The sequence below is a fragment of the Citrobacter sp. On2M genome (genome assembly GCF_018035235.1).
Lineage (GTDB): Bacteria > Pseudomonadota > Gammaproteobacteria > Enterobacterales > Enterobacteriaceae > Citrobacter > Citrobacter meridianamericanus.
This window is the reverse complement of the sequence record NZ_WPCV01000005.1, coordinates 576,717-634,387: the sequence shown is the minus strand read 5'-3', so window position 1 is coordinate 634,387 and position 57,671 is coordinate 576,717. Positions and strand designations below refer to the sequence as shown.

At 48.0% G+C, this 57,671-nt stretch carries 45 protein-coding genes and 5 pseudogenes (2 of these 50 cut by a window edge); 33 read left to right on the top strand and 17 right to left on the bottom strand.

The annotated features are described in order from the left end of the window. Positions 1 to 696 carry the 5' portion of a glycerone kinase gene (locus On2M_RS20955; RefSeq protein WP_210905414.1) on the bottom strand. Its footprint begins 963 nt before the window's first position, so 696 of the gene's 1,659 nt are visible here — the first part of the coding sequence; it begins with the start codon at positions 694 to 696; its stop codon lies beyond the left edge, outside the window. A 561-nt stretch (positions 697 to 1,257) separates the two neighbouring features. On the opposite strand from On2M_RS20955, the gene On2M_RS20950 reads away from it, so the two are divergent. Both On2M_RS20950 and dhaR read left to right on the top strand, forming a co-directional pair. After that, on the top strand, positions 1,258 to 2,355 hold the full coding sequence (locus tag On2M_RS20950) for a glycerol dehydrogenase (RefSeq protein ID WP_210905413.1): 1,098 nt from the start codon (positions 1,258 to 1,260) through the stop codon (positions 2,353 to 2,355). Between the two features lie 91 nt (positions 2,356 to 2,446). Then, a complete protein-coding gene (dhaR, locus tag On2M_RS20945) occupies positions 2,447 to 4,372 on the top strand; it encodes a dihydroxyacetone kinase operon transcriptional regulator DhaR (RefSeq protein ID WP_210905412.1) in 1,926 nt (641 codons plus the stop codon). Here dhaR and On2M_RS20940 read toward each other — a convergent pair. The 4 genes from On2M_RS20940 to On2M_RS20925 are packed head-to-tail and all read right to left on the bottom strand — an operon-like array spanning position 4,350 to position 6,865. Beyond that, positions 4,350 to 4,880, bottom strand: coding sequence for a cob(I)yrinic acid a,c-diamide adenosyltransferase (locus tag On2M_RS20940; protein WP_151217796.1), 531 nt, complete (start codon positions 4,878 to 4,880; stop codon positions 4,350 to 4,352). The two genes, dhaR and On2M_RS20940, sit on opposite strands and share 23 nt — an antisense overlap. Continuing rightward, complete coding sequence (locus On2M_RS20935; RefSeq protein WP_151217795.1) at positions 4,881 to 5,234, bottom strand: glycerol dehydratase reactivase beta/small subunit family protein; 354 nt, start codon at positions 5,232 to 5,234, stop codon at positions 4,881 to 4,883. Between the two features lie 16 nt (positions 5,235 to 5,250). Then, positions 5,251 to 6,414 carry a 1,3-propanediol dehydrogenase gene (gene dhaT, locus On2M_RS20930; protein WP_151217794.1) on the bottom strand — a complete coding sequence of 388 codons (1,164 nt, stop codon included), beginning with the start codon at positions 6,412 to 6,414 and terminating at the stop codon, positions 5,251 to 5,253. Between the two features lie 22 nt (positions 6,415 to 6,436). Then, positions 6,437 to 6,865: a heme-binding protein gene (locus On2M_RS20925; protein ID WP_151217793.1), complete on the bottom strand. Its 429-nt coding sequence runs from the start codon at positions 6,863 to 6,865 to the stop codon at positions 6,437 to 6,439. A gap of 392 nt (positions 6,866 to 7,257) precedes the next feature. Between On2M_RS20925 and On2M_RS20920 the strand changes: the two genes are divergently transcribed. The 6 genes and pseudogenes from On2M_RS20920 to On2M_RS20895 form a co-directional block, all read left to right on the top strand. Next, entirely contained in the window at positions 7,258 to 8,925 is a 1,668-nt protein-coding gene (locus On2M_RS20920; protein WP_151217792.1) for a propanediol/glycerol family dehydratase large subunit, read from the top strand. Between the two features lie 11 nt (positions 8,926 to 8,936). Next, on the top strand, positions 8,937 to 9,521 hold the full coding sequence (locus On2M_RS20915) for a propanediol/glycerol family dehydratase medium subunit (RefSeq protein WP_151217791.1): 585 nt from the start codon (positions 8,937 to 8,939) through the stop codon (positions 9,519 to 9,521). A gap of 2 nt (positions 9,522 to 9,523) precedes the next feature. Further along, positions 9,524 to 9,952 (top strand): diol dehydratase small subunit, encoded by a 429-nt coding sequence (locus On2M_RS20910; protein WP_151217790.1) that lies wholly within the window; start codon positions 9,524 to 9,526, stop codon positions 9,950 to 9,952. A gap of 10 nt (positions 9,953 to 9,962) precedes the next feature. Next, on the top strand, positions 9,963 to 11,774 hold the full coding sequence (locus On2M_RS20905; protein ID WP_151217789.1) for a diol dehydratase reactivase subunit alpha: 1,812 nt from the start codon (positions 9,963 to 9,965) through the stop codon (positions 11,772 to 11,774). Positions 11,775 to 11,886: 112 nt separating this feature from the next. Continuing rightward, complete coding sequence (locus tag On2M_RS20900; RefSeq protein ID WP_001573898.1) at positions 11,887 to 12,210, top strand: DUF1889 family protein; 324 nt, start codon at positions 11,887 to 11,889, stop codon at positions 12,208 to 12,210. A 109-nt stretch (positions 12,211 to 12,319) separates the two neighbouring features. Beyond that, positions 12,320 to 12,650, top strand: a pseudogene (locus On2M_RS20895) (phage tail sheath subtilisin-like domain-containing protein); the annotation flags it as partial. A gap of 2 nt (positions 12,651 to 12,652) precedes the next feature. Here the strand turns inward: On2M_RS20895 and On2M_RS24325 are convergent. Continuing rightward, positions 12,653 to 12,797: pseudogene (locus tag On2M_RS24325) on the bottom strand (IS3 family transposase); the annotation flags it as partial. Positions 12,798 to 13,186: 389 nt separating this feature from the next. On the opposite strand from On2M_RS24325, the gene evgA reads away from it, so the two are divergent. From evgA to On2M_RS20855, 8 genes are all read left to right on the top strand, one after another. Beyond that, positions 13,187 to 13,816 (top strand): acid-sensing system DNA-binding response regulator EvgA, encoded by a 630-nt coding sequence (gene evgA / locus On2M_RS20890; protein ID WP_151217788.1) that lies wholly within the window; start codon positions 13,187 to 13,189, stop codon positions 13,814 to 13,816. A gap of 2 nt (positions 13,817 to 13,818) precedes the next feature. Continuing rightward, positions 13,819 to 17,001 (top strand): transporter substrate-binding domain-containing protein, encoded by a 3,183-nt coding sequence (locus On2M_RS20885; RefSeq protein WP_210905411.1) that lies wholly within the window; start codon positions 13,819 to 13,821, stop codon positions 16,999 to 17,001. 457 nt (positions 17,002 to 17,458) lie between these two features. Next, positions 17,459 to 17,977, top strand: coding sequence for a helix-turn-helix transcriptional regulator (locus tag On2M_RS20880; RefSeq protein WP_151217787.1), 519 nt, complete (start codon positions 17,459 to 17,461; stop codon positions 17,975 to 17,977). A gap of 104 nt (positions 17,978 to 18,081) precedes the next feature. Then, the gene (locus On2M_RS20875) at positions 18,082 to 18,600 is read left to right on the top strand and encodes a fimbrial protein (protein WP_151217786.1); all 519 of its coding nucleotides are present in this window, start codon (positions 18,082 to 18,084) and stop codon (positions 18,598 to 18,600) included. Between the two features lie 45 nt (positions 18,601 to 18,645). Continuing rightward, complete coding sequence (locus On2M_RS20870; protein WP_210905410.1) at positions 18,646 to 19,323, top strand: molecular chaperone; 678 nt, start codon at positions 18,646 to 18,648, stop codon at positions 19,321 to 19,323. Positions 19,324 to 19,334: 11 nt separating this feature from the next. After that, positions 19,335 to 21,836, top strand: a complete 2,502-nt coding sequence (locus tag On2M_RS20865) for a fimbria/pilus outer membrane usher protein (protein WP_210905409.1) — start codon at positions 19,335 to 19,337, stop codon at positions 21,834 to 21,836. Positions 21,837 to 21,853: 17 nt separating this feature from the next. Then, positions 21,854 to 22,867: a fimbrial protein gene (locus On2M_RS20860; protein ID WP_210905408.1), complete on the top strand. Its 1,014-nt coding sequence runs from the start codon at positions 21,854 to 21,856 to the stop codon at positions 22,865 to 22,867. Between the two features lie 204 nt (positions 22,868 to 23,071). Next, positions 23,072 to 24,592 (top strand): EAL domain-containing protein, encoded by a 1,521-nt coding sequence (locus On2M_RS20855; protein WP_210905407.1) that lies wholly within the window; start codon positions 23,072 to 23,074, stop codon positions 24,590 to 24,592. Between the two features lie 334 nt (positions 24,593 to 24,926). Here On2M_RS20855 and On2M_RS20850 read toward each other — a convergent pair whose 3' ends face one another. Then, positions 24,927 to 26,378, bottom strand: a complete 1,452-nt coding sequence (locus tag On2M_RS20850) for an amidohydrolase family protein (RefSeq protein ID WP_210905406.1) — start codon at positions 26,376 to 26,378, stop codon at positions 24,927 to 24,929. Positions 26,379 to 27,145: 767 nt separating this feature from the next. Between On2M_RS20850 and On2M_RS20845 the strand changes: the two are divergent. Both On2M_RS20845 and On2M_RS20840 read left to right on the top strand, forming a co-directional pair. Then, positions 27,146 to 27,343: pseudogene (locus On2M_RS20845) on the top strand (TA system toxin CbtA family protein); the annotation flags it as partial. A 359-nt stretch (positions 27,344 to 27,702) separates the two neighbouring features. Then, positions 27,703 to 29,019, top strand: a complete 1,317-nt coding sequence (locus tag On2M_RS20840; protein WP_181553981.1) for a site-specific integrase — start codon at positions 27,703 to 27,705, stop codon at positions 29,017 to 29,019. A gap of 303 nt (positions 29,020 to 29,322) precedes the next feature. Here On2M_RS20840 and ptuB read toward each other — a convergent pair whose 3' ends face one another. The 3 genes from ptuB to On2M_RS20825 are packed head-to-tail and all read right to left on the bottom strand — an operon-like array spanning position 29,323 to position 32,557. After that, complete coding sequence (gene ptuB, locus On2M_RS20835; protein ID WP_181553982.1) at positions 29,323 to 29,970, bottom strand: retron Ec78 anti-phage system effector HNH endonuclease PtuB; 648 nt, start codon at positions 29,968 to 29,970, stop codon at positions 29,323 to 29,325. 2 nt (positions 29,971 to 29,972) lie between these two features. Beyond that, positions 29,973 to 31,628 carry a retron Ec78 anti-phage system effector ATPase PtuA gene (gene ptuA, locus On2M_RS20830; RefSeq protein ID WP_210905405.1) on the bottom strand — a complete coding sequence of 552 codons (1,656 nt, stop codon included), beginning with the start codon at positions 31,626 to 31,628 and terminating at the stop codon, positions 29,973 to 29,975. Beyond that, positions 31,625 to 32,557 carry a retron St85 family RNA-directed DNA polymerase gene (locus On2M_RS20825; protein ID WP_210905404.1) on the bottom strand — a complete coding sequence of 311 codons (933 nt, stop codon included), beginning with the start codon at positions 32,555 to 32,557 and terminating at the stop codon, positions 31,625 to 31,627. The genes ptuA and On2M_RS20825 overlap by 4 nt, the downstream gene beginning before the upstream one ends. A gap of 411 nt (positions 32,558 to 32,968) precedes the next feature. Here On2M_RS20825 and On2M_RS20820 point away from each other — a divergent pair. Then, a pseudogene (locus On2M_RS20820) lies at positions 32,969 to 33,396 on the top strand (Fic family protein); the annotation flags it as partial. On the opposite strand, the gene On2M_RS20815 reads toward On2M_RS20820, so the two are convergent. After that, on the bottom strand, positions 33,333 to 33,518 hold the full coding sequence (locus On2M_RS20815) for a hypothetical protein (RefSeq protein ID WP_210905403.1): 186 nt from the start codon (positions 33,516 to 33,518) through the stop codon (positions 33,333 to 33,335). The pseudogene On2M_RS20820 and the gene On2M_RS20815 sit on opposite strands and share 64 nt — an antisense overlap. A gap of 230 nt (positions 33,519 to 33,748) precedes the next feature. On the opposite strand from On2M_RS20815, the gene On2M_RS24320 reads away from it, so the two are divergent. The 11 genes from On2M_RS24320 to On2M_RS20760 all read left to right on the top strand — a co-directional run bounded on the left by On2M_RS24320 (position 33,749) and on the right by On2M_RS20760 (position 45,938). Next, on the top strand, positions 33,749 to 34,816 hold the full coding sequence (locus On2M_RS24320) for a hypothetical protein (protein ID WP_247605048.1): 1,068 nt from the start codon (positions 33,749 to 33,751) through the stop codon (positions 34,814 to 34,816). 106 nt (positions 34,817 to 34,922) lie between these two features. After that, positions 34,923 to 35,159 carry an AlpA family phage regulatory protein gene (locus On2M_RS20805; RefSeq protein ID WP_210905402.1) on the top strand — a complete coding sequence of 79 codons (237 nt, stop codon included), beginning with the start codon at positions 34,923 to 34,925 and terminating at the stop codon, positions 35,157 to 35,159. 136 nt (positions 35,160 to 35,295) lie between these two features. Beyond that, positions 35,296 to 36,705: a YfjI family protein gene (locus On2M_RS20800; RefSeq protein ID WP_048225624.1), complete on the top strand. Its 1,410-nt coding sequence runs from the start codon at positions 35,296 to 35,298 to the stop codon at positions 36,703 to 36,705. A 212-nt stretch (positions 36,706 to 36,917) separates the two neighbouring features. After that, positions 36,918 to 37,538, top strand: a complete 621-nt coding sequence (locus On2M_RS20795) for an inovirus Gp2 family protein (protein ID WP_048225622.1) — start codon at positions 36,918 to 36,920, stop codon at positions 37,536 to 37,538. Positions 37,539 to 38,225: 687 nt separating this feature from the next. Continuing rightward, the gene (locus On2M_RS20790) at positions 38,226 to 39,224 is read left to right on the top strand and encodes a WYL domain-containing protein (protein ID WP_048225620.1); all 999 of its coding nucleotides are present in this window, start codon (positions 38,226 to 38,228) and stop codon (positions 39,222 to 39,224) included. Beyond that, positions 39,208 to 40,422 carry a ubiquinol-cytochrome C chaperone family protein gene (locus On2M_RS20785; protein WP_210905401.1) on the top strand — a complete coding sequence of 405 codons (1,215 nt, stop codon included), beginning with the start codon at positions 39,208 to 39,210 and terminating at the stop codon, positions 40,420 to 40,422. Before On2M_RS20790 ends, On2M_RS20785 begins: the two co-directional genes overlap by 17 nt. 9 nt (positions 40,423 to 40,431) lie before the next feature. Beyond that, positions 40,432 to 42,018 (top strand): hypothetical protein, encoded by a 1,587-nt coding sequence (locus On2M_RS20780; protein WP_057992138.1) that lies wholly within the window; start codon positions 40,432 to 40,434, stop codon positions 42,016 to 42,018. A 119-nt stretch (positions 42,019 to 42,137) separates the two neighbouring features. Then, positions 42,138 to 43,166, top strand: a complete 1,029-nt coding sequence (locus On2M_RS20775) for a radical SAM protein (protein WP_210905400.1) — start codon at positions 42,138 to 42,140, stop codon at positions 43,164 to 43,166. Then, positions 43,163 to 44,008, top strand: a complete 846-nt coding sequence (locus On2M_RS20770; protein ID WP_210905399.1) for a histidinol-phosphatase — start codon at positions 43,163 to 43,165, stop codon at positions 44,006 to 44,008. Before On2M_RS20775 ends, On2M_RS20770 begins: the two co-directional genes overlap by 4 nt. An 11-nt stretch (positions 44,009 to 44,019) precedes the next feature. After that, positions 44,020 to 45,150, top strand: coding sequence for a hypothetical protein (locus On2M_RS20765; RefSeq protein WP_048225612.1), 1,131 nt, complete (start codon positions 44,020 to 44,022; stop codon positions 45,148 to 45,150). Beyond that, positions 45,147 to 45,938 (top strand): hypothetical protein, encoded by a 792-nt coding sequence (locus tag On2M_RS20760; protein WP_210905398.1) that lies wholly within the window; start codon positions 45,147 to 45,149, stop codon positions 45,936 to 45,938. The genes On2M_RS20765 and On2M_RS20760 overlap by 4 nt, the downstream gene beginning before the upstream one ends. Here On2M_RS20760 and On2M_RS20755 read toward each other — a convergent pair. The 6 genes and pseudogenes from On2M_RS20755 to On2M_RS20730 form a co-directional block, all read right to left on the bottom strand. Continuing rightward, entirely contained in the window at positions 45,893 to 47,434 is a 1,542-nt protein-coding gene (locus On2M_RS20755; protein ID WP_348772789.1) for a glycosyltransferase family 9 protein, read from the bottom strand. The genes On2M_RS20760 and On2M_RS20755 overlap by 46 nt on opposite strands. Before the next feature lie 218 nt (positions 47,435 to 47,652). After that, positions 47,653 to 49,842: a DEAD/DEAH box helicase gene (locus On2M_RS20750; protein WP_210905397.1), complete on the bottom strand. Its 2,190-nt coding sequence runs from the start codon at positions 49,840 to 49,842 to the stop codon at positions 47,653 to 47,655. Further along, the gene (gene abpA, locus On2M_RS20745) at positions 49,839 to 51,455 is read right to left on the bottom strand and encodes a dsDNA nuclease domain-containing protein (protein ID WP_210905396.1); all 1,617 of its coding nucleotides are present in this window, start codon (positions 51,453 to 51,455) and stop codon (positions 49,839 to 49,841) included. Before abpA ends, On2M_RS20750 begins: the two co-directional genes overlap by 4 nt. Before the next feature lie 209 nt (positions 51,456 to 51,664). Next, positions 51,665 to 51,787, bottom strand: a pseudogene (locus On2M_RS20740) (IS3 family transposase); the annotation flags it as partial. Continuing rightward, entirely contained in the window at positions 51,775 to 53,700 is a 1,926-nt protein-coding gene (locus tag On2M_RS20735) for a DUF262 domain-containing protein (protein ID WP_210905395.1), read from the bottom strand. The pseudogene On2M_RS20740 and the gene On2M_RS20735, both read right to left, overlap by 13 nt. Next, positions 53,687 to 55,027: a DUF262 domain-containing protein gene (locus On2M_RS20730; RefSeq protein ID WP_210905394.1), complete on the bottom strand. Its 1,341-nt coding sequence runs from the start codon at positions 55,025 to 55,027 to the stop codon at positions 53,687 to 53,689. Before On2M_RS20730 ends, On2M_RS20735 begins: the two co-directional genes overlap by 14 nt. Before the next feature lie 532 nt (positions 55,028 to 55,559). Between On2M_RS20730 and On2M_RS20725 the strand changes: the two genes are divergently transcribed. The 3 genes from On2M_RS20725 to On2M_RS20715 all read left to right on the top strand — a co-directional run. Continuing rightward, positions 55,560 to 56,423 carry a GTPase family protein gene (locus On2M_RS20725; protein WP_181553985.1) on the top strand — a complete coding sequence of 288 codons (864 nt, stop codon included), beginning with the start codon at positions 55,560 to 55,562 and terminating at the stop codon, positions 56,421 to 56,423. 95 nt (positions 56,424 to 56,518) lie between these two features. Continuing rightward, positions 56,519 to 57,343 (top strand): DUF932 domain-containing protein, encoded by an 825-nt coding sequence (locus tag On2M_RS20720; protein WP_210905393.1) that lies wholly within the window; start codon positions 56,519 to 56,521, stop codon positions 57,341 to 57,343. 208 nt (positions 57,344 to 57,551) lie between these two features. Continuing rightward, positions 57,552 to 57,671, top strand: partial view of a DeoR family transcriptional regulator gene (locus tag On2M_RS20715; RefSeq protein ID WP_210905392.1) — the 5' portion only. Its footprint extends 591 nt past the window's final position; only the first 120 of its 711 coding nucleotides appear in the window; it begins with the start codon at positions 57,552 to 57,554; its stop codon lies beyond the right edge, outside the window.

The following is a 57,671-nucleotide window of genomic DNA, read 5'->3' as shown; positions in this document are numbered from 1 at the left end:
GTTCTGGGTGTCGATAACCGATGCGCCTGGTTCGCCGTGAATGCCCATGCCCAGTTCCGCGTGGCCCAGATGATGACGCGGGGCGGCGTCGGCTTCTTGCGGCAGATGGCAGCTGGAAAGGGCGACGCCCAGGCTGAAAGTGTTGTTGGCTGCGTACTGCGCTTCACGCAGGACGGTGGCGAGGTTGTAGCCGCGTTCGGCGAAATAGCCTGCGATTTTATGCACCAGGATGGTTCCCGCAATGCCACGCGGGTGTTTGTTATCCGGCAGAGAGATGTCGTCGCCGACAATCAGCATTTCAACGTTATAGCCAAGGCGACGTGCTTTCTCGGCGGCGAGACCGAAATTAAGGCGGTCACCGGTGTAGTTTTTCACGATCAACAGACAGCCAGCCTCACCGGTCACCGCCTGAATAGCGGTCAGTACCGCATCTACGCTCGGAGAGGCGAACACATCTCCGCAGACCGCAGCGGTGAGCATCCCTTTACCGATAAAACCAACGTGCGCGGGTTCGTGTCCTGAACCGCCGCCAGAAATGACCGCCACATTATTTTTGTTGAGGTCACGACGGATCACGATGCGGATGGCTGGATCGCTTTCCAGACGCGCAAGGTTATTCCACGGGCTGGCGATAATCGTGCCGTCGATGACGTCGCTTACGAGATGGGTACGGTGGTTAAAAAAGAATTGAGACATAACGACTCCTCGAGGTTGAGTGAAAGACAAACCCCCGAATGTGTAACCATGGTGCGGAGGCGATGGAGAGATTCTGGCGAACTCAGCGTGGAAAAAAACAACGCTAAAATGAGTTTCATTACGGAACGTCATCGTTATTTTTTGTTTCGAAATGAAACTTAAAAAGTTAGGGAATCATCGCAATGCGAGCTTGCTCGACTTTTTTTCCTGCCAAAAGTACAGGTCATACGGTGTAGTCGGCCTTTTTTTGTCGGTTTTAAATGCAGCGAAGTGAGTAAAAGGGAAAGTGGGATTGGTGATTGCCGGAGATTTGGCGGGAAATGAACGGATCGGGATCGCAAACCTTATCATTTTTGTGGATAAGCGTTCCAATCTGGAACGTTCGTGGTTTTTATCTGTTTCATATCAGAACAAAAAGACGAAAGATTTTTTTGTGTACGCCTCGCCATACAGTTATTGCATCGCTCCGGTACCTCCCGTTTTCGCCGTCAGCATTCGGCCTAACAGGTTAACGCCAGGGCTCACCATGTAAAAACATGTACTTATTTGAGGATGAAAGGAATGCTAAAAGTTATTCAATCTCCAGCCAAATATCTCCAGGGTCCTGACGCTTCCACCTTATTTGGTCAATATGCTAAAAATCTGGCGGACTGCTTTTTCGTGATTGCGGATGACTTCGTGATGAAGCTGGCGGGAGAGAAAGTACTCAACGGTCTGCACAGCCACGATATTAGCTGTCATGCGGAACGCTTCAACGGGGAATGCAGCCATGTCGAAATTAATCGCCTGATTGCCATTCTGAAACAGCACGGTTGCCGTGGCGTGGTTGGGATTGGCGGTGGAAAAACGCTGGATACCGCTAAAGCGATTGGTTACTACCAGAAGCTGCCGGTGGTGGTGATCCCGACTATTGCGTCTACCGATGCGCCAACCAGCGCGCTGTCCGTTATCTACACCGAAGCTGGTGAGTTTGAAGAGTATCTGATCTACCCGAAAAATCCGGATATGGTGGTGATGGATACCGCAATCATTGCCAAAGCGCCGGTCCGTCTGCTGGTGGCCGGGATGGGTGATGCGCTGTCGACCTGGTTTGAAGCGAAAGCCTGTTATGACGCCAGAGCGACCAGCATGGCGGGCGGACAGTCCACTGTGGCGGCGCTGAGCCTGGCGCGCCTGTGCTATGATACCCTGCTGGCGGAAGGCGAAAAGGCACGCTTTGCCGCGCAGGCTGGCGTGGTGACCGACGCGCTGGAACGTATTGTCGAAGCGAACACTTACCTCAGCGGCATCGGCTTTGAAAGCAGCGGTCTTGCGGGAGCGCATGCTATTCATAACGGATTTACAATTCTGGAAGAGTGCCACCATTTGTATCACGGTGAGAAAGTCGCCTTTGGTACGCTGGCGCAGTTGGTGCTGCAAAACAGCCCGATGGAAGAGATCGAAACCGTACTGAATTTCTGTCAGAAAGTCGGTCTGCCGGTAACGTTAGCGGAAATGGGCGTGAAAGATGACATCGACGGCAAGATTATGGCCGTGGCCAAAGCGACCTGCGCAGAAGGTGAAACCATACACAATATGCCGTTCCCGGTGACGCCTGAAAGCGTTCATGCCGCTATTCTGACGGCAGACCTGCTGGGACAGCAGTGGCTGGCGCGTTAATCAGTCGTCGGTAAGTTTTTATCCGACATCTTCTCCCCCTCTGACAGTCTCTGCCGGAGGGGTTGTCTATGGTAAAACAGCGGAAAGGGATATGACGGCGCACACGCATAGCATCGGGAAGGAAGTCTCTTCGGTTCTTGCCCAGTCATGGCATCGTTGCAGCAAGTTTATGCAGCGGGAAACCTGGCAGGCACCGCATCAGGCGCAGGGGCTGACCTTTGAGTCGATTTGTCGTCGCAAGACGGCGCTGCTGACGATTGCCCAGGCCGCGCTGGAAGATGCCTGGGAATTTATGGACGGCCGTCCGTGCGCGCTGCTGATTCTGGATGAGTCGGCCTGTATTCTCAGCCGTTGCGGCGATCCGCAGACGGTGGAACAACTGGCGGAGCTCGGGTTTCGCGACGGCAGTTACTGTGCGGAAAGCATTATTGGCAGCTGTGCGCTGTCGCTGGCGACGATGCCGGGGCAGCCGACAAAAACCTCTGGCGATCAGCACTTTAAGCAGGCGTTGCATCCGTGGTCGTTCTGCTCGACGCCGGTATTCGATAACCATGGTCGACTGTTTGGCTCCATCTCGCTGTGCTGTCTGGTAGAGCATGAGTGCGTTTCTGATTTATCCCTGACGCTGGCGATTGCCAGAGAAGTCGGTAACTCTTTACTGACCGACAGTCTGCTGGCTGAATCCAATCGTCATCTGAACCAAATGTACGGACTGCTGGAAAGCATGGATGATGGCGTGATGGCCTGGAACGAACAGGGCGTATTGCAGTTCCTCAATGCGCGAGCGGCGCTGCTTTTGCATCTCGACGCGCAGGCCAGTCAGGGGAAAAATATTAACGACCTGCTCAATCTGCCCATGCTGCTGCGTCGGGCGATCAAACATGCCCGCGGCCTGAATCACGTCGAAGTCACCTTTGAAAGTCAGCATCAGTTTGTTGATGCCGTCATTACCCTGAAGCCGATTGTTGAAGAGCAGGGCAACAGCTTTATTCTGTTGCTGCATCCGGTTGAACAAATGCGTCAACTGATGACCAGCCAGCTCGGCAAGGTGAGCCATACCTTTGAGCAGATGTCGACAGACGATCCGGAAACCCGGCGCTTGATCCATTTCGGTCGTCAGGCAGCGCGGGGGAGCTTCCCGATTCTGCTGTGTGGGGAAGAGGGGGTCGGTAAAGAGTTGTTGAGCCAGGCTATTCACAATGAAAGCGAACGCGCCAGCGGGCCGTATATCGCCGTGAACTGCCAGCTGTATGCCAACAGCGTGCTGGGTCAGGATTTTATGGGCAGCGCGCCTACCGATGATGAGAACGGTCGGTTGAGTCGTCTTGAACTGGCCAATGGCGGCACCCTGTTTCTGGAAAAAATTGAGTATTTAGCGCCGGAGCTGCAATCCGCGCTGCTACAGGTGATTAAGCAGGGGGTTTTAACCCGCCTGGATGCCCGGCGGCTGATTCCGGTGGATGTGAAAGTGATTGCCACCACCACGGTCGATCTCGCTAATCTGGTGGAACAAAACCGTTTTAGCCGTCAGCTGTATTATGCGCTGCACTCTTTTGAGATAGTCATCCCACCGCTGCGGGCGCGGCGCAGTAGTATTCCCTCGCTGATTTTTACGCGGCTGAATAGCCTGAAAAAACGCTTTTCAACCAGCCTGAAGATTGACGACGACGCGCTGGCGCAACTGGTGGCCTATTCGTGGCCGGGCAATGACTTTGAGCTGAACAGTATTATCGAAAATATCGCCATCAGCAGTGAAAACGGTCATATTCGGCTGAGCAATCTACCGGATTATCTGTTTGCCGAACGCCCTGGTCTGGAGACGGCATCTTCACTGCTGCCAGCCAGCCTGACATTTACCGCCATCGAAAAAGAGGCGATTATCCACGCCGCCCGCGTCACTAGCGGGCGCGTGCAGGAGATGTCGCAGCTGCTGAATATTGGTCGCACCACCCTGTGGCGCAAGATGAAGCAGTACGACATCGATGCCAGTCAGTTTAAGCGCAAACATCTGGAGTAGTTTCTTCGATTCTGGCCATCGAAAACAACACATCCGACAGTCGGTTGATGTAACGTTTGGCCTCATCGCGTAACGTCAGGGTTCTGTCCATCGCGATCAGGATCCGCTCCAGCCGACGCACCAGGGTTCGCGCAACGTGTAGCTGTGCCGAGGCCAGATTTTTCCCCGGAATAACAAACGCTTTGAGCGGGCCGCTTTGCGCCATATTACGGTCAATAAGCTGCTCCAGCGCCTGAGTATCCTCTTCACCAATACGCTGCTTTAAGCGGGTAAGTCCTTGCTCATCACTGGCGAGCTCTGCTCCAAGTACAAACAGCATCTTCTGTATGGCGTGCAGTTCCTGGCGTAGCTCGGCCTGACGCGTGCTGGCATAGCAGACGCCAAGCTGGGAAATCAGTTCATCCACGGTGCCGTAGGCGTCAACGCGGATGTCGTCTTTGTCGATGCGGCTGCCGCCATATAGCGCAGTGGTGCCTTTATCGCCGGTTCGGGTGTAGATGCGGTACATTTATGTTATCTCGCTGAAAGGAAGCACTTTAACCAGTTGACCGGCATTGGCGCCGAGCACGCGGATCCGGACAGCCCCGGCGCAGATATGCCCGCAGACCAGCGCCCGATCCTCGGGCAACTGGGCATGGGTTAAGGCAATATCACCCGCGTTATTGAGGCCGAGCCCCACGCGTAGCGTCGAACTTTTGGCCGCCAGTTGGCCCAGCGCCAGCGCGCAGTCATGATCGTCGCAACAGATTGCCCGGTAAGGAACGCCTTGCTCTTCCAGTCCCCAACACAGCTCATCAAGCACGTGAGTATCCTGCCAGCGTGAGTGATAAAACAGATGTACGGCCGGTGATGAAAGTGACATGGCGTCCCCTGCGTTATCAGAATGCCTGACGGAAGATCCCGGCAATTTCTTTCTCGTTCCCTTTGCGTGGGTTGGAGAAGGCATTGCCGTCCTTCAGCGCCATTTCCGCCATATAGGGGAAATCGGCTTCTTTGACGCCCAGATCGCGCAGATGCTGCGGAATGCCGATGTCAGCAGAGAGGCGAGCGATGGCGTGAATCGCCAGTTCGGCCGCATCCATGGTTGAGAGTCCGTTAGTGTTTTCGCCCATAAACTCTGCGATGTCGGCAAATTTTTCCGGGTTAGCGATCAGGTTATAGCGTGCCACGTGCGGCAGCAGTACGGCATTCGCTACGCCGTGCGGCATGTCGTACAGACCGCCAAGTTGATGCGCCATCGCATGAACGTAGCCGAGGTTGGCGTTGTTGAAGGCCATGCCCGCCAGCAGCGAAGCGTAGGCCATATTCTCACGTGCTTTCAGATTGCTGCCCAGCGCCACGGCCTGCCGTAAATTACGGGCGATCAGGCGGATCGCCTGGATAGCGGCGGCGTCGGTGACCGGGTTGGCATCTTTGGAAATATAGGCTTCCACGGCGTGGGTCAGGGCGTCCATCCCGGTCGCCGCGGTCAGTGGTGCGGGTTTGCCGAGCATCAGCAACGGATCGTTAATGGAGACTGACGGCAGGTTGCGCCAGCTGACAATCACAAACTTCACTTTGGTTTTGGTATTGGTCAGCACGCAGTGGCGGGTAACTTCGCTGGCGGTACCGGCAGTGGTATTCACCGCGACAATCGGCGGCAGTGGATTGGTCAGGGTTTCAATCCCGGCATAGCTGTAGAGATCGCCTTCGTGGGTCGCCGCGATACCGATACCTTTACCGCAGTCATGTGGGCTACCGCCGCCGACGGTAACGATGATATCGCAATGCTCTTTGCGAAAGACTTCCAGACCGTCGCGCACGTTGGTATCTTTGGGGTTAGGTTCAACGCCGTCAAAAACCACCACCTCAATACCGGCTTCACGCAGATGGGCGAGAGTTTTATCTACCGCGCCGTCTTTAATCGCTCGCAGACCTTTATCAGTCACCAGCAGCGCTTTTTTACCACCCAACAATTTGCAGCGCTCGCCGACAACGGAAATAGCATTCGGGCCAAAGAAGTTCACATTTGGCACCAGGTAATCAAACATACGATAGCTCATAATATACCTTCTTAGATTTAAATTATAATTCAGAGAAACAATTCAGTGCGGTTTCTGCTAATAATCTGTCTTGTTCGACGGTACCACCGCTTACGCCTACGGCACCGATTAATTTACCGTTTAATATGACGGGTAAGCCGCCGCCGAAAATAACAATGCGCTGTTGATTAGTAAGCTGCAAACCATACAGAGAAGCCCCCGGTTGTACTGCGTCGGTAATTTCATGGGTACCCTGTCGCAGGCAGCAGGCGGTATACGCTTTATTAAGAGAGATATCACAGCTGGTGACAAACGCATCGTCCATGCGTTGCATCAGCAGTGTGTTTCCGCCACGATCAACCACGGAAAAAACCACCGGAACGTTAATTTCAAGCGCTTTAGCCTCGACGGCCTGCGCCATTTTTTTTGCCGCCGCCAGCGTAATGGTGGCGATTTGTTGGCTCTTATTCACAGTCTCTCCTGAAAATGTTGTAGGGCTGAGGTCACGAAAAATATCGCGTAGCAGCTATTTTTATCATTGGCTTTACCTTATTTTCTCGCCGCACGTTATTAAGTCAATAGGGCGAAAATTCCAAAAATATTAAATTAAACTTCCCGGATTTGCGTTTATTGATAATGATCATTTAACCTCGTCACAATTTGATGTGGATATTCCTGAATTGCGTTTCAATATGAAACGATGCGTTTTTATCAGGTGCCAAATTGGAACGAAATTAATTTTATTTTTTTATTGTTCTGCTCATTTAGAGTTCGACCATTGCTGATGAAAGGCGAATGCCGGGTGTTGTGTCCCCGGCAATGCGGCCCGGCGTCCCTATTTTTTATCTTTTGAGTCAATAAATCATGAGAAGATCAAAACGATTCGAAGTGCTTGCGAAACGGCCTGTAAATCAGGATGGGCTGATTGGCGAATGGCCTGAAGAGGGGCTGATCGCCATGGAAAGCCCCTACGATCCTGCTTCATCGGTGAAGGTAGAATGTGGTCGTATTGTTGAGCTGGACGGTAAGAGCCGCGCCGAGTTCGACATGATCGACCGTTTCATTGCCGACTACGCCATTAACGTGGCTGAGGCCGAGCGCGCCATGCAGCTCGACGCGCTGGAGATCGCCAGAATGCTGGTGGATATCCACGTCAGTCGGGAAGAGATTATTGCCATTACCACCGCCATCACCCCGGCGAAAGCGGTGGAAGTGATGGCGCAAATGAACGTGGTGGAGATGATGATGGCGCTGCAAAAAATGCGCGCCAGACGCACCCCCTCCAATCAGTGTCACGTGACCAACCTGAAAGATAACCCGGTACAGATTGCCGCCGACGCCGCCGAAGCGGGGATCCGTGGTTTTTCCGAGCAGGAAACGACGGTCGGGATCGCCCGTTATGCGCCGTTTAACGCCCTGGCGCTGCTGGTGGGGTCTCAGTGCGGTCGCCCCGGCGTGCTGACGCAATGTTCCGTTGAAGAAGCCACGGAGCTGGAGCTGGGAATGCGCGGGCTGACCAGCTACGCCGAAACGGTGTCGGTCTATGGTACGGAGTCGGTATTTACCGATGGTGATGACACGCCGTGGTCAAAAGCGTTTCTCGCCTCAGCGTATGCATCGCGTGGCCTGAAGATGCGCTACACCTCCGGCACCGGTTCGGAAGCGCTGATGGGCTATTCCGAAAGTAAATCGATGCTGTACCTGGAGTCGCGCTGCATTTTTATCACCAAAGGCGCAGGCGTACAGGGGCTGCAAAACGGCGCGGTCAGCTGTATCGGCATGACTGGTGCAGTACCGTCAGGGATCCGCGCGGTGCTGGCGGAAAACCTGATAGCCTCAATGCTCGACCTTGAAGTGGCCTCCGCCAATGACCAGACCTTTTCCCATTCCGATATTCGCCGTACTGCCCGTACCCTGATGCAGATGCTGCCGGGCACCGACTTTATCTTCTCCGGTTATAGCGCGGTACCCAACTACGACAACATGTTTGCCGGATCGAACTTCGACGCTGAAGACTTCGATGATTACAACATTCTGCAACGCGATCTGATGGTTGACGGGGGCCTGCGACCGGTCACGGAAGAGGAAACCATCGCTATTCGCAATAAGGCCGCCCGTGCCATTCAGGCGGTGTTCCGCGAACTGGGCCTGCCGCTAATTAGTGATGAAGAGGTGGAGGCAGCCACTTACGCTCACGGCAGCAAAGATATGCCCGCACGCAATGTGGTGGAGGATCTGGCTGCTGTGGAACAGATGATGAAGCGCAATATCACCGGACTGGATATCGTCAGCGCGTTAAGTTGTAGCGGTTTCGAAGACATCGCCAGCAATATCCTCAACATGCTGAGGCAGCGCGTCACCGGTGATTACCTGCAAACGTCGGCCATTCTGGATCGCCAGTTCGACGTCGTCAGTGCCGTCAATGACATCAATGATTATCAGGGACCCGGCACCGGCTATCGTATTTCTGCCGAACGCTGGGCGGAAATTAAAAATATAGCGGGTGTGGTTCAGCCCAGCGCGATCGAATAAGGCGGTAGACAGTGGAATGCACAACTGAGCGTAAGCCGGTTTTTACCTTGCAGGTGAGCGAAGGCGAGGCGGCTAAAGCGGACGAACGCGTGGATGAAGTAGTGATTGGCGTCGGCCCGGCCTTTGATAAGTATCAGCATAAAACCCTTATTGAGATGCCGCACAAAGCGATTTTGAAAGAGCTGGTTGCTGGCATCGAAGAAGAGGGGTTACATGCGCGAGTAGTGAGGATCCTGCGCACCTCGGATGTTTCTTTTATGGCGTGGGATGCGGCAAATCTTAGTGGTTCTGGTATCGGGATTGGTATCCAGTCGAAAGGAACCACGGTGATTCATCAGCGCGATCTGCTGCCGTTGAGCAACCTGGAGCTGTTCTCTCAGGCTCCGCTACTGACGCTGGAAACGTATCGCCAGATTGGTAAAAACGCCGCGCGCTATGCACGTAAAGAGTCGCCCTCGCCGGTGCCGGTGGTGAATGACCAGATGGTGCGCCCTAAATTTATGGCTAAGGCCGCACTGTTTCATATCAAAGAAACCAAACACGTGGTGCAGGATGCTGCGCCCGTCACGCTGCATATTGCACTGGTAAGGGAATGACCATGAACGACAACATCATGACCGCGCAGGATTACCCATTAGCGACCCGCTGCCCGGAGAAAATTCAGACCCCCACCGGGAAACCGCTAACCGAGATTACCCTTGAGAATGTGCTGGCGGGCCGCGTAGGACCGCAGGATGTGCGTATTTCTCAGCAAACGCTGGAGTACCAGGCACAGATTGCCGAACAGATGCAGCGTCACGCCGTGGCGCGTAATTTCCGTCGTGCGGCAGAGCTGATTACCATCCCAGATGCCCGCATTCTGGAGATCTACAACGCGCTGCGCCCGTTTCGTTCTTCGTTTGCTGAGCTGCAGGCCATTGCCGATGAACTGGAATATACCTGGCATGCCACGGTGAACGCCGGGTTTGTTCGCGAGTCGGCAGAGGTGTATCAGCAGAGAAATAAGCTGCGTAAAGGCAGCCAATGACGGAGGGTGTATGCCGCTAATTGCAGGGATTGATATCGGCAACGCCACCACTGAAGTGGCGCTGGCGCAGCATGGCCGGTTTATCGCCAGCGGGATTGTCGCGACTACCGGCATGAAAGGGACGCGGGATAATATTGCAGGGGTGGTGGCCTCCCTGCAGCAGGCGCTGAATAACACGCCGTGGTCGCTTCAGGACGTGGCGAAAATCTGTATCAACGAGGCGGCACCGGTAATCGGCGATGTGGCGATGGAAACCATCACTGAAACCATTATTACCGAATCAACGATGATTGGGCATAACCCGCAAACGCCCGGCGGTATTGGTGTGGGAATAGGAACCACCATCACAGTGGAGAAGCTGGCGGCGGTGAGTGAAGATCATTTTGCTCAAGGCTGGATCCCGCTGGTAGGCGAGGAGATGGATTTTCTCGAGGCGGTTTGGCTTATCAATGAGGCACTGGATCGCGGTGTCAATGTGGTGGCGGCAATCCTGAAAAAAGATGATGGTGTACTGGTGAACAATCGTCTGCGCCGGACCATGCCAGTGGTAGATGAAGTTACCCTGATTGAGAAGGTGCCGGAAGGCGTGTTGGCGGCGGTGGAAGTGGCGGCCCCGGGGCAGGTGGTGCGGGTGCTGTCGAACCCTTACGGCATTGCGACCTTCTTTGCCCTAACGCCCGAGGAAACGCAAGCTATCGTCCCCATCGCCAGAGCGCTGATTGGCAACCGTTCTGCCGTGGTGCTGAAAACGCCGCAGGGCGATGTGTGTTCAAGAGTGATCCCGGCGGGCAAGATCGTTATCCGTGGCGAAAAGCGCGGCGGTGAAGCCGACGTTGCGCATGGCGCGCGGGCCATTATGCAGGTGGTAAGCGCCTGTGCGCCCGTGTGTGATATTCGCGGTGAAGCTGGTACGCACGCAGGTGGCATGCTGGAGCGGGTGCGTAAGGTGATGGCCTCACTGACCGGTCATGACATGAACACGGTGCACATTCAGGATCTGTTGGCGGTAGATACATTCATTCCGCGCAAGGTTCAGGGCGGTATTGCCGGGGAGTGTTCAATGGAGAACGCCGTTGGCATTGCGGCGATGGTGAAATCCGATCGCTTACAGATGCAGGCCATCGCCAGTGAGCTGAGCGCCCGGCTAAATACCCCGGTTGAAGTCGGTGGCGTAGAGGCCAACATGGCCATAGCCGGAGCGTTAACCACGCCCGGTTGTGCTGCACCGCTGGCGATCCTCGATCTGGGCGCAGGATCTACCGATGCCGCCATTATCAATAGCGACGGTGCAGTGAAAGCGGTTCATCTGGCCGGTGCGGGAAATATGGTTAGCCTGTTGATTCAAACAGAGCTGGGCTTAAGCGATCCGTTTTTGGCAGAGGAAATTAAAAAATACCCGTTGGCAAAAGTGGAGAGTCTGTTCAGCATTCGCCATGAGAACGGCGTGGTGGAGTTTTTTCGCGAGCCGCTCAGCCCGTCGGTGTTTGCCAAAGTGGTGTATCTGAAAGACGGGGAGCTGATCCCGGTAGATAACCAAATCTCGCTGGAAAAAATTCGGCTGGTGCGCCGACAGGCTAAAGAGAAGGTTTTTGTGACCAACTGCCTGCGTGCGTTACGCCAGGTATCTCCCGGTGGAACCATTCGCGATATCTCTTTCGTGGTGCTGGTAGGCGGTTCCTCGTTGGATTTCGAAATCCCACAGATGATAACCGACGCGCTGGCGCATTACGGGGTTGTCGCCGGACAGGGCAACATCCGTGGTACTGAAGGGCCGCGTAATGCGGTGGCGACCGGGCTGGTTTTGGCTGGAATGGCGAATTAATCGCGCAGAAAACAGTCGCGCAAGCGTTTAGCTGCGGGGTAAATCAAATAAAGGTGATGTTCTCTTTGATATCCCGGCGGAGTTGGGTACATAGTATGAATGTGTCTCTCACGTGGTTAATTTTAAGGATAAGAGCATGCCAACAGCAATTGAGAAAGCATTGGATTTTATTGGTGGTATGAACACTTCGGCGTCAGTACCCCATTCAATGGATGAAAGTACCGCTAAGGGAATCTTAAAGTATTTGCATGACTTAGGTGTGCCAGCGAGTCCGGAAGTAGTGATGGCACGGGGTGAGCAGGAGGGATGGAATCCCGAGTTCACGAAAAAAGTAGCCGGATGGGCAGAAAAAGTCGCCTCCGGTAACCGCATCCTTATCAAGAACCCAGAGTATTTTTCAACCTATATGCAGGAGCAGCTCAAAGAACTGGTGTGAGCTGACTATAGGATCAAACTCTAACGGACGTTTCCATCTCTGATGGCAGCGTCCTAATGGCGTGCCAGCGATATAGGCTGGCGCAGCGTATGATATAACCTTATTCCCCGCATGGGGCTGTAAGATCATTTCCGAAGCGATGGCTTATCGCGAGAATTTCAGTCAGCGTGAGCTGATGGTCATCTGGCCTGATTTACTTTCATTGGATACCACTGTGAACGCTATTTCGACGGCCACGCTACCGCGTTTGCACCAGGGCTGCGTGCTTACATCGACCAGACTGCCAGTTGGCACAAAACCAATCTAACGTCGGTGTACAGGGCGTCACCGGCATCAATGTCTCAGTCTTTCGGGACTTGCAGGCATCCGGCACTGATGCCGACCTGATCTACCTGGTCGGGGTCACGACACTGGTGAGCAAGGATGGCTTCAACTTCTTCTAGAGTCGGCGGATCTCGGCCTGAGCATCTGACAGTTCTTTATTGGTGGATGAGTCCGGCCGTACTCCTTTATCCTCGCGTACAGACTGTGTGGCAATATTGAGACGTTTTGCTCACGCTAAAAACGGAATCGCCACGCTAAACAATCTGTTTGGCTGTTTCAACTTTACACTCTTCGGGATACCCCTTACCGCTGGGTAACCCTCTTTAAGTCCTCAGAAATGACGCTAAGATCTTTGTTAAATCCGAAGCTATTCATACCTCTAAACTGGTACAGAAACCTGATTAAAGGTTGCCATAAAGAACTATCTTCTGGCAAATCGTAAAACTCAGGTCGCACGATGATAATGGTCGGATACAACTAAATAAATCAGAAATCAAAACGGGAAAAATGCTCGAACAATAACGTGTTTTAGTTGATCGCTATAATGTGAGCTGGTACAAAAAAACTTTTAATTTTTAAATCAGTCTGAAGTATTGTTAGGTTATCATCCTGAGTATGTTTCCTTCCACGAATTACAGCTTTCAGGTAGCCTATGAATGAGTCTCGGTCCCCTACCGCCGTTATTGTGGATGACCATCCCTTGGCTCGCATGGCCATACGCGGCATGTTGGAAAAACAGCACATTACCATTATCAAAGAATTTGAGAACGGAGCGGAAGCCCTAAAGGAGTTGACGAAAACAGCTGTCGATATCGTCGTTGTGGATGTCGAAATTCCTGGCATAAATGGCGTTGAGCTGGTGGAGAAACTCAGGGCACAATGTTTTACTGGTGTGTTAATCGTAGTATCAGCAAAAAATGATCGCTATTACAGTAAACGCTGCGCGCAGGCTGGCGCGAATGCTTTTATTAGTAAAAAGCAAGATATGGAAAATATTCTCGCAGCGATTAATGCGGCGAAAAATGGTTATATCTACTTTCCCTTTTTCATGGAGGAACCGTCGGTAGAACTAACGGATAATCAGCGTCTTGAATCTCTCTCCGCGCAGGAGATGAAAGTAATGAGCTATATGCTAAGCGGCCTTGATAATACGCAGATTGGCGAAGCGATGTATATAAGCAGCAAAACGGTAAGTACCTATAAAACTAGATTAATGGAAAAATTAGGCTGTAAATCACTAGTCGAACTACTCTCTTTTGCTCATCAGAATAAGCTGACCTGAAGATGGAACTGCGTCTTGTACTTCTCCTGCTCCTCTGGGTTTTCAGCGGATGTGCTGCTTATGCTCAGGATGGCTCCCCCACTGAGCTAGAGCTGTCGGGATATAGTTACATTACTCCGGTGCCTGTGTACTTGAGTGAGGATAACAAGCGCTGGCTGTTGCAAAAAAGAGCGCTACGCATTGGAGTTTATCAACCTGAGCAGGCTCCGTTGGTGCAAACCACGCTCAGTGGGCGCTACAGGGGAATGAACGCTGACTATCTGACGCTAATCCATAATTCGCTAAATGTCCGTATCGCTGTACTGAGCTATAAAAATCGCGCTGATGCAATTCGCGCGCTACGTGCGGGCGAGATTGATACGGTATTGACTGGTCTTGATACGTTTCCTTTCGCTGAGGAGGGCATTCAGCTCTCGGAGACACTAGTACATTCCTGGCCCGTGCTGGTGACTTCGCTCTCTAACGTTATGGGTCCCTTGCATAGTCCGCAGAGTGCTCGTATTGCGGTTGTTGAGGGCTATCCTGGCGCTGATTTCATTCATGAGGTATTTCCGAATGCCGAAATAGCCAATTACGCCAGCTATCAGGAGGCGCTGAACTCCATTATTACCGGGCAGAATCGATGGTTTATGGGTGATTCGCTAACTACTAGCACTTGGCTTTCCCAAGAGTTCAGCCTGGCTTTGAGCGCGGTTAAATATTGGCCTTCACCACAAAAAATGAGCCATTTTTTATTCTTACCGGGACAAGAGCGTTTACTGAGCATCATTAATAGCACCATCAATGCAATCGATGAAAATCAGCATGGACAAATAGCGCAGTCGATGATCGACAAAGGTAACCTCTCTTTTTTACTTCAACCACTCAATCTGACGCCTCGTGAAAAACAGTGGCTAAAAACAAACAAAACGCTACGGGTAATTATTAATCCGTGGTTTGCGCCTTACACCATGGCCGACAATAATCAGGAAGTTCGGGGGATTGTAGGGGATATTCTTAATCTGATTAGTCTGCAAACTGGCCTGCAGTACGAAACGGTTGTCGTAAACTCGCGTGAAGATATGCTTTCAGAGATGAAAAAGGGCAACTGGCATATTGTACAGGCAGCCACCTTTGATTTGAGCCTCCAAAACACCCTCTCTTTCACTCATCCCTTTATTACCACCCAGTTTGTTACCGTTGTCAGAAAAGAGGATGCCCAGGCGATAGCGCTAAAGGCAGGAGCGCACGTGGCGATAAGCATCGATCATCCGTTACTGATGCAGATGAAAGCCCGTCATCCGGATATCTATTGGCAAGAAGTAGAAAACTCCAGTGTGGCATTAAATCTTGTTGCAACGGGAAAAGTTGACGCGGCGATTTCTAATCAGCTGACCGCTCGTTATCTCACTGAACATTATTATCCCGATCGGCTGACATGGCTCCCGTTGCCAGAGGTGCAACCGGCAGCAATCAGTTTTGCTGTACCGCGCTCAGAACCTGAATTAAGGCAGATCCTTGATAAGGCCTTGGATGATATCCCCCAGAAGGAAATTTTACAGATTGTCGGTAAATGGGTACGTCTGCCGGACGTCCAAATAGATACCTGGGAGTTGTATAACCGACCCTTCTATCTGGTAGCAACTCTCGCGACCCTTCTTGTCGTGAGTACCTTCCTCTGGGTGCTCTACCTGGCACGGCAGGTGCGTAGAAGAAAAGAGTCGCAGCGTTTACTGGAGAAGGAAAAGACCAAAGCACAGAAAGCTAATGAAGAGAAACGAGCCTTCCTCTCTCATATGAGCCATGAGATTCGCACCCCAGTAAGTGCCATTGTGGGATTTCTGGAACTGTTACAAAACTCAACGACAAACTTCAGTCATGAAGATAAAACTTCTATCGATCATGCAGTTACAGCTTCGCGATCGCTGTTGAAACTGATTGGTGAGATCCTCGATCTGGAGAAGATAGAATCCGGTTTGCAGGAGGTGATGCCGAAGTGGGTGCATGTTGATGCGATGATCAAAGAAAAAGTATTACTTTTTACCGCGCTTGCCGCGCAGAAAGGGATAGCGCTGGGCTATGACTCGCATCTGGAGCCAAAAGAAGCCATGCAGCTAGATCCACAGATGTTGGAACAGGTGCTGATGAATCTTATCGGCAATGCGGTGAAATTTACACGTCATGGAGAAGTTCAGGTCTCAGCGAAGAGACTGAATCACGCGCTGGTAATTTCCGTGAATGACACGGGGCCCGGTATCAGTAGCGAAGAACAAAAGTCGCTTTTTATGCCGTTCAGTCAGGGGAAAATGGGGGAGATTCATCACGGGTCAGGGCTAGGATTGGCTATTGCAAAGGCATTGATGAACCAGATGGGGGGCACGATAGATTTGCAAAGTGAAGTTAATCAGGGGACCAGAGTGACGCTGAATTTGCCAGTACAAATTTCGTATGATGCACTCACTGACGTCGTTGAAACCGAGTCACCACCACCTCCTGTTATTGGCAAGACACTGCGGGTATTAATTGCCGACGATCACCCTTCCAGTCGTCTACTGTTAAAACGTCAGCTAGCCTCCCTGGAAATTGCTGCGGATGAAGCGGAAAACGGCGAAGAGGCATTACGTTATCTTCAGCAGGACCGTTACGATTTATTGATTACCGACCTTAACATGCCCGTGATGGATGGTATTGCACTTACTCGCGAGGTGAGACGATTTGATAGTGATCTTCCTATCTGGGGTCTGACCGCTACAGCGCAGCAGCATGAGCGTGAACGCTGTCTTGCGGCAGGAATGACCGATTGTCTATTTAAGCCAATTACCCTCGCGCAGCTCACTCGTCTGTTAGCCGGAGTAAGCCAGACGAACGAATTAATGTTCGATGAGAAGCGGTTGGCGGTACTAGCACAAAACAATCGGGTGCTTATGCTCGCTGCGCTGCATGATGCGCAACGGGAAAATCGACACGATTTAGAAGCAGCCAGAACAGCCGCATTTGACGAGGACTATCCATCGGTGAAATATCATATTCATCGCCTTAACGGTACTGCCCAATTGCTGGGCATTAATGAAGTCATCACTGTTGCTCAAATGCTGGAAGAACGATTGCCTGATGCTATTACTGCGGCGGAACTGTTCGACTCTTTGAACCGAATCGAAAGCTCGCTCAATAATCTGGAACAATCCATAGAAAAATTTCAACAATAGCCCTTTTCCTACGTATGTAGGCGCTTGCTGACAGAATAATAAGCTCTCGCCAATGTTGCTCCACTGTTAACCAGGTAAAATTAGCCCTGTTCCGGTGAAGTATCTTTTGTTAAGTGACAATAGAATATTCCCTAAGAAAAATCCAATTCGATGGTTATTACAAGTTCTGGCTATCAAACAACTATAGATCATTAAGTTGCGCCTATGTTTCATGGTAGTTTTAAATGCTATAACTTAATTTTTAACTGGTGTTTTTATTTGTAATCTATGGTTTCTAATGGATTAATTATCTTTGAAAGGTGAAAAAATAGTAGAAACGATCGTTTTTTATTCCCAGCTCGAAATCCATTACTTTTGTGCTGCTATAAACATATAATTTCTGTAAATCTCACAATGAAACATGAGAGGGATTACTGACGCTAAATAATAAAGAGGATTATGCCTGGAAGGTAAATTTATGGATTTGTCAGGTTCCATTTTTTCTGATGATTATTTTTTTATTGTCGGCATGAGTGAATTGTTAACTCCAGAGTTAATTGATGAAAATTATTGTATCATAGACATTGAAACAATATGCATATCAGAGGTGCGTAAGAACATAACTCCGGGGAAAAAAGTTATTATTTTTATCAGTAACGTTCTTGACTACTATGCTTTAAAGCATATGTCAGACTTTGTTTTTATTGATAAAAAGTGCCGGCTGAATGAAATTCTCTCCTGTTTGTTGGTAAAGAGTTCACAATATAATTACAGAATGAAATACTCACTTTCTCAGCGTGAGGAAGAAGTGCTCTATTGTATGCAAAAAGGGCTGGATGTTAAAGAGATTAGCCAGCGACTAGGAATGACAAGAAAAACATTTTATGCACATCGCCGCAGTCTGATTTTTAAACTACAGCAAGGTAATCGTGTTGTGCTGTATCAGAATATCGCGCGCACTGAGCTCTATACGCAGAATACTCATGAATATGAGTGACTAGTATATTTTATTAACTGTTGTTTTATGAATGTAAGGTTAACATTAATTTTTAAAGCTTCACATTTATTTTTTCAATTTAACTAACCATATGGAATTTATATATGAAAAAGATTGCACTGATTTCTGCTCTTGTGTCTCTATCCATTTCTCAGGTTGCAAATGCTGCTGATGGGGTAATTAACTTTACCGGTAATATCACGGGTACGGCATGCGTGGTTGATGCAACATCTATCGCTCAACCAGTTGAGCTCGGCACAATTTCAACCGCAGCCTTTGCCGGAGGTAATAGCACTACGGCAGCGGCGAAACGTTTTAACATTGTGCTGAAATCCTGCCCGGCCAGTATTTCGAGCGCCAGCATTCGCTTTGATGGCACGACCAACACCGCTAATCCTTCCATTCTGGCGCTGACCAACGGGCAAACTGCAACTAACGTTGGGGTAGCCATCTATGAGCAGGACAGTACGACGCTGATTCCGGTTGGTTCTCCCTCAGCAAGGGTGAATCTGTTGGAAGATGTTAATAACACACTGACTTACTTTGCTAAATATATGGCAACGGGAGTTGTTGGTGCTGGAACCGCAAACTCTTCGACATCATTTACCGTGACTTACCAGTAAAAGTAGGGCCATTTGTGGCCCTTGTTATTCTCTCAGGATTTCTTCATGTTACAGGAAATATTTAAAAAAATCGCCGTGAGTTTATTACTTATCTCTACGGCGGCAATTAGTGGTGTGGAAATAGGTGGCACGCGACTTGTTTATAATAGTGGCGATAGTCAATCAGCAATCAGCGTGAGAAACCCGGACAATACACCATATCTAATTCAGTCATGGGTAAGTAACAATGAAAATAGTGACGATGGTGACAGTCCATTTATTACCACTCCGCCTTTATTTAAACTAAATCCCAATACCCAGAATTCGGTTCGCGTCATGTTAATTGATAATTCTGTGCCTCAGGATCGGGAAAGCATATATTGGCTAAATATTAAATCAATACCGTCATCATCGGCGGATGCTAAAAACGAGTTGCTGATAGCAGTAAAAAGCAAAATGAAGGTTTTTTATCGCCCTGCGGGCCTAAAAGGAGATCCTTCACTGGCATATCAACAGCTAATTTTTTCAGTCGCTGATGGGAAACTGAATGTGCATAATCCGTCACCTTATAGTGTGTCGCTTTATGATGTAAAAGTAAATGGAAAAGAATTATCTAAACCTCCAATGGTTTTACCATTTCAAACCTTATCGCTATCTCAGTCGGCGTTAACTGGTGGTGAAATATCATGGCGTGCGATCAATGATTTCGGAGGCATCACGGCTGAGCATACATTTAATTTTTAGGTTTATCATCCATGTCTCAGGTCAATGTGGTGTCAGGTTTTGCGAAATTAACCAAGTTATCTTTACTTGTTTTTTTATGTTTACGCGTTCAAACAGGGTTGGCTGAGGATTATTTTTCACCAGACTTTATTGAAACTCACGGGAATATCCCACGAGACATTGATATCTCCCGTTTTAGCAAAACCAACGGGCAGGTTCCCGGAGTCTACCATGTAGAAATTTATCTTAATGGTAGCTATGTGGAAACACGCGATATCTCATTCATCTGGAATGAAAGTGCCTTATCACCGACTCTGAAACGGGAGGATTTTTCGCGCTGGGGGGTTAAACCCAACGCACAGCCCGGCTGGATGGATATGGATGAACTGGCGACGATCAACAATATCAGCGAGCTCCTGCCGGGGAGTCTAATCCATTTTCAGTTCGATGGCATGCGGCTTGAAATCTCGGTTCCGCAGGAATATCTGCGGCGAGATCCTCAGGGTTCCGTATCGCCGGAGCAATGGGATGACGGGTTGAATATGCTGTTTGTAAATTACAACTTTTCAGCTGCGAATAACCGTGGCGATGCCGAATCGCACAACGACAGTTATTTAAATCTGCGTAGCGGTATCAATGCAGGTCCCTGGCGGCTGCGAAATTATTCAACTTATAACAACAGCAATGGAATAAGCCGCTGGAACACAATTAGCACCTCGCTTGAGCGGGATATTAAGGTGCTGAAAAGCCAATTTAGCGCTGGCGATGGTTATACCCAGGCAGGGGTCTTCGACAGCGTGAATTTCCGTGGTGTGCAGCTTTATTCAGATGACTCTATGCTGCCGGAAAGCGTCCGCGGTTTTGCACCTGTGGTTCGCGGTATCGCGCAGAGCAACGCTCAGGTGACCATACGTCAGGGCGGGAATATTATCTGGCAGTCATATGTTCCCCCGGGACCTTTTATGATCGACGATCTTTATCCCACCGCCGCCAGCGGCGACCTCGACGTCTCGATTCGTGAAGCGGACGGCTCAGTGCATCAGTTTATCCAGCCATTTTCTGCGGTACCGGTGATGCAGCGCGAAGGTCAATTCAAGTATGCGCTGGCAGCGGGGAAATATCGCGCGGCAAGCTACCAGGATAAGGAACCGATATTCCTGCAAAGCACCTTAGGCTATGGCTTGCCTTGGGATACAACGGTGTATGGCGGGATGATCGTTTCTGAAGATTACTGGTCCGGCGCATTAGGTATAGGTAAGGGGTTTGGGGATATTGGTTCGTTCTCTTTTGACACCACGTTTGCTCGTTCGCAGCTACCTGAAAAGACGCAAAATGGTGTGTCGTTACGCGCGCAGTATGCCAAAGATTTCGCCACGACGGGAACATCTTTGAATTTGACCGGATATCGTTATTCTTCATCGGGCTTTCGCGATTTTCAGGAAGCAAACGGCGATGTGAATCCGTTTCGTATTACAAGCGATGAGATGCAGCTTGATGACAATTGGCGCTATCAGCGAAATAAACGCAGTAAGGCCCAGATAACACTGAATCAACGGCTTAGCGACTGGGGCAACCTGAATCTCTCAGCCTGGCAGCAGGATTACTGGGGAGGCGATAGCGAGCGTAGCGTTAACGTGGGATACAACACCAGCGTTAACAATATTAATTACGGCCTGAACTACAGCTACTCAAAGGGGCCATGGCGCAACGACAATGATCATATCGTCGCTTTTACGATGCAGATCCCGCTATCACGTTTTTTGCCAAACAGCTGGATGACCGTTACTGCTAACGGCAATAAAAAAGGCGATAGCGTTTCACAGATGGGATTATCCGGTACTGCGCTGGAAGATAACAAACTGAGCTGGAACGTGCAGCAAGGCTATAACAGTAAAGGTTCCGACACGATGGGTAGCGCTTCCGCCAATTATAAAGGCAACCACGGGGAATATCAGCTGGGCTACAGCTATTCCCGTGATAACCGCCAGTTTTCCGTTGGCGCGATGGGCGGGCTAGTGGCTCATCCATATGGCATCGCCGCGACTCAGCCTCTTGGCGAGACCCTGGCGCTGGTGAAAGCAGATAACGCTGCCGGAGTGAAAGTGGCAAACAATAGTGGTATTTACACCGACAGTAAAGGTTTTGCGGTGGTGCCGTACGTTACACCATATCGACAGAACAGCCTGTCGCTTGATACCGCCACGCTGAATAACAATACCGATGTGCTCAATGATACGCGAACGGTAGTACCAACAAAAGGTGCTTTGGCCCTGGCAGATTATCCTACTGTAACGGGTTACAAAGTTTTGCTGCAATTGACTGGAAGTGAAATCCCGTTCGGGGCGACGGCCATTATTAAAAATCGCAATAACGTGGCGAACGGCATTGTGGACGATCATAAACGGGTCTGGCTAAACGGCGCACCAGAAAAAGGTACCGTTGAGGTTCGCTGGGCTGGCGAAAGCTGCCGTGCGACTTATCAGATAACACAGCTCTCTGACAAAACGCACAACGTTACTGCGCTATGTCATTGAACCGGAGTGAAAGAAAAATGAAACTTATATTAAATATCCTGATTTGCGCTGCGCTGGGGATGTTTTCTCGTACGGTCCTTGCTTGGGATTGCACAACAACAACACCGTCAACTACTGTCTCACCACAGAATATTACGATTTCGCGCAATCTTCCCGTAGGTGCGGTTATCGGGACACAGCTTGTGACACCGACGATCAACTCGTTTAGTTGTTTCAATTCGGATCAGGGTTTGATCTCTAGTCAGGTTTTCGGCGTCATGGCGAACGGCACATTTGATTCGATGGTGAACGGCCGGCGAGTGTATAAAACCAATGTCGACGGTATTGGTTATTCCATCTCGGGTTCCACGACAATATGTGCTGGCGGCAGCGCCTCAGTCACCGGAAGTAATACTATTCGGGGCGATGTCAATACCGCTAAGCTCTGTGAGAACACCAGTGGAATGGTCAACCCGACATTGAGTGGCGCCGTGACAGTAACGTTTTATAAAACGGCAACGGAAACGGGGTCCGGAACGATAACCGCAAGAACGGTAGGTGCACTGGTTTTGCTGAATAACGCGTTGCTGTGGCAATCACCTCAAGCGAATGTCAGTATCAATGCGTTCACGGTGACTACCCCTGCCTGTAATTTAACCACGACATCAATACCTGTTGATATGAAAGAGGTAGATAAAAAGGCATTTAGCGGCAAAGGATCCACGCCCGGCGATACCTACACACAATCGTTCATCCTGCCGATGACCTGCAATGCCGGAACAAAAGTTAGCGTGAAAATGGAAGGGAGTATTTTTGATGCTAGCAGAGGAGTAATCAATACTGCCGGTGGCAATAACGCAGCGACTGGCGTGGGGATTCAGCTGCTTTATAACAATTTGCCGATGGCGTTGGGTTCCGATATCTCCGTTGGAACTTCCTCAACTGGCGGCAGTTTCAGCGTGCCGCTCAAGGCGCGCTATTATCAGACCGGGGATACGATCACTACAGGCACCGCTAACGGCGTGCTGTCATTTACCATGACGTATCAATAGCGATATTAACGCCAGAGGAAAGTTGGTACCTCATGCTAACCCTGTCGAAAATTCGCATAAGATAAGCAGTGGCTTATTATTACTTACGTCTTTGCCTACAGATTTAATTGTCCTATGACAATTACAGATAGCTGGATGTTGTTCATTACTTATTAAATAAATTTATTTACGACTTCCATTTTGAATGAAATCATCTGGAGCCATATGCGTTACCGCAATAGCATTATTATTAGTATAACTCTTTTTTTTCTCCTCTGTGCCGGAGGCACAAGTTTTCTTTTTCACCAATTAATAACAAATCAAAAAAAACTGACCCAGAACTATCTCCAGGCTATTATTAGTAAACTGGACAGTATTATAGGCAATGCAAGCATTGCGGGTCATCGTGCGACAGACCTGCTTAATGGTCAATGTGGCAATAAAGTACAGACTGAAATACGTAAGCTGGTGGCTACACTGCCAGATGTAACAACTATCAATTTACTACAGGGGAAAAACCTTTATTGTTCTTCAGTTTTTGGCGGTGTGAGTTTTACATCAGATGCACATTTCTTCCCCGCTAAATCATTATTTTTAATGAGCGATAGCTCCGTCAATCCTTCTAAATCACTGCTGGTCTATCATGTGTCTCGTGGAGAAAATAGTGTTATGGTAGGCGTAGATAATTATTACATTCAAAATGAATTAAAAAAATATCACGGGAGTTATTCTTACATCATGACGGTGGATGGTATTTCGCTTGATGCCACTGGGAATATTTTCAAAAATCAGTTGTCTGATGGACAGGACACGTATTCCTCGACGCAATTTAAATATAGTGTCAGTGCGTTACCTTTGGCACCGCTTAGTTTACTAACTTTCTGGCAGAGTGAACATGACAGGATTTTACTTATTTTTATAATTTCCGGGGGGCTCTCGATATTATTTTTAAAATACCTTATTCATCGTCAATCGATGTTCTTTATGTTACGAGAAGCGATCGATAATAACCAGCTAGAGCCTTTCATCCAACCGATTGTAGAGGCTCGTAGCGGCAATATTGTTGCAGGTGAGATTTTGATGAGGTGGCAGCACCCGAAATGGGGCAATATTTCGCCGGATCGGTTTATTCCTCTGGCTGAGAAAAATGGTTTGGTAAGCCGCATCACCGAATTGGGCATCCAATCGGTAATCCGAAGCTTTGAATTGTTGGATTTGAAATCGCTTCCATTAACGACGCTATTTTTCAACGTCTCGGCTGCGGATTTTGGGGACAATAGCTTGTTAAATGCCTGTCAGTCGTTCAGGGATAAAACGGCGAACACGGCATTACATATTGGGTTGGAGATTACCGAAAGAGTCGCCGTTGAGGATTCCGCGTTTGTCAGAGAGGTTTGTCAGCAACTTGATATGCTGGGGGTGACACTCTCAGCAGATGATTTTGGTACTGGCCACTGCAATTATAAGCTGTTGATGCAACTTCGTCCGCGCTACATCAAAATCGATAAACATTTTACCCAAGAAATTGAAACTGACGAGGGCAAAGAAGCCATCGTCCGTAATATTATCGCTATTGCTAAAGACAGGGGGTGCCTGACCATTGCGGAAGGTGTGGAAAGCGCCTCGCAGCGTGAGAAATTGGTCGCGATGGGGGTCAGCTTTTTACAAGGTTACTTCTTTTCGAGGCCTATTGAAGCTGCAGTTTTCTTTGAGATGTTGCAGCATTCCAGCGCTTTTGTTGAATAAATAAGATTCCGTGTGAATATACGTGCTCGCAATAATCGATATTATAATTGTTATCTGTACATTTTCATGATATATCCTGTATTCATCAAAATATAGATGAAAGTGAACTTAACGATACAATAAATGATATTGGAGTCGAAATGCCACTTCACCATGGTAGGTATATTGATAATAGTAAATTACCTTACTTTTTGAGTTAATGCTCAACCACATTCAGAGGATTCGTAAAAATTTCGCGTTGCAATATTAAAGAATGTCGGCGTACAAGCAGAAACACAACCTGAAGGGAACGCCGACAAAACTAAAAGAGCCATCTTTTGTAGTTTGTACCTTTTTACAAGGTGTTCTTGTAAATAACGCCATCCTTCATAATAAGTCTGAAAGCCTCCCCTGGGTTGGCAATTAGCTGAATATCGGTCAGCGGGTCACCATCAACAAGGATCAGGTCCGCCAGCGCATCTTCTTCAATTACACCTAGTTTGTGTGGGTATGGATTTCTTGGTCCCGACATTGCGCACAGTTCGGCATTGGTACTGGTGGCCATCTTCAGGATTTCAACGGGTTTATACCAGCGTGTAAGTTTGGCGAGTTGCGCCCCCTGACGTGTTGCCAGATGAGCATCAAAGAGAGTATCAGTTCCCCATGCGGTTTTTATCTTATATTGCTTTGCCAGTTGATAGGCTGTGTCGGTACCTGCACACATAACCAGTTGTTTAGCTCGCGACGAGGGCGTCGCCATAGTGACCGCATCTTCATCATCAAGAAAGGGTTGTAGGCACCACCAGATGTGCTTCTCTGCCATCAGTTTTACCGTATCTTCATCAACCATTTGCCCGTGTTCAATACATTTAACTCCACCACTTATCGCCATTGTGACTGCCCGGGACGTATAAGCATGAACGGTTACGTAGGTACCCCAGTTTTCTGCAGCGGTAACGGCAGCCGCTATTTCCGGGACAGACCCTTCAGTCACATCAATACCATCGTACTGTGATGCAACCCCACCACCCGCCATTAATTTTACCTGCGAGGCACCGCGCATAAGCTGCTCTCTGGCACGTAGCAGGACCTGATCCTGACCATCAGCAATAGCAGTAATCCCGACGCGCTCGCTGTAACTTAATGCTTCATTTGGTGCTCGAGGAATATCGCTCAACATTCGAAAATCACCATGCCCACCACTCTGGCTAATAAATGCCCCAGAAGGATAAATACGGGGCCCAATTGCAATCTGTTCGTCAATTGCTCGTTTGAGTCCAAATACCGGGCCGCCCATGTCGCGCACTGTGGTAAACCCGCGTAGCAGCGTGGCTTTTGCTTCAGCGATAGCCATGGCCTGGATATAGTTAAAATCTGCCGTCATGGCAGTCATCATTGAAGGGCGAGCCATAATAGCGTGCCAGTGTGCATCAATAAGGCCTGGCATTAACACGCCATTATTTCCGTTGATGGTTTCTATGCCTGGAGGGAGAGGTAATCTTGCCGGGACGACCGCTTTGATTTTATTTCCTTCAACGATGATATTAAGCCCGGTACGCAGTGAATCAGAAATACCATCAAACAGGCGTATGTTCGTAAACGCGACAACTCCGGGTGAGGTGGGTTCCGCATCATGAAGGTAACCATCGTTTATAGAAAGTGCTTCTTTAACTGTCTGCGCTGAAACCGGTGGGGCCTGGCGAGCCTCACGTGTCAGGATGGTATTTATTCGGATGAATGCCGGGCTGTGACACAGACAGGCTTCATCATGCATAGGCTCTGTCTTAAGCAAGCGTTTGAGTGCCATGAACTGAATCTCTCGGTAAAGGTAGGGGAATATGGTTTTATAATCTTCGTGTTAAAAAAAACAGTCAAGTAGGTGTAATTGAATACAATATAAAAATCTAACGAAGGTGTTTTATTTGCTTTTAAAATTTAAAAAAATAATGCTTTTACAATTAAAATGGTTTAATTGCTAATTAATCGGCAGGCTGGATATTCTGAATGGAATTTTTATGCGATTTATTTGATCTGCGTCTATGTTATTAAAAGATGACATTGACAATTCTTATGAGGGAGAATGATTGTCGTATTAAGAAAGCGAGATGTCGATGAGTGCTTTATTACTGGCGTTTTAATTGCATCTTTATTCCTGGTTTTGTGGTGATTGTTAAAGGTGGAGACACATTTCTTGTATGCCCATACATTTTTCAGTGGATGATTGTGATATCTGTATTGTTATTTTTGAGATTAGATATTATTGTTGATAATTATGTTTTTTTCGCTATGGTGGAAATATATTACCATTTATGACAGGGGTTATATCCAGTAAAGTTCCGTCTGATGGGAGTAGTGAAAATGATGATATTTATGTGTCGGTCTTTTTTGCTGCATCGTTGAAAAGAATACGTTCCCTGTTGTTGGGTATTTCTGTAAACCTGTCGCAGGTGAGAGCAATAAACGAGCTCATCGTTTTTGTATATCATACTGTTGTGACAGAGGTTAACGCTAATCTGCATGCATTTGTTGACGTGGCGAATGGCCAGAATCGCCTGGCGGGACGGAGTTAGTTCACATATTGATGCCGGGATTACCCAAGCCGATAAGTACTAACTGGTTCGTTTCGCTCACAGAGGGTCTGGTTGGAAGGAGCAATCACCTTATCTTCGCACGGTCGATATCCTGTGGGCACGACAAGCAACGGGCTTGCTGCGACGAAGTCGCGATACGCTGCATTGTAATATTGCGACCGGAATTAATGGCTTACATTAATATCTGGGGATGTTGCAGAGAGATGAAGACGGCAGGGACGCTAATTCATTACCTGACCAAAATTCGACCCAAAGAAAAAGGACTTAGATAATCACTTATCTAAGTCCTTGATATTTGGTGGCCCCTGCTGGACTTGAACCAGCGACCAAGCGATTATGAGTCATAAAATTGGCATGTTTTTAATTGTTCGCCATTGTCTCTGTTTGTATTTTTAATTGTCTATAATCAATCGGTTATTAAGTTATTTTTGTTTCTGATTGGTTCTCTTATTTCCCCATTGTACTATCCTTACCTGACCCATTACCTGACCCAAAATGGGCATTGGGTCAGGTAACGCTTATCCTTAGAAAGGTAAACTCATGGCCGCTAATCTTACTGAGACTGCTATACGTGGATTGAAGACAAAAAGCACGTCGTACTACGTGTGGAGCAACAGTGCTCAACGTGGTACTGGCAGGCTTGGCGTTAAGGTTCAGCCTTCTGGCAGCAAAGTTTTTTATTTCCGTTACTACGTTGAGAAAGGGAAGAAAGAGAAGTTCATCCAGTTGGGCATCTGGCCTGAGATGAAACTGGTGACGGCCAATGAGCTGGCGAAAAAGTATGGTGCCTGGCTTGTTGAAGGAAAAGAGCCCCAGCAAGAGCTTGAGCAACAGCGCCTGGCCGAACAGCACATTATGCAGTTGCATCGTTCTCAGGGATCGTTTGAAGAACTGGTGCATGGTTACGTCAATAAGATGAAGCTCGACAACAAGCGGACGTGGGCTGATGTATTGAAACGCATGGAAAGAGAGTGCTACACCGTTATTCCTCGTGATACCAAAGCGAAGGACGTGACACCTCTGCAGATCAAAACCATTCTCTCAGGCATTATCCAGCGTGATGCGGTGGTCCATGCGAACCGAGTCCGTTCTTACCTGATGGCGGCATTTAACTACGGTCTGAAAGCTGATAACGATCCGATGAATACCAGTGTGGGTATTACGTTCGGCCTTGAGGTTAACCCGGTATCGGCCATACCGAAGCAGTCTTCGGCGGAAAAGGTGGGTGATACATGGTTAACATTGGAAGAGCTGCGTGTTGTCATGGAGCAGTTCGCAGAGGCCACAAATGTTGGGCCGCTGATGCAGCATTTAATCCGCTTTTGCGTTTATGTTGGCGGGCAGCGTCCATTTGAAATGATTGCCAGCCAATGGAGCGCGATTGACTGGCAGCAAAAGACGTTACTGGTCATAGCCGATGTATCGAAAAACAAGCGTGAGCACCTGATCCCGCTGACTGAATCGGCATTAAGTGAATTAGCCTCAGTGAAAGAATTGACTAAGGAAAGTAACAGCCCCTATATCTTCCCGCTCTCGACCAATGGCGAACGACCGGTGCGTACCGATAGTCTGGCGCGTTCTATCATGTATTTCCGGGCTTTTAATCCTGAGTTTAAGGTTTTCACAGCGCGAGATTTACGCCGCACCTGTAAAACGCTGATGGGGGAGGCGGGGATCAGCAAAGAGATCCGCGACCGTATCCAGAATCACGCTTTGAATGACGTCAGCTCGAAACACTATGATCGTTATGATTACCTGACTGAAAAGCGTAGAGCGCTTGAGATCTGGGAAGACCGGGTTAACAACTATCAGCGACAGCAGGAAAACAACGTTGTGAACTTGTTTGGACGGAGGTAAGAGCTTGGCAAAATATGAGCTTAATTCAGCAGAAGATCGGTATCAGCCGGCTAGTTCTTGTCAATAAGTTTGGTAGTAATTGACGAGAAGCGATAACCGAAGTCTGGCCTGGGCTAATACAATTTAGTGGAGGTTAGCAACCTTAAATGTGTTGGTGGTTCCTATGATTCAGTAATTTACGAATGAGAAGGGGCGCATATATCACCCCTTAGATTTCTCTGATGTAAAATAGACCCGCCAATCTGGTTGTGTGTGGAAATGATGTTATTAATCAGTTAGTTAAATGTGATTCTGGTGCTGTATTTAATATTCACTGTTATGAAGCCATGCGTGTTTTAATGCAGTGCTGAATTCTTTGCTCCCAATTGTTTGAATTTCTTGGTCACGCATTTCACGCCATAGTTCGTCTCCAAGGTCTTCATACGACTCATGAAGAAGTATTACCTCTTCCATAATATAATTTAACGCTTTTTTTCTACTGCCGAGTAGAGAAGGGTCTCCGTTGAGATTAAACACACGGATAGTTTCTTGTGCTTTTAATAATTTGGTGCCGGAGATCTCTTTAGCTGGAACCACATGTCCTGTTGTCAGAAATAAAAGATAATCGTCGGGATTGTCATCATCAGGTTTGATGAGGTGATCCGGATTGTAATTCCCTGCACCATTATCTTTGAAAATCCCGCAACGTTGCCAACCTCCTGTTTTTGAACTGTCGCCACAAGATCCAAATAAATTGACCCATTCAAAGGTTAATGCGGGGAATTTCCCTCTGGGTCTGAAGTGTTCAATGTGCTTTCGATTGAGGCTGCACTCGCAATATGCACAAAATTCACCTTGCATCTCCAACAGATGCGGCCAAATATTACTTTGCTCAACAGACATCCAAGGATCGCGTCCTGACTTGAACTGATGCAAATGCGCCGGGCCTGCGGTGCGATTGAGTGATTTCATCCTTAATTATCCTTCTCGCGTTTGGCTTTGCTGATTTTGTTTTTCATGCGGTGAAGGCGAATCAAGCTATCTGCTTTTTTAAGTTCAGAACTATGCTGACCAAAATGAGAAACGATTTTATCGTAAAGTTGGCGTGATTCGGCACTCAAGTCGTCACTCTCATCAATAATTGATTTCTCAAAGTTACTGACAAGATAAGATTCTGCAATGTTCGGTGGAGTCGATAAAACTCCCATAACTTGCTCAAGAATTTCTGAGTTTTCACTTCCTTTGGTCTGAATTGGAGGTGAGTCAAGAAATAGTTCTCCACTTTCACTGTTTTGCTTGAACTCTCGAATACAGCGGATCTCAGTAGTTGATAACACTATTGGGCTATGAGTGGTAATGACAAACTGAATATTAGGGAATACAGTGCGTAAAACGATGATAACTTCTTGTTGCCATCTCGGATGAAGATGCAGTTCAATCTCATCAATTAAGACGATACCTCTGCCTTCAAGTGGATTTTTTAACAAGGGATTAAGCATAATCATGCGCCGAGCGAGATCAGCGACCAGAGCCAGAAACACCCTCTGTCCATCAGATAGCTGTTCAATGCTGACATCTTGTGAATCATTGGTAACTTTGATTATGTCCGCACCAGATGCGGTCTCAACCCAGATTCGGCTTATGCTGGGGACAACAGTGGTAATAGCTCTGGACACAATATCCATTTGGGCCGTCTCAGTTAGCATGCTAACTGATTGAAGGGCTTCTTTTCTCATCTGAGCCGTAAGCAGTTTTTTTTGTGTTTCTTCTAAGAGTGGTACCATGGAAGTCAGTCCATTTTCCACTGACTGCTTCAGATTATTAACCTGCTCTTCAAGCAGTTCGATTGCCGATACCCCTTGAGCTTGGGCTCTTTTGTGAAGATAGATGAACCATTCAGCAAAATGATCGAAGCGTCCAGCACCAGTCAAGGCGTGATTGTATGCATCGAAACGGTCTTCTCGTTTTTCAATACTCTCTTTTGCTGGCTTGCTGAAAGGATGCGATCGTTCAACAGAGTAGAATGCAAAAATAGGAAGATTAATCACCCTCCTCTCATTGATAATCCGCCAAATATCAGCAACCTCCTTAGCAGGTTTAATGATGCTCTCTCTACGCTCAGCTGCGCCAAGAGTTGAGCGTGAAAGTCTAATGGAAATGTTCTTAAGCCCTTTTCCAAAAAAGAAATTAGAACTGATATCTGAGAAGTTGTTATCTGAATTGTTCCTGATATCCGAGTATTCGTTTAGTCTTTGTCCGCTGCTATCTTCTTTGAGGATATTTGCTGTGAACCAGCTTAACGTTTTGGCAATAGCATAAAGAATACTGGTTTTACCTTGTCCGTTATTACCGATGATAATGGTAAGATCTTCTTCAAAGTTAATATCAAGTTGTGGAAACCGGCGAAAATCAGTAAATGACATTGAACGTAGGCAAAACGGATGTTCAGGATGATATATATCGAGGCTACCATCGTGGGCTGGTTGTTGTAGATAATTCCAGCAGAACTCGAACCATTGGTCAGATTTATTATTTAGATCATGAAGGTTCTTATTTTTCTCTTGCTGATAGAGTTCGAAGGCGGAGAGTAAGCTTCCACCTTTGGCTTTACGTTCCAGTTGTTTTGTCACAGATGCCTCCTTAAACGATCCATCGTTTCTGTCGAGTATTTATTGTTCATTCTGATAATAAACTCAGGCTCAATATGGCTCGCAAAAGCCAGTAGACCAACAAGATAGGCCTTGTCAGATTCATCTATCAATCCATATCGGTACTGGTTAATGAGATGCTTGATGAACCTCTTGCGCTCACGCCCTAAAGAAAGTTTGCCTTCGTTATTCAGAGTGACGCCTGTAACATGGCGGTTATGTGCCATAGAGGAAAAGACGGTTTTTCCACGATTAAGTCTTAACTTTTTTTTGAAAAGCTTATTTAAAAGAGTTTCGATCATGGAAGGAATAGAGCCAAGTACATCCTGGACATCACAAGAAAATGTCAGGTCATCCGCATAGCGTGTGTAGACAATATCCAAACTCTGACAGATTTCGTATATGAGCTTGTCGAATTCATAAAGGCAAAAATTCGAGATAATTGGGGAAGAAGGCGCGCCAACGCTTAGCACCAACCGTGTACTGCGTTTTGTGGGCTTCCAGAAGAGAATTTGATCCACATAGCGTCTATCTTCGGGTAGAAACAGTTGGACATCAACAGAAGACAACTCAGCACATCGCCAGAAGATATCTGGGGTAATTGAATTAAAAAAGTCTTCTAGGTCTGTTTTGAGTAAATAGCGGTTATGCGCATGCGCTAGTGCGTTGTCACGGATGCTTTTACCTTTTTGATAGGCCATTGCGCATTCATGAATTGGAAAACGGTAACGCTGGAGGAAGGCGCGTTGATACTCTTTAAGCACCTTAGCGGGTTGCGCAATGATCCGGAATCCCGTAGTGCGTTTGGGAATCCTGTAGACCTTGTACTTACCTGATGCATTAGAGAGATATGCTCTCACTTCTAGTTCGCTCTGGTTTAACGAAGTAGCTAGGCTGCTAATTACTGACATAATGTTACCTGTAAAAAAGCCCGGTAGGATATGTTCTGCCGGGCTCAACTCTTTACTAGAGGAAGCGAAAGTGTCGCAACCTGAGGGAGGAACGAGTGAGGGTTGCGACACTTTCGCAACCCTAAATACGTTCAATAAGTTAGAGTCTGGCTAATCACCCGACTAGACGTAAACGTCCAACGCTAAAGAGTGAATCAAGCTTATCTTACCCAGCCTCACTTAACAACCTTGTTTAAACCAACATATTCAGTAAGTTAGTGAAGGAAATTCAATAATTCATCTAAGACGTGTAATTACAACGTTAAAACCTATCCATTTTTCTTCCATTATCCACAGCATTGTCTCGATAGCTTTTTTGGAGAGAGTGGGCGGTTAGCCATGAGCGCCTTATGCTGAGTTTGCTGGAAGTGTGGTTCAGCTTGGGAATATGTGGGGGTGGGTAAAGCTACAATGATAAAGGATGGCTTCCAGTTTTCCGATGCTGATAGGGTTCCGTTTCTTCTTGATGGTTTCGAGAAACAGTTTCTTTCTAGGTCTGGTGAGCTGAAATCTCTGGCTCGTCCGGAACTGGTTAGTTATCTGGCTGAATGCCACCTGGAGATTATTTTGATCCACCCCTTCAGAGAAGGTAACAAACATTTGTCACGACTGCTTTGCGATGCGCTGCCAGTTCTGGCGGGGAAGGACTTACTGGACTAAAGTCTGTGGGAGAGCACAAGATGTTTTACTGCAAGGCAATACGGGCGAGTGTCTCAGGGCACTACAGCCCTATGATTCAGCTGGTGAGCGATATTTTGCCAGACTGGCGAGCGAGGCCAACGGCTTTCGCCTGTGCCTGATTTTTTTTGAGTTGCTGCTCAAGTTTTTGCACAGAAACGCCCGTTTCGATTGCGGTTGAGCTGGCAACTGCGCGGTAGATTTGAGTTCTGGTGATCTGAGTATGTGTTGTTTTTTTTGTCATGGTGAAAGCCTCGTTTTGTTGCACTGATTCTAGTGTGGAGAGGGACAACCCGCAAGGCTGGTACAATGGGATAACATGGTAAATGCCTGCATCGCTCAAAGTGTAGTATTGTACATCTCTCGATTTGAGATGATGTAGAACTTACTTGCCATGAAAAAGTTTTTAAACTCACCGCTTTACCTTGATACTATCTATTGTAATTTATAAAGGTAATAAATTGGTGGCGATAAATGACAAGTAACTCCGATTTTTTTGATGCTTCTGAGTTGTTTAATATTTCTGAGCAATTCGATATTCCGGATGCTTTTTATCATGTTGACGATTTTTCGAAGAAATATAATGTAAGACTGGAAGATGTTATATCTACATGGCTGGATAATAACATCAGCCTCTATGTCAATCTTCGTTCAGAATACTGCCGAATAATTCGTTATGCTAATAAGAAAGAGCATCGTTATGATACATTTAATATCAGGGCAGGAGGAGATTTTTATCAACATGAGAGCAGCTCTCAGTTTGCATTAAGAACATTCATACCTTGTGACCAGTCTGAAATAAATGAGTATCCGATTTTCAGCGGTAGTTCGTTTTTTAAATATGTCTACAATGGATATGCCAGTGGCTTTTGGAAACTAAAACCTACAAAAACAACCCATTTGACAAGGGATAATTATAACCTTAGAAATGCGAATGAGGTATGGGGAAACATCCCTGGAGACGTTACAGTTTATGGTCGTGATGACAAAGATTATCTGATTTTTAATAAAGATGTATTTATTGCTCATACTGACTTGCAGATTGATGGCAAAAGCTATCAAAAGCTTCTCAAATCATTAGCCCCCGAAAGTAATGAGTTCAAAAAGGCTGAAAAAAGCTATATCCAAAACTTTATCACTGCCATATTCATTTATAAACATTGCAGAAAGCATGACAATAAACTGAAGGCGATGACTGCAACAGGCATCTTGAATTCACTTAGAAAGTCTTATTGTGAAGAGATTGAAGAAGTTAAACGGTCAACAGTTGATCGGTGGTTTGATGAGTATTTCGATAAAGAGAGGGGATCTCTCACACAATTAAAAAATGGAGGGTGGTCTCAAAAAAAAGATGATGTTATATCCATTATAGCCAGGTCGTACTACTGGAATGATAATTTTGATGTGATGTTTGAATTGATTGCCAATGATTTGTTAGAGGAGGTTGGGAGGCTTGGTTTACAAAAAACAATTACCCAAAAAGAATTAATTGATTATCTAAGAAATATTTGTTTTTTTTCTGCGCATAAGACTGCTCAATAAAGTGCTCAATCAGGTGTCCATTATGTAGCAATTGAGTGGGCACTCATCTCCTTTATATTTTTATCTGAATTGTACAAACTGCTTCTACCAAAACAAAGGAGGCAGTATGAATACAACATTTATCCCCCCACTCGCTGAAAAACGACTACAGATCTTGCGCGATTACGGTGAGAAAGGCGACCGGCTGGTACGGGAAAAGGAACGGCAGTATATCACGTCCATTTCTCGGTCAACAGCCTGGAAACTGGAGCGGTCAGGTAAGTTTCCTCAACGCAAGTCCATTGGTCTGAAATCCTGCGGTTGGTTATTAAGTGACCTTCTCTGTTGGATCAATGAACGCTAAGAGACTGAAATTTTTCCATCATTTTTTTGTTTTTTTATCTAATGGTCGGAAATGCATCTTGCTATTTCCACTATTAATAGCGGAATAGCAACTTAAGCGAAGGTATTTTCGACACTAATTGATCATGAGGTGTTTTATGTCAGGAAACCAAACATTTCCTATACATCTGTTTCCAGCAAGAATTGGGCATGCAATTTATGAGGCAGAGCAACAAACTCAAGCTCCACTTCCTCTAATTGCAGCAGAGATGCTTGGTGTGATTTCTCTGGTTTGTCAGAACCAGATTGATGTCTGCAGGCTGAATAATCTGCGTAGCCCTGTATCACTGTTTATCGTGACAATTGCGGAGTCAGGGGAAAGGAAAAGTACAGTGAGTAAGCTTTTAATGAAGCCGCTGTATCAGCGAGAAGAGCAACTTTTTGAGCAATATAAGCAGGAGTTCATTAACTGGCAAAATAGCGTAAAGATCTTCACGGCTGAAGAAAAGGCCTTGATGTCAAAACTGAAATCAGAGATTCGCCGTGGTAAAGACCCATTAGATACACGTGAGTCTTTGAAAATACTGCAAGCCAGTTGTCCTGTAGAACCCGTTAGGCACAAGTGGATATTTAACGATGTGACACCTGCGGCGCTAAAAGAGCATCTCTGTGGGCATAAAAGATCAGTTGGCATGATGTCAGATGAGGCAGGGAGTATTTTTAATGGTTATACATTAAATGAGTTACCACTCATTAATAAAATGTGGGATGGATCAACTTACTCAGTAGAAAGGAAAAATGAACCAGAGAGATTAATAAAAGATGCTCGACTGACACTATCTCTGATGGTTCAGCCTATAGTCATGGATGGGTATATCGAGAAGAAAGGTGAGATAGCAAAAGGGATAGGATTTTTTGCTCGTACCCTGATTAGTCATCCCTACTCAACACAAGGGCAGAGGAAAATAACTAACCCGACTGTTTCAAGTGAGCATTTACCGGTGTTCCACAAACGATTAATGGAGATCGTTGATGAAGGTATGATTAGTCAGGGAGAACGAATTTGTTTGCATTTTTCTTCTGAAGCAGAACTGGCATGGATTGAATTTTATAATCGAATTGAATCAGAAATGGGGATTATAGGCAATCTTTCAGAATTTAAAGATTACGCATCCAAGGTAGCTGAAAATATGGCAAGAATCGCCGCTTTGTTGCACTACTTCAACGAAGATAAAGGAGATATATCCCTTGTTGCCGTGGAAGCTGCCATAGCGATCAGCCTGTGGTATGCAAATGAACACATTAATATTTTTTCTAAACCTAAGGAATCGATGATGGTAAATACAGATGTTGATGAAATGTATTGGTGGGTGAAAAATTACTGCAGCCAAAATCTTTTGCCATACATCAGGAAAAACACCATACAGCAATATGGTCCCAATCGCTTCAGGGATAACAAAAAAACGACAGAGTTATTAGGTATGCTTTATTCTCAAGGTAGAATAAAGACCTATAAAAAAGGAAAAACTATTTTTATTCAGCCTGTTGATTTATTAGATGTGACTTAATGAGGTTATAAGATGTAGAAAGCAGATAGTCCCCACCACTCAATTATATTATTGCAGAGTTATTTTCAATCAGTCTTTACTGGTTGCGGGGTGCTTTTGTCTTAATTTAAATGTAGGAAAGGTATTATATTTATCTCTATTAAGTAGAACACCAATCGACGGTCACTAATATAGTCCTGTGTTACCACAGGACTATTAAAAAGGAATATTTTATGCATTTATATAATGGCACTCATGGTGAACATATTTTTGATTATAAAGTTAAAATTGAGCAGACCTTAAATAATGCCATCAGGCAATATCCTCGAACAATGGCATTGCGGGTAGATCTTCATTACCCACCGATTCTGGATAGAGGTGATACTATCTCCTGCTTTCATAATCAGGAACCAGGCGCGATCTCCCGCTTCCTGAATGCACTGAAAGCAACCCTCAGCGCCAGTGAGGATCGCAGAATGCGTGACGGTACCAGAATACACCCGAACACCTTACGTAATATCTGGGTCAGAGAATTTACGCTGCTGGGTAAGTGCCACTTTCATATCTGTCTGTTGTTCAATAAACATGCCTATTACCATTTAGGTGATTTTAAATACGAAGACAGCCTGGGAGTGATGATCATGAAAGCCTGGTACAGCGCTCTGGGTTTGACGTTTGAAGATTGCCCACAACTCGTCCATTTTCCTGACAACTGCAGGTATATGCTGGAGGTCAATGATCCTGATTATGTTGAGGTTTACTATGATCTTCTTAACCGACTGGATTACATGACAAAACTCGATACCAAAGTCTTTGGTGAGGGTGACAGGAACTTCGGTTGTAGTAGAGGATAATTTATTTTTACAGGTCAGGCCTTTTTTATGGTGAAAGGGCCTGATTTTTTTTATTCAAAAAAGGAAGTTTTTAATACTTTGAACATCGCGCCGGTATAAATTTTAATCGACCAAGAATTCGAAAGTGTTGAGATTAACCCATAGCGTCTCAGGGTAGGGCTCATCACTCTCCCCATGACTTTTACTGTCCTACTGAATATTCTCTTTGTGACCCAGCAGAGTCGGTTGCAGAGTCAGGAATGTTGCTTTAGCGGGTTTGGTATAGATACGAACTATATAGGACGAAAGCCTGACCGAAGAGGCTATTTTGCGACAATCAGCAAGTCGGGATGGTGGTGTTTGACCCGCCAAGTAGGCTTGACATGAGTGATTCGCTGAAATCTTTCCACATGCCGATACGGATCTTAGTGGTTAATAATTATTCTCTCAGAGCACGCATATTCTCATTCTTAAGCACCAATATATCGTATGGCATTATGTCAGCCAAAAACGAGCTAAATGGCCAATAACCGTGTCGTGTCTTTCCACTGATTTTTTTATTACTGCGACATAGTTTGTCGCGTGCATCTGGCATACTCAGCTCATTATCTGGTGGGGAATAAATCGGTTAAGTATTGACGGCCATTGCCGATAAATCTGATATGTATAAATGCGTTACGCATTCAGGGTGCTGCTACAGGAGCCGTAATGCCAAAGCGAACAAACAGCGTTGATACCACATTTTTTGCTCTTGAGCTGTTGCGTCGTATTCCGCGTAATCAGCGCATTACTGCCCATGAGTTGCATCAACAACTCATGGATGCAGGTATTGAGCGTAATGTGCGTACCATTCAGCGCCAGCTTGAACGCCTGAGCCAACACTTCGATCTGGAGTGTGATGATCGCTGCCGCCCCTATGGCTGGCGATGGCGGGTAGGTTCGCGAGGCCTGAGCTTGGCGCAGTTATCGCCAGCAGAATCGCTGCTGATGCAGATGGCGCAGGCGCATTTAAAGCATCTGCTACCCGCACATCTGATGGCTTCATTTTCGCCATTTTTTAGCCAAGCGGGACACACTCTTAGCCACAGCGAACAGGCGCAGCGAGAGCGGGAATGGTCGCAGAAGGTGCGGGTAGTCGCTGCCAGCCAGCCACTCCTACCGCCAGTGATCCAGGAAGGCGTGTTTGACGCGGTTAGTGAAGCGCTTTACTACAACCGCTGGCTGAATATTGATTACAGCAATGCGCACGGTACTCGCCGTCAGGTCGAGGTGATGCCCCTCGGGCTGGCTCAACAGGGCTCGCGACTGTATCTGGTCTGCCGCTTTAAAGGCTACGATAACGAGCGCAGCCTGGCTCTGAACCGCATTACCTCGGCGGTCTGCAGTACCTTTCACTTTTCCCGCCCCACGGATTTTAACCTCAAACGTTACGACGATGACGGGCGTTTCGGATTCGGCGAAGGGCGACATATCCGAATTCATTTCACGCTTGAAACCGCGCGGGCGCAACTTTTGCTGGAATCGCCACTTTCATCCGACCAACAGGTCAGCGAGCTTGACGACGGGCGGCTGCGCTTTAGCGCCACGGTTGTTGACAGTCCGATGCTCGATGGCTTTCTTGCAACCTTTGGTAACACCATCAGTAACATTAAACGCGACTTAGACGATGTTAGTACAGAACAGGAAAATAATGATGAGTACAGGTGATAGTCAACTGCTGCCAGTATTAAGCAACGCATCGGATAGCGAATTGGCCCCGCTGGTGGAATACATCACGAAGGCGTTCAGCAGCGGCATTGAGAGTAAAGCACGTTATAAAACCCATTGCCCGGCACACAGTCAGTATGCCGATCTGATTGCCCACGAGCTGTGCGAGTTTGGCGGAAATACCGTCGTCAATCTGTTTCGCGGCGGTGGCCCTGAGTGGAAAACCGTGGTGAACGATGTGGCGGACAAGCTTGACGCGACGTACGAGAAGGACTGGGGCGTTGACCTTATCGAACTGGCTGTGCTGGCGGCGATTACTCGCAAGGCTTGGTCGGATATGGACCAAGCTCAACGCAAAAATCTGCTTGAAAAAATGGATCTTACTCAGGGTAGTACGATGCTTTTCCCAGAAGCAAAATTAATGACGCAGTTGCAGTCTAGCCGCTTCTCAAGCTTGCTCTTGGCATCGTTAATTGCCAACGTCTTTGCCAGCCAACTGCTCGGACGGACGGTGGTGATGTCCGCAGCCTCGTTTGTGGCTGCGCGAGGGGCAGCTTCTTTCTTGGGGCCGATTGGCTGGGTGATTACTGGGCTATGGACCGCCCTAGACCTGGCGGGACCAGCGTTTCGCGTTACGATTCCTGCAGTGGTTCAGGTAGCACTACTTCGCCAACGGATTCACGCTACGGCGGAAGCCGATAAAGTTTGGTGGGAGTATCATCGCTGGCAGGATGAGAAAGATGCTGACAGCTGGGTGGCGAACATGTTTCGTATGGTAGGACTTTCTACTGCAGCCAGTGTAAGGCGTGAGCGCAATATGGCGTTTGAGCAGGGAGTAGTGGCCGGGCAACAGCAGACGACGGAAGAGTATGCAGATAAGGTCCTCAAACAAATGGATGAAGTTCAGCGTTTTGAAAAACGTTGTGAGGCAATGCTGGCTGTTGCCTTTGCTTGTGCTAAAGAGGAAGGTATCGCGCCGTCTGACGTGCGCAGCGATATCGAAACCTGCTGCTTGGGGATGATGAGCGGGCATCTTTCCTCGATATTACAAGCCACAATTAATCGTCTTATTGCCAATCCGCCTGATATCCACACTGCGCTTGAACAGGCGTTCGAGTTAGGTATTCAGGAAACTGAGGCTGCTGAGCTAATGGCGGTGCTTCGTGAGGCATTTAGCCAGCGTGCAGGTGTGTTTTAAGGGGAGATTATGGACAGAAAAACACTTTTATTGCGTCTGAACCAGCAGCGTCAACGACAGACAAGAGAGCTCATACCATCACCAACAAAAGAGGTCGTTACAGTATCCGATGTCAGTGTTTGGCAGGCACATCAGCAAGTTCGGCAGTATCAACAGAAGTGGCGCACGGAACAAACAACATTGATGCTGGCTGAGTGCCGACAGCGTCTTCTGCATAGCATTATTGGTCCGTTTGGGCTGGGGAGTATTGTCTCTGCATGGGACAAGGTGGGGGGGAATGTCGATACCATTCATAATGTTCGCTCCGGGGTGTATGCCACGGAAGAGGAGCAAGTGCGTTATGAAAGCCGCGGTAAGTACAACAGTGATCCATACCATAAGCACGACAACTACAAGAAGACCAACGCCGAAAACAGTAAAAAACAGGATGCAGGCGAAGCAGTGGATGCCTATACCGGACAGGCACTGAGCAGGAATACCGATGCGGAGCAGGATCACCTTATTTCTGCCGCCTCAATCCATAACGACCCTGCAGTCTGGCTGGCGGAGGCCAATGGTGCGGATCTGGCGAACCACAAAACCAATCTGCATCAGACGCACCACTCGATCAATGAATCGAAGTTGCAAAAGAGTGCAGAGGAGTACATCGCCTGGTTGAACAAAAACCGCGCCGATCGCGATTCCAAAATTGCCCGGTTGGAAGAGAAAGCCAAAAATGAGCCTCTGAGCAAAAAAGATCAGAACGCACTGGAGAAGTACAAACAGCAGAACGCCGTCGATCAGGAAAAATTGCGCGAGCTGGATGAAGTGGCGCGCAAGCAGTATGAAAGCAGTCTTCGTTGGGGCTACTACGGTAGTGCGAAATTCGGTGCATATTTACTGAAAACCAGCGCTGTCGAAGCGGGAAAAATGGGCCTACAGCAGGCGATTGGCCTGGTGTTGACGGATTTTGTCGACGGCCTGTTGTTGGAAGTTCACGACAGCTGGCATAACGGGTTTTGTGATGGGGTGGACCAGGAGCATGTCTGGGAGGCATTAAAAATCCGTGCTGGGCGGGTGGCAAAAAGCTGTCTCGATAACTGGCGTAACGTGCTAACGGCGTTTCGTGACGGGGCTATTAGCGGAATCATTAGTAACTTGATGACAACGCTGATTAACACCTTCTTCACAACTGCCCGCAACCTGGTGCGAATGATCCGAGAAGGGGTTTTTTCGCTGTTCCGCGCAGCCAAAACTGTATTGATACGACCAGAGGGTACAAGCCGTGCCGAAGCACTAGATGCAGGGCTAAAGATTGCTGTCAGCGGCGCATTCGTCATTGGTGGTGTACTGCTTGAAGAGTATCTCAGCAAAACTCTCGGCGCGATGTTTACCGTTCTTCCCGGTGGGCTGATCACTACCCTAGTGGCTGTGCTGACGGGGTGCGTCACCGGCCTTGGTACCGTATTAACGGTCTATATGCTCGATCGATTAGATCTGTTTGGTGCGCAGCACCAGCAGGAAGACAACGCAGTATTAACGATGTTACAGGGCGGCAGGGCGCAGGCCGATGCGCGTTTACAGGCTTTGTTGGGATCGGACCCGGAACCTGTCTAAATACATCAAAGGCACCGAGGAGATATACGCAGAGAATTGGTGTTTGAAACATACACTGCAAAAGAGTTTGATTTGTACCAAATTGAATTTTTTTTCAAAAATATGGCGGAATATTATATATGGATTTACATGGTCATTTGCTTTACGTGGATATCACCCAGATCTGCGGCATCGGCTGTGCGTTCTGCATGTATGCGGATAAGCACGTAACGGGTAAGAGTATGGTGCTGTCAACGCAGGCACGTGACAACCTGTCGGCGCTCATTAATGATCCCTCCGTAAAGCGTATTTCCGTGAGTGGCGAAGGTGAACCGCTCAATAACATTCATACCTTTTATGAGTTACTGGCGTTGTCCCGAGGGGGCAACAGCTTTGAGTTTATTACCAGCGGTTTTTTTCGCCATGAGAAGATGGAAAAGATCTTTGATGAGATCAATCGTCTTGCCTCCGACAATGGTGATACCTGTAATATTCGCCTGAGTTCAGATAGCCACCATATTGAAAAAGTAAAATGGCGTGCACATGGATTTAGCCTGGATTATGTTCAGCGCAAAAAACCGTCATCGCTCAGTTTTTCATTTCGCTCAATTGATATCGATCGGGCCTTCACTCGCGAATATCTGGTGAGTGAACTGGCCTCATGGGGAATTAACGCCAGCATAAAGCCAGTCAGCGTACTGGAAGACAAATTATTAATAGGTGCGGACACGTTTAACATCGACTACAAAAATCTGGTTCATCCGGCAAGAGATACGCCGGAGGGTTATCTGGACTTACAGGGATATATTGCCGCGATTGAGTCCAAAGTGGATAAACCTTTTACCTTTGGCAGCCTGAACCGAGCACCCCAGCCTAATGGCATGGACGTGACAATTAAACCCAACGGCGATGTGTTTCTGTACGGTATTGAGACCGAGCGTGTTGCAAATATCCATTCTGATGCGATCGACTGGCATCATCTGGCGAGCCATGTGCGGGATAATCCCTTGTCCCGCGTGTTATATACCCAGCCGTTAACCGAACTGCTGGCGCGGCTAGAAGACACCCCTCAGCTGCGCGCGATCATCGCGACCGCCAATAATCCTTACTGGCTGGTCAAAGAGATGGGGAAGCATTCCGGGTTGCTTGAACAATGGAAGGCAGCATGATTGATTCGCACTGCCACTCGTTCTACTCGAAACATGCTGTAGGTACTATCGACGAACTTGTTTGTGCCTCGATTGCTGCGGGGGTGACGGTACTCACCATCACTGATCATGCTCCGTTCCCAGTGGATGCGCAGAACCGTTTGCTGGAATCGGAACTGGAGAGCTATTTCACCGATATTGATAAGGCGCAGCAGGCCTATAAAGGCGAGATCACGCTGCTACGCGGACTGGAACTCGATTATATGCCGGGTACTGAGCGTTATAACCGGCAATTACTTGCCCGCTATCCAATGGATTTTGTCATCGGTTCAATTCACTACGTCACTGTTGCCGATGAGCCGATAGTGAAGGTCTGGGAACTGCCCCGGTTAGCGGCAGACTCCTTTCTGGACAAGTACTTTGCTCAGCTTGAAGCGTTGCTGGAAAGCAGGTTGTTTGATGCGGTTGGGCACGCTGACACGCTACTGCGCGCAATCCCAGAGGATGTGTTTTTGCGTCGCTTTGAACCGTTGATTGCGCCGCTCGTACGCAGCGGTATTGCATATGAACTGAATGCTTCGGGCCTGCGAAAATCTAGCCTTGATCCTACGACGGGTAAAGAAATTGCAGGAAGATGGTCCTATCCTTCCCGCGCTTTGCTGGAGAAATTACTGAGGAACAATGTTCCATTGACCATCGGATCCGATGCACATGATCCTCGTGATGCCGGAACGGGGATCGCCGAGTTGATGGAGGCACTTAGGCCATTAGGGCTTCAATCCATCAGCTATTATCAGCAGCGTCAACGTATTGATGTTCTGTTGGATGACCTTCAATTTCACACTGTGCCAGTGTCTCGCTAAGGATCTTCACCATGAATGGACTAAAAACTCCGCATTCACTTGCGTGGAACACGTTGCACAACGAACCGCTCGCAACCCAGTTGGCAATGTTTCGCCAGGCCAGTGCACAGATCAATGCGCAGGATGTTAAATCCGGTTTTCGCGCGTTCGCGACCGATTTGCTGGCGCGCGGTTTGATCGACATGTCCGATTACGTCGCTATTTTTGGTGGTAAGGCGCTGTATTATCTGACGCCGAATGCGACTGGATCATTTTGCGATATGCGCACTGGTGCTGACGCTACAACATTGGCGGGCATTTATAGCCGTGCGAAATATGGCGGAGTGAGCGAGATACGCTATCTGGCACGGTGCGTTATCGACTATCTTGCCGCAGAACTGGATGACACCTCCTCTTCATGGTCAGGGTTGTTTTGCAAGGCCAAAGAGGAGGGAGAGAGTGTTGTGATGATGACCACGGGCTGGCGTAATGTGCCTTCCACGGCCAATGTGCTCTACGATATCGTGGTTGAGGAAATTAATCTCACGTTGGCGCATAAAGGATTGCCCACCATTATCAACGTTAAACTGCCCAGGATTGCGCCGCCGTGTGAAAATTATGCCAGCCTCAGCCAGGCCGAGCGCGATCGGGTCAATCTTGTGCAGGATCATGTGATTCCAGCGGAGAATTTTTACCGCTGGAGCGGCGTGCATGTCATTTTCGGAGATGACGTGCTGGTGACTGGGGCAACGGCGGACAAAGTGTTGTATGAATCGCTGTGTAACGGCGCCCGGTCATTTCGTGCCATTTACCCAGTGGCGCTAGATCCCCGGGTGGCATTAACTGATGCGTCGGTGGAGGATCGGCTGAACAGCGTGAGCGTAAAGCAGCATTTGGATGAAAACGTCGCGCAACTGCTCTCTGCTCCGGGCTATCAGCCCATTCTGCGTGCGTTGCGTCTGTTATTTGGCGAAGACAACCGGGATAGTTTACCGGCTTTCCTGCCAAATGTGCCGGTGCTGACCTGGCTTAATCTGTATAAATCAGCGTTAAATAATGAGTTTTTGGCTCAGCCTACATGCGCGCCATCACTGGTGATGCTCAGAACATATCTGATGCAAAATGGGCTGTTGTGTGCGAAAGGTAAGGTGCTGGTGAAATGACGTCCGACACTACCCATTACGTCAGTTACTGGGAAAACGCACCGGGTCAGACCATGCCAGCTTATGTTGCCCTGGCACTGGTTTCTATGCGCAGAGCTCTGGGCGATCGTTTTCTTCTGCTTACGCCGCGAACGGTAAGCGAGCACATCGATGCTGACATCATGAATAAAGCTTGGGCTTTTGAACCGCTGAGCTTTTCGCTGGCGGACGGCATTGAAGCTATTGTGGCGAAGAGCGATTTCATTCGCATGGCGTTTGTGCATCGCTGGGGCGGGGCATGGTTGGATGCGGATACGTTGCTGTTTAGAGATCCGAGTGTTGAGTTATTTCCGACAGGGCTGAGCCATAAATTGCACTGGCATAGCGAGTGTATTTTCGCGTCCCTGCCGGGAAACCCCATACTTGCGCAAGCCTTAGCTATAGGGCTTGAGAGCGAGAATCACGCTTGGGGTAATCCTGGGAGAATCAAAAATATCATTGCCCAGGCTGCCGATGCTGCCATCCCGATTGGCGGGGAGGTCATCGATCCCGGATACCGCCCTCTTTACAACTTTGCTGGTTGCGAGGTGATGCGTCGCACCGATATTGCCGTCGGGGCATTTTTGATTAACGACGTGGCCATTCTCAAACTTTACAACACCTATTTCCGGCGTACAGAAGCCCGGAGAGAAACCGTGGCTGAATTCCTGGCGGGTGGCTCGCTGCTGGCAAAACTGTTTTTGCATATTGAGGCGAATGCGGATTACTGGGTTGATGAAAGTGACAAATTGATAGCTTCTGTTGCCTGAGTACCGCTTTCGCCCAGTACGATAGCCTCAGCGGGTAAGTGGAGTCGACAGTGCGTGGCGCCATTGAGGTTAATGCGCGGCGCGATTGCTTCGTGAATGGTCGGCGTCCGGCGGTGTGGCGAGCTGTGGGCAATATACAGCCATCCGGGGATGCGTTCAGTTAAATGGCTGAATTCAAGTTCAATGCGCAGTAGATCGAATATCTCGGTGGTGCGTCCACTGGGAGTCCAGGCCAGCGGCGCGGTACGGTGATCAGGGCGCACGACTGCGACAGGAACGCTGAATTCAAGGTTGATCGTGCCGGCATAACAGCCTGCAACTTCAGGAAATTTTTCACAGATTAAGGGCAGTTGTCGCGCCAGCGTACCCGTTGCTACCCCTAGCCCGGGGATGACTCTGGCGTTAAGCGAGATGCTTTTTTTCGCTTCTGCTGGCAGTGTTAAGAGAGTCTGCAATGCGTTTATTAATGACGTTAGCGAAAAAGCATCCATATTTTTTTTGCCCGTACGACGGAGTGTGTCTGGCTGTTGCTCGCTGTAGATCACCTGTGTAAAAGGTGAGCGAGGCGGCAGCCATGGGTTGTGTTGACCTGTAATCAACGGGTAGATCGCCACCAGCTTCGCTTTTAGGCCAACAGCCATATGCACAATGGCAGTATCCACACTAACAACTGCCTGCGCGCGGCGAATATAGCCTGCAACCTTTTCGGGCGTTAGCCCGTCGTGCAAGACTGCCACATTATCGCGTGCAACTGCGTTTTCCAGATGCTGTGCGCTGTGCAGCGTTGAAGGGCTGCAAAGAATTCCCACGGAATAGCCGGGAAACTCGTCGGTGATAGCTTGTAGAGCTGCGGTTGCACGGGAAGGGGATAGCCCCTTGTCTCTTCGGCTGGCATAAGGATTAAAAAGTATTTGGGGGGAAAGTGCCGCAGGCGGGAGCTCGGCAGGCAACGGCACAATGTACTGGGTGTCGATCACTTTCGCGCCCAGATCCTGCAGAATATATTTGTACTGCTCCACGATATTGAGCGTGTTTGCAGCAAAACCCATTTTACGATTCACACAGCGCAGTGAATCATCAAGGGAATAGAGACTCGCCGGGCGGAGTAACCGCATAAAAACGATTTCGGCAGGTTGCAGTCGTCCAACCAGATGAACAACGACATCGACATTACTTAGTTGGTTCACCAATCTGCGTAGTTCACCAAGCCCTGGATGCGGATTCGTAACGATGACTTCATCCACACCGAAGGTGTTGGTATGTATTTCAGCTAACTCGTTAACCGTAAGTACAGTCAATCGTGCATTGAGCTTACGTGATTCGCGAAAAAAGAAAGAAGATACGATGGAGTCGCCCAATTTTGCGTCCCAGCGAAGCAGAAGAATATGCAGTTTTTCGCCGGGGGTTTTCGTGGGCAGAGGTTTGTCCGCCAGCAGGCGAAATATCAGCCTGGAAACTGCTTTGCGTAAAATCTTTAAACTTAACAATGTGCTCACCAGTTATTTTCTCATAGGGCGGATCCCCCCCATACGGTTTTTTCGGCGTGATGCGGTGTATGATAATTAGCTTCAAACTCTGTGTTACCGTCAATTAGCAAGCTCAATAGCAAGCTCAATAGCAAGCGAGGTGAACTAAGATTCGGTCAAAGCCATTATTAACAGGACGGTAAGCAACTAACGGTTTATACCGACCAAGGAACACAAACGCACTTAAATCAATGTTGTTCAATACCGAGCGCGCGCCTGATGAACGTCTGATCCACGTACCCAATCGATCGACTCCAAATGTCCTGAGTATCCCGAAGATACTGGCACAACTCATCCACATCAGCCTGATCAGAAAATTCCAGCAAGTCGACCAGTCGGTGTAACGTCTGAATGGGAATGCCAATCTCTTCCAAGGCATTGACACCTGGCGGTAGGTGGAAGCTTTCGAACGCCAATTTGACATGCGTGTAATCGACTTTGCTGCGTATACCACGCTTTAAAACGTGGTGTTTAACTACATCCTCCATCAAGCTGAGCACCTTAGGTAGGGTATAACCGAAGGTATTGGTGATGAGCTTCAAATCATTGTTGAGGGCAATGGAAAGAGTATGTTTCTCCCCTTCAGAAACCCACTGTCGTGCATAATCGATCTGATTTTTCAGATATTCCGAATAACTTTCAGCACTTAAATAGCCGGCAAGTTTTGCGATCATGACATCCGTAGGCTTAACAGGGACCCCATTGCGACTGAACGTATGGGGAACCAGTTTGGCAATGATATTTGCAAAGGTCTTGAGGAAGTTTGTCGCGGGAGTCCAGTGAAACACTAACGAGGAAAATTCGTTATCGTCCATCATCTCGAACATGCTTTGCAGCATTTCGAACTGCTCGACACGGAAGTACGAATGCTTCTTCACAAGGTCGATGGAAACACGGTCGTTTATGAAAACCTCATCAAAGCGATCCTGTGAAAACTCGGACAAGTGGTCTGGTTGAACGCTGGCTAACAGGTTGATTGGGGTATCAATGTCCTGAATACCGAGCGGAATATCCACCTCTTGATTGAGATTGTCTTCCGGGATTTCCTCCAGGCAAAAGATTTTGCCGACGAAGTGAACGCCCATGCGCCCGGCGCGACCTTTGATGTTCCCATGGGTGAATTTGTCAATGCTGCGAGTTCCATCGCGGTTGTCGTAGATCACAACGTTCTTAGCGATAGTGTTGACTCCTTCAATGATCGTGGAGGTGCAGAGCAAAAAGCGCAGTTTTCCAGCATTGAATTGGTCGGCAGTGTATTGCTGCAGTGCCCTCGGTAGCGCGCCAAAATGCAAGCCAATACCGTTTCTAAGGGCGACTGTGTAATCCCAGTCGGCATCGAACTCTTCGCTGACCCAGTCGACATGGGGATTCTCAGTCGGAGTGCCATGCCCAAGCCTGATCAACTCGCGCGCCACCAGGCCCGCAACAGTTGGTGACTTGCAATAAATGATCGTTGCGTCGACGCATGCGTGCGCGATTTCCCCCAGCGCTTTGAGCTTGGTTTTGTCGTCATTCGCTTTGATGCCGAACGTCTTAACATCTAGCGCCACTGTATTGAAGTCGGTAGAAACGAAAGTATGCGGATACCCAAGTCTTTCGAGACCGCGAATGCTGTTAACGAACGGTCCCGTCAGGTAAAACTGCCTGGAGACCTTAAGCAGTTTGCTTAACGCAATGTTGAGCTCAATGACTCGTTCGTCTTGATGATCAATGTCCCCGCTTTTCAGTTGTCGGAACGCCAACTTGTAAAACTCGTCAATGACGAAGAGGTCAATGTCGACGATGTCGTCACGCTCGTTCACTCTCTCCTGAGTTAACACGTAAACAGCCTGATCGGAATGGCACACTTGGGAACTGTGGTGGATGATCTGATATCGGTCACCGAATCGCTCTTGCAGTCGGCGACGGGTTTCGTCGGCAAGAGCCACGGTTGGAACAACCAGAACAAGCCGTTTCAAAGTTCCCATGCCGAGCAATGAATCGACGATTGCGCTTTTGCCCATGCTTGTAGGTGCACTCAGCACCACGTTTTGACCAGACTTGAGCAGATCGAATATGTGGAACTGCATTGAGTGGAAAACATAACCATCCGAGAATGGCGTCCGGTATAGCTCAAGCACCCTCAGGTCATCCGGTGTCAGGCTGGTGAACTCCTTTTTGAGATACGGGAACAAACCTGATTTTCTCACCATATTTTTCAAAATTGTGGTGTGCTCGGAAAACCGCTCGCGCGAATCGAGAGCTCGCACGATCAAATCCCGTCCCAAGTCATACGAAACAGGGTTAGACAACAGCTTGTTAACCGCAAACAGATAATTGAACGATGAGAAGTCCTCACCCTGCAGGCTATGTTTCGCCTGTTCATAGATCTCTGTCATACGACCTCTCTCACCTTCTCATCAACTAATTGGGTTAACCGCTCAAGACTCGGGGCTGGATAAATGAATACGTGGATGCAAAGATTCGCAAACGGCGAATCCTCGATAAGGTCAGCCGCGAATTTTTCGAATAGCGCCGTCGTTTCCTTCTCTAGGTCACCCTCGAACCCCGGCGTTTCAGGCTCCGTTAGCAGCCTGGAGTCGTAGCCCACGAACAGAACAAACGTGAAACGATCGAGGTGAGCATCGAAAGGTTGGCTGCCATCAAGAATTTCGTCAATGTCGTGGCGAAGCAGGTAGTTATCGTCTTTAATGTCGAGGATCTTTCTGCGTGCTGTGTCGATGCAATCCGAAATGTCCTCGTACAACCGATCCCGTAACTCCGGCAGTCTGACGGCAATGTCAATATCAGTCACCAACTCGCTGAAGCCAATCCAAAGCTGATCGCCTTCTGGATCGCGGCGAACGATATGCACGTTTTCAAGAATTTTTTCGGCCCCTGCTTTTTCCACGTATAGCATGCAAGGGATAGGCTGGCTTTGGTGGTGCTGCCGGATCGTTGCATGCAACAACACTCGACCCAAGAATTCGCTGACGTCATTGAGCGATTTGAAGACTGAATTCTTTAGTCGTTCTCGCTTTTCAATGAGTGTCAGTTTATGAATATCAGACATTTCTTTTGGTCGGAGAAATACCTCATCCAACCATTGGCAGACGTTATCCGCGATGTACTTGTAGCGGTATTTCTTAAGCGAGTACTGCTGATGTAGAACCTGGCCTTTACGCTTAGCACAGACCGAAGCCAGAGGTGCTCTAAATGGCGTAAGGATGTGGGGTAAGTCCCGTTTGACGTAGATTTTGCGACCTGACCGAGACTGGTCATCTTCGACACGCTGCTTGAACCACTCAAGTAGTTCTGGTCGTAAGTAGGACTTGTCATCCACACTGTTAATGCGTCGAGAATGCTCGCCCTTGCGCGTCACAGTATCAAGGATTCGGCACCAAATTTCTTCGGCAACGGTTTCGGAACTGAGAATGACCCCATGTAGATCTTGGGAGGCCAGTCGTATGTTTTTGATCCCTAGAAGTTCCAGTTCTCGCAGGGATGAAAACACTTCCCATGTAGCCGCATCGATCCAATCTGAAACGCTTATACCTGAGTCTGTTAAATAATTGTTTGTGCGTTTGTTGAGATCATCGATGAGTTCCTGTCTACCTGGCTTATCTAGTCGGGCGTTTGGGTTGATCGTCAGATACTCAAGGGTTTTGTTGACCTTTTCCTCTGTGACGATGGAGTACCTACGTCCAAGGGACAGGTCAGACTCACACTGCATTGATTTGTGCAAAATTGAACTGCAGGGGATCGTCTTTTTATCAGCACCTTTTGAATTCTGAACGATGTCCGAAACGTTCCAACGTGTTTTGCCCGTGCTTTTTACCTGAACGAAGTCGATGTATCTATCAGATACAATGTCGATATCGTCTGTGACCTCGCAGCGTACACTGCGGATAGTCTTGTCACGAAGCATTCGGGTGACATGGTAAGCGGCTACGCAGTCCTGAAATAAGAAACCGTGCTTGGCGGCTACCCCGCCTGAATCGTTCGACTCCATTTAGATATCCGTGACAATTTTGCGAAAATTAAGGAGATGTTATGACACAGTCCAATCGGATCACTGCATCATCACCAGTGATCTAAATACTTCACAGCCATTCTCGATCGCAGGTATCAAGCTTTTCAGGATTCCACAAATATTGGAACCCTGACGTCTAATTTGGTTATATAACATACTGTCCCAATTGACGTAAGGTAGGCACAGCCTTAATCAAGGTTTTGGTTTTCAAATAGTTCAGAGCTGAGACTGCCAACGGCACTATGGCACCGCCAGCGATTGTAATCACACTTGATATTATAAAACACAGTTGCACGCATTATTTCCTGGTTGGTAAGGTCATATCTCGATGCTCTTTGAGCAATGTCAACATCGCGTGTTCATGGCTTTCTATGTTGTTGATGCCTTGCCCATCCGGACCCCACTCCTTATAGCTCATCATGATGGCTTGTTTTAGACTCTCTGCTCGTTCTGTTTCGACGTAGAATTTTTTCTTGTCTGCTGGTGAATAATTACTAAGTCTCGAGTTACTGCTTGGTGAGATCAGGCAGAGGTTACCGAAACGATGGACATCATCCCCCATTTTGTTTGCGCCAGAGGGATCTGTTTGAGGAAAGTAGTGCTCAACCGATGTTCGGCTCGGTGAAAACTGGAAACCGTCAAAATGCTTCTTAATCTCGGGATTATTAAGCCCTTTACCATCAAATGATTGGCCAGCATTAAGATTACGCCACAAACGATAATCGAGTAAATTGAACACAAAGTTCTGCACACTGGTACCACGATGCAGAGCTTCGACATTGAATTGTTCCGTTTCACCACAAATCTCTGACAGGAACTCGTGGCTGAGTTGTTCAAGTTCCCTGAGGTAAGCAGCTCCGTCAACACTAAGTTGGTCCGAAGTCAGGGTATTCAAAATGGCCAGCGAGCGATTGAGCCATCGCTTGTAAACATAGGCAGGGTGGGAGACATGGAACATCGACAAAATCATCGCTAGTTGTTTATTTACACCAGACAGTTCATCTTGATCGAAAGAGTTGTTATAGCTGAAGCTCGAACTCCTGTCTCTGGCATAGTACTCAAGCGTCAGCAGGCTCCACTTCTCAGCCTGATCGCGCTTAATGATATAGCGATCAAACAAGACCCTAAACTTCAGCAAGTTAAAAGCAAACTGAGTGATTTTTTTTCGGTCATTTTTTATGATTTCAAATGCCTGAAGTAGCTTTTTATCGTCCAAAGACACGTCAATATCCACTGTCACTTTTAGTACATGCAGTAGGAAGTTGGAGAAATCGATAATCGAATCAAAACGCTGCTCTTTTGCTTTTTCATCGTTGTCACCAGTGTGATGAAAGCGTCGTCTTTCGATAATATCCCGTATAGTCAGCTTTTCGTCTGTATCACGATTAGTTTCTACCGCGCATTTTATTACCTCAAAACTCGCCGGAAATCCTAACCACTGCTCACCAAATAATGCTTTGCGAGCCTCTGAGCTAAAGCTCAGTTGCACATATCGGTTCATATCTGCGCAGGCATCCCATATGGCAGAAAAGCCGTTTCTTGCGGCAGTATCAGCGTTGTAAACTGACATCAAATTCGCTTTCAACACTTCGTGTTTTTCTAGCTGTTCACCACGGTTATTCATGATCTCAAAGTAGTGGTTGAGATCAGTCCCTGTTGGCACCGGAACCCGCAAAATAGTGACGTGCTGGAGTAGATATCGGCAAAAGTTGTTGATGTCGATATTCTCTTTCTCAAAGTAGCGTTCAATAATAGTAAACGCCGCTCGGATTGAGGGTTCTTCAGGATCATTGCTCTGAACCTGTTGAAACAGGTTATTTAGCGTTCGGGCTGATTTAGGACGGCTGTCAAAGTCGAGATTTAGGTGAAGCAGGGATAAATCTTGTTCGCTGCAGCAAGCAACTTTTTTTAAGTATGCGAGCAAAATCGACAGCGTTGTGTACCTTTGCTGTCCATCAATCGTTTCATAAACTATTACGCCTTGGTGTGCGCTATCAGCGCCATCTCGGACATATACCACCAAGCTGCCCAGATAGTATTTCGCGTCTTCCTGTTGCTCTGCATTTTTAAGGGCTTCAGCAGCATCGGCAATGTCCCGAATGAGCTGTTCAATCTCCTGCGCGCCCCAGGCGTAGTTACGCTGATAAATAGGGATAACATAATGGCTATTAGCGCTGAATAACTGTTCGATGGTCAGCAAGGCTAAATCGTTACTCAGTGGCATGTACATCTCCCTGCATCTGAGCGATTGAATCTTCTACGGGTTTGGCATTTTGAAAACGAATGTTTATACAACGCTTTGGCTGAAAGCGTAGGACTTGTTGTGGGTGGATCGCTTTATCGAGCACTCTCAATAGTCCTCGGGGCTCACGCGCATAACCATCAACACTGTCCATGCCGATTTTTTGATATTGCAAGCGCAAGTAGTAACTCCAACAAAAACAGACTGTTGCGGCTTGAATTAATTCTTTATCGCCAAACTTATCGTAATAGGCCATCACTGCACACATAAAGAGATTTTTAATATACATATCCCCTTTGCGTGAACTGCCAGCGTAACGGGTATGTTTTTTTAAGAAATTGCCAAGCAGCGCCTTGTCACCTTCAAATAGGGTGTGATGTAGGGATTTGTAGTGCTGGATATACTCAAAAAAGCGCTTTCCGTTAATTATTAACTGATTAACCTGAAACGGATAAGGTTTATTCTGCTTGTCCCACTTCCTGATAGGGTCGTTATTGTAGTGCTCAACCGCAAAATCCAGGGCGAGCAGAGACTGCAGATAGTGGTAATCAGAGGTGGAAAGGTTGACGCCTTTGAACACCTCAAGATTGTGGCGGCTGAACTGCACGCCATAATCGCCATCCAGCCATCGGCGCAGGCGGAACAAATACTCGCCCATAATGAGGTGAAGGTTAGTGGATTCATCATCCGGACTGACTCCTTGCTCCCATAGGCTAACGTGGTGTAGTCGTTCCGCTTGCTCTGTAGCATCCATCATTTCGCGCAAATGGTATGCCTTTAGCAAGTCATGGGGCGCGAGGGCCTTCCCCCTGGCATTTTGCGAGTCGAAAAACTGAAAGGCTTCGCTCAAATCATCGAGCGTCACTTCGATCAGTTCACACTTGTCACACACGAAGTGAAGTAGTGTTTTGCGTTCGTTATCATTTAGTCCCACAAGGCGGTTCTCAATGACTTTGGCATTGTGCTCAAGGTTATTGATGCTAACCCTTGAAGCAAAAGATTGTTCCAACAGGGGCGTTGAAAACTCACCACTCTGATCGAGCACTGAGCAAAGCAAGGTTAAGGTCAGAAGGCGCTGCTGACCATCAACGATATTGAGCTCACCTGCATAAGCTGGCTTTAATTTATCCCTGTGCAACACCACAGTCCCAAGGCGGTAGCTCTGATTATTTCGGTGGGTTAACACATCATCAATTAGTTGATTGACGTGTTTTTGTTGCCACTTGTAGGGGCGCTGGTATGACGGAATAGCGAGGCGCTGCTCTAGCAGCATCCGCGTTTTTTTTACCTGATAGGATACAGTTCCCATGACTACAATGCCTGCTCAACAATCGCATTTGCTGGTTGGAGTTGGGTATTCTGGTTGGCTCCTTGACAAGTTTTTCGCGTATCCCTGAGGATCATTATCTCATTTCCTTTTTGTTTTAGGCGGATTCAAGTTCGAAGATAAACGTTAAGCCGCCCATTATCGTCATGCTAATATTGCCGATGACTACATGTTCCTCAGACACTGGATCAGTCTGCTGCTTCGCGCGCTCAGATAAGCTAATCGTAGCTAAGTATCTTTCCTCAAAGCATTACACGGCCGTTCTCAGATGAGAACTATAAAACCTTGCGGCCCAATGCCCCTCGGGCAATTTGCTCTTATCCACTGATCTGGTTTGCGGAGGAGGGAGCCAAGATAACCTAACTACTCAGGGAGCGGGATCAAAGGCGCAGTGACTTAACGCTTACCTTAATTCAAATTATTTTCAGATATATATCATTCTTCTGAACATACCTGATCAACGGCAGAATCTCACGATTCTGCCGTTTTTGTATTATTTTTCAGAGGAGTAGCAATGAACAATTCTGAAGGTTTGAAGTCGTTTCGGCAATCGCTTTCTGGTCTGCCACAGTGGGCATCAGAGCGGATTCTGCAGCAAATAAACCAGTTAACCGACTACGAGCCAGTAATAGGCATTATGGGCAAAACCGGTGCAGGTAAATCCAGTCTGTGCAACGCTCTGTTTGCCGGTGAGGTATCACCCGTTAGTGATGTGGCGGCCTGTACCCGTGAGCCACTGCGCTTTCGGCTGCAGGTGGGAGATCGTGTGATGACCCTGGTGGATTTACCCGGTGTCGGGGAAAGTCGTTCACGCGATGCGGAATATGCTGCACTTTACCGTCAGCAACTTCCCCGGCTCGACCTGGTGCTGTGGTTGATTAAGGCCGATGATCGAGCACTAGCGGTGGATGAACATTTTTACCGGCAGGTGATTGGTGAAGCATACCGGCATAAGGTGTTGTTTGTCATCAGTCAGTCCGACAAGGTTGAACCCACCAGCGGTGGTGAAAAGCTGTCTTCAGAGCAGAAACAAAATATCAGCCGCAAAATCTGTCTACTGCATGAGTTGTTCCAACCTGTAAACCCTGTCTGTGCGGTGTCGGTACGTTTGCAATGGGGGCTGCGGGTAATGGCTGAACGGATGATTCATTGCCTGCCGCGGGAGGCCAGTAGTCCGGTGGCGGTACAGCTTAGTGATCCACTTCGTACCGATGCCATTAATAAAAAAGCCCTTGACGATTTTGGTGAAACGGTCGGCTCGGTGTTGGACACAGTAAGTTCCATGCCCCTGATACCGTCCCCGGTTCGGACTGTCATCCAGTCTGTACGCGACATCGTGGTATCGGTCGCTCGTGCAGTCTGGAACTTCTTCTTCTGAACATTAACCCTTCTAACCCGTAGGTTCCTGAGCCCTGCCGCGATTGAGCGGTAGGGCTTTTCTGTCTTTATTTTCCCATCATGAGGAGTCTGCTTATGACCCGTCTGGCTTCGCGCTTTGGTGCATCAAATCTTATCCGTCGTGACCGTCCGTTAACCCGCGAAGAGCTATTTCGTGTAGTGCCCAGTGTTTTCAGCGAGGACAAACACGAATCTCGCAGTGAACGGTACACATATATACCCACGATTTCTCTCCTCGACAGTCTGCAGCGCGAAGGCTTTCAGCCCTTCTTTGCCTGTCAGACCAGAGTGCGTGACCCAGGTCGCCGCGAGCACACAAAGCACATGCTGCGCCTGCGTCGGGAGGGGCAAATTACCGGCAAGCAAGTCCCGGAAATCATTCTGCTCAACTCTCATGACGGCACCAGCTCGTATCAGATGCTGCCGGGATTATTCCGCGCGGTATGCCAGAACGGGCTTGTCTGCGGTGAGTCGTTTGGCGAGGTGCGTGTGGCGCACAAAGGAGATGTCGTGAGTCAGGTGATTGAGGGGGCGTATGAAGTACTGGGTATTTTTGACCGTGTGGAAGAGAAGCGGGATGCCATGCAGTCGCTGATGCTGCCGCCACCTGCACAACAGGCTCTGGCACAGGCTGCACTGACGTACCGTTTCGGTGAGGACCACCAGCCGGTGACAGCACCTCAGATACTCTCCCCACGCCGCTGGCAGGATGAGAGCAATGATCTGTGGACCACATATCAGCGTATTCAGGAGAACCTGATTAAGGGCGGGCTCAGTGGTCGGAGTGCGAAAGGCGGGCGAACGCATACCCGCGCCGTGCGTGGTATCGACGGAGATGTGAAGCTCAACCGGGCTCTCTGGGTGATGGCTGAAGCGTTGCTGAGTGGGTTTCAGTCCTGAGCATGTTATCAGCATGTTAGGAAAGGACACTCCCTGTCCGTTTTACCTCCACTGAATTGAGTGTTTTTTCACCGTATTTCACGATGTGCCGCGTCGGGCCTGCTTCCGGTGGCAGATAAAAAATAGTTCATTCCATGTCCATACCCTGTCCGCCCCCCTCTTTAGAATCATTTCATATTCAGTCAGTTAACTATTACGGAGATTTAAGATGACACAGGCAGAGCGCCGTCATGACCGGCTGGCTGTCAGGCTGTCACTGATAATCAGCCGCCTGGTTGCAGGTGAAACGCTGAACATGGCGCGGCTGGCTGCAGAGTTTGGTGTGTCA

Coding starts and splice junctions, on each gene's coding strand:
- On2M_RS20950 (WP_210905413.1), top strand. CDS start 1,258: ATGCTAAAAGTTATTCAATCTCCAGCCAAATATCTCCAGGGTCCTGAC.
- dhaR (WP_210905412.1), top strand. CDS start 2,447: ATGACGGCGCACACGCATAGCATCGGGAAGGAAGTCTCTTCGGTTCTT.
- On2M_RS20940 (WP_151217796.1), bottom strand. CDS start 4,880: ATGTACCGCATCTACACCCGAACCGGCGATAAAGGCACCACTGCGCTA.
- On2M_RS20935 (WP_151217795.1), bottom strand. CDS start 5,234: ATGTCACTTTCATCACCGGCCGTACATCTGTTTTATCACTCACGCTGG.
- dhaT (WP_151217794.1), bottom strand. CDS start 6,414: ATGAGCTATCGTATGTTTGATTACCTGGTGCCAAATGTGAACTTCTTT.
- On2M_RS20920 (WP_151217792.1), top strand. CDS start 7,258: ATGAGAAGATCAAAACGATTCGAAGTGCTTGCGAAACGGCCTGTAAAT.
- On2M_RS20910 (WP_151217790.1), top strand. CDS start 9,524: ATGAACGACAACATCATGACCGCGCAGGATTACCCATTAGCGACCCGC.
- On2M_RS20905 (WP_151217789.1), top strand. CDS start 9,963: ATGCCGCTAATTGCAGGGATTGATATCGGCAACGCCACCACTGAAGTG.
- evgA (WP_151217788.1), top strand. CDS start 13,187: ATGAATGAGTCTCGGTCCCCTACCGCCGTTATTGTGGATGACCATCCC.
- On2M_RS20885 (WP_210905411.1), top strand. CDS start 13,819: ATGGAACTGCGTCTTGTACTTCTCCTGCTCCTCTGGGTTTTCAGCGGA.
- On2M_RS20880 (WP_151217787.1), top strand. CDS start 17,459: ATGGATTTGTCAGGTTCCATTTTTTCTGATGATTATTTTTTTATTGTC.
- On2M_RS20875 (WP_151217786.1), top strand. CDS start 18,082: ATGAAAAAGATTGCACTGATTTCTGCTCTTGTGTCTCTATCCATTTCT.
- On2M_RS20870 (WP_210905410.1), top strand. CDS start 18,646: ATGTTACAGGAAATATTTAAAAAAATCGCCGTGAGTTTATTACTTATC.
- On2M_RS20865 (WP_210905409.1), top strand. CDS start 19,335: ATGTCTCAGGTCAATGTGGTGTCAGGTTTTGCGAAATTAACCAAGTTA.
- On2M_RS20860 (WP_210905408.1), top strand. CDS start 21,854: ATGAAACTTATATTAAATATCCTGATTTGCGCTGCGCTGGGGATGTTT.
- On2M_RS20855 (WP_210905407.1), top strand. CDS start 23,072: ATGCGTTACCGCAATAGCATTATTATTAGTATAACTCTTTTTTTTCTC.
- On2M_RS20850 (WP_210905406.1), bottom strand. CDS start 26,378: ATGGCACTCAAACGCTTGCTTAAGACAGAGCCTATGCATGATGAAGCC.
- On2M_RS20840 (WP_181553981.1), top strand. CDS start 27,703: ATGGCCGCTAATCTTACTGAGACTGCTATACGTGGATTGAAGACAAAA.
- ptuB (WP_181553982.1), bottom strand. CDS start 29,970: ATGAAATCACTCAATCGCACCGCAGGCCCGGCGCATTTGCATCAGTTC.
- On2M_RS20825 (WP_210905404.1), bottom strand. CDS start 32,557: ATGTCAGTAATTAGCAGCCTAGCTACTTCGTTAAACCAGAGCGAACTA.
- On2M_RS20815 (WP_210905403.1), bottom strand. CDS start 33,518: ATGACAAAAAAAACAACACATACTCAGATCACCAGAACTCAAATCTAC.
- On2M_RS24320 (WP_247605048.1), top strand. CDS start 33,749: ATGACAAGTAACTCCGATTTTTTTGATGCTTCTGAGTTGTTTAATATT.
- On2M_RS20805 (WP_210905402.1), top strand. CDS start 34,923: ATGAATACAACATTTATCCCCCCACTCGCTGAAAAACGACTACAGATC.
- On2M_RS20800 (WP_048225624.1), top strand. CDS start 35,296: ATGTCAGGAAACCAAACATTTCCTATACATCTGTTTCCAGCAAGAATT.
- On2M_RS20795 (WP_048225622.1), top strand. CDS start 36,918: ATGCATTTATATAATGGCACTCATGGTGAACATATTTTTGATTATAAA.
- On2M_RS20790 (WP_048225620.1), top strand. CDS start 38,226: ATGCCAAAGCGAACAAACAGCGTTGATACCACATTTTTTGCTCTTGAG.
- On2M_RS20785 (WP_210905401.1), top strand. CDS start 39,208: ATGATGAGTACAGGTGATAGTCAACTGCTGCCAGTATTAAGCAACGCA.
- On2M_RS20780 (WP_057992138.1), top strand. CDS start 40,432: ATGGACAGAAAAACACTTTTATTGCGTCTGAACCAGCAGCGTCAACGA.
- On2M_RS20775 (WP_210905400.1), top strand. CDS start 42,138: ATGGATTTACATGGTCATTTGCTTTACGTGGATATCACCCAGATCTGC.
- On2M_RS20770 (WP_210905399.1), top strand. CDS start 43,163: ATGATTGATTCGCACTGCCACTCGTTCTACTCGAAACATGCTGTAGGT.
- On2M_RS20765 (WP_048225612.1), top strand. CDS start 44,020: ATGAATGGACTAAAAACTCCGCATTCACTTGCGTGGAACACGTTGCAC.
- On2M_RS20760 (WP_210905398.1), top strand. CDS start 45,147: ATGACGTCCGACACTACCCATTACGTCAGTTACTGGGAAAACGCACCG.
- On2M_RS20750 (WP_210905397.1), bottom strand. CDS start 49,842: ATGACAGAGATCTATGAACAGGCGAAACATAGCCTGCAGGGTGAGGAC.
- abpA (WP_210905396.1), bottom strand. CDS start 51,455: ATGGAGTCGAACGATTCAGGCGGGGTAGCCGCCAAGCACGGTTTCTTA.
- On2M_RS20735 (WP_210905395.1), bottom strand. CDS start 53,700: ATGCCACTGAGTAACGATTTAGCCTTGCTGACCATCGAACAGTTATTC.
- On2M_RS20730 (WP_210905394.1), bottom strand. CDS start 55,027: ATGGGAACTGTATCCTATCAGGTAAAAAAAACGCGGATGCTGCTAGAG.
- On2M_RS20725 (WP_181553985.1), top strand. CDS start 55,560: ATGAACAATTCTGAAGGTTTGAAGTCGTTTCGGCAATCGCTTTCTGGT.
- On2M_RS20720 (WP_210905393.1), top strand. CDS start 56,519: ATGACCCGTCTGGCTTCGCGCTTTGGTGCATCAAATCTTATCCGTCGT.